At 50.3% G+C, this 46535-nt stretch carries 36 protein-coding genes, 1 pseudogene and 1 riboswitch; of the genes and pseudogenes, 17 read left to right on the forward strand and 20 right to left on the reverse strand.

All coding sequences use genetic code 11. The features are described from left to right. A partial coding sequence (locus ACUVQO_RS07425; protein WP_445925251.1) for a sensor histidine kinase occupies nucleotides 1–520 on the forward strand: 520 nt, incomplete at its 5' end. Here ACUVQO_RS07425 and recR read toward each other — a convergent pair. Then, on the reverse strand, nucleotides 517–1143 hold the full coding sequence (gene recR / locus ACUVQO_RS07430) for a recombination mediator RecR (protein ID WP_445925252.1): 627 nt from the start codon (nucleotides 1141–1143) through the stop codon (nucleotides 517–519). The genes ACUVQO_RS07425 and recR overlap by 4 nt on opposite strands. A 205-nt stretch (nucleotides 1144–1348) precedes the next feature. Here recR and cobK point away from each other — a divergent pair, with 205 nt between their 5' ends. Beyond that, nucleotides 1349–2077 carry a precorrin-6A reductase gene (gene cobK, locus ACUVQO_RS07435; protein ID WP_445925285.1) on the forward strand — a complete coding sequence of 243 codons (729 nt, stop codon included), beginning with the start codon at nucleotides 1349–1351 and terminating at the stop codon, nucleotides 2075–2077. A 66-nt stretch (nucleotides 2078–2143) separates the two neighbouring features. Here cobK and ACUVQO_RS07440 read toward each other — a convergent pair whose 3' ends face one another. Beyond that, nucleotides 2144–3358 (reverse strand): AI-2E family transporter, encoded by a 1215-nt coding sequence (locus ACUVQO_RS07440; RefSeq protein ID WP_445925253.1) that lies wholly within the window; start codon nucleotides 3356–3358, stop codon nucleotides 2144–2146. A gap of 289 nt (nucleotides 3359–3647) precedes the next feature. Beyond that, nucleotides 3648–3805: riboswitch (cyclic di-AMP (ydaO/yuaA leader) on the forward strand. A gap of 41 nt (nucleotides 3806–3846) precedes the next feature. Here ACUVQO_RS07440 and ntrB point away from each other — a divergent pair. The 3 genes from ntrB (at nucleotide 3847) to ACUVQO_RS07455 (ending at nucleotide 5985) form a co-directional block, all read left to right on the forward strand. Further along, nucleotides 3847–4728: a nitrate ABC transporter permease gene (gene ntrB, locus ACUVQO_RS07445; RefSeq protein ID WP_445925254.1), complete on the forward strand. Its 882-nt coding sequence runs from the start codon at nucleotides 3847–3849 to the stop codon at nucleotides 4726–4728. A gap of 118 nt (nucleotides 4729–4846) precedes the next feature. Next, nucleotides 4847–5248 (forward strand): hypothetical protein, encoded by a 402-nt coding sequence (locus ACUVQO_RS07450; protein WP_445925255.1) that lies wholly within the window; start codon nucleotides 4847–4849, stop codon nucleotides 5246–5248. A gap of 131 nt (nucleotides 5249–5379) precedes the next feature. Beyond that, nucleotides 5380–5985: an exopolysaccharide biosynthesis protein gene (locus ACUVQO_RS07455; protein ID WP_445925256.1), complete on the forward strand. Its 606-nt coding sequence runs from the start codon at nucleotides 5380–5382 to the stop codon at nucleotides 5983–5985. Nucleotides 5986–6127: 142 nt separating this feature from the next. Here the strand turns inward: ACUVQO_RS07455 and bioD are convergent, their stop codons facing one another. The 3 genes from bioD to ACUVQO_RS07470 all read right to left on the reverse strand — a co-directional run bounded on the left by bioD (nucleotide 6128) and on the right by ACUVQO_RS07470 (nucleotide 9383). Next, nucleotides 6128–6820, reverse strand: coding sequence for a dethiobiotin synthase (gene bioD, locus ACUVQO_RS07460; RefSeq protein WP_445925257.1), 693 nt, complete (start codon nucleotides 6818–6820; stop codon nucleotides 6128–6130). A gap of 84 nt (nucleotides 6821–6904) precedes the next feature. After that, complete coding sequence (locus ACUVQO_RS07465) at nucleotides 6905–8887, reverse strand: protein kinase domain-containing protein (protein ID WP_445925258.1); 1983 nt, start codon at nucleotides 8885–8887, stop codon at nucleotides 6905–6907. 34 nt (nucleotides 8888–8921) lie between these two features. Next, nucleotides 8922–9383 (reverse strand): GatB/YqeY domain-containing protein, encoded by a 462-nt coding sequence (locus ACUVQO_RS07470; RefSeq protein ID WP_445925259.1) that lies wholly within the window; start codon nucleotides 9381–9383, stop codon nucleotides 8922–8924. 491 nt (nucleotides 9384–9874) lie between these two features. Here ACUVQO_RS07470 and ACUVQO_RS07475 point away from each other — a divergent pair, with 491 nt between their 5' ends. Further along, nucleotides 9875–10867 carry a ribose-phosphate pyrophosphokinase gene (locus tag ACUVQO_RS07475; protein ID WP_445925260.1) on the forward strand — a complete coding sequence of 331 codons (993 nt, stop codon included), beginning with the start codon at nucleotides 9875–9877 and terminating at the stop codon, nucleotides 10865–10867. Between the two features lie 754 nt (nucleotides 10868–11621). Here the strand turns inward: ACUVQO_RS07475 and ACUVQO_RS07480 are convergent. Together ACUVQO_RS07480 and ACUVQO_RS07485 are read right to left on the reverse strand one after the other, a co-directional pair. Continuing rightward, a complete protein-coding gene (locus ACUVQO_RS07480; protein WP_445925261.1) occupies nucleotides 11622–12605 on the reverse strand; it encodes a sensor histidine kinase in 984 nt (327 codons plus the stop codon). 69 nt (nucleotides 12606–12674) lie between these two features. Next, nucleotides 12675–13295, reverse strand: a complete 621-nt coding sequence (locus ACUVQO_RS07485; protein ID WP_445925262.1) for an L-threonylcarbamoyladenylate synthase — start codon at nucleotides 13293–13295, stop codon at nucleotides 12675–12677. Between the two features lie 312 nt (nucleotides 13296–13607). Between ACUVQO_RS07485 and ACUVQO_RS07490 the strand changes: the two genes are divergently transcribed. Then, nucleotides 13608–16748, forward strand: a complete 3141-nt coding sequence (locus ACUVQO_RS07490) for a GAF domain-containing protein (RefSeq protein ID WP_445925263.1) — start codon at nucleotides 13608–13610, stop codon at nucleotides 16746–16748. Here the strand turns inward: ACUVQO_RS07490 and ACUVQO_RS07495 are convergent. Next, entirely contained in the window at nucleotides 16745–19453 is a 2709-nt protein-coding gene (locus ACUVQO_RS07495; RefSeq protein ID WP_445925264.1) for a phospholipid carrier-dependent glycosyltransferase, read from the reverse strand. The two genes, ACUVQO_RS07490 and ACUVQO_RS07495, sit on opposite strands and share 4 nt — an antisense overlap. Nucleotides 19454–19466: 13 nt before the next feature. After that, nucleotides 19467–19904: a GNAT family N-acetyltransferase gene (locus ACUVQO_RS07500; RefSeq protein WP_445925265.1), complete on the reverse strand. Its 438-nt coding sequence runs from the start codon at nucleotides 19902–19904 to the stop codon at nucleotides 19467–19469. Between the two features lie 65 nt (nucleotides 19905–19969). On the opposite strand from ACUVQO_RS07500, the gene dprA reads away from it, so the two are divergent. Next, nucleotides 19970–21106, forward strand: coding sequence for a DNA-processing protein DprA (dprA, locus tag ACUVQO_RS07505; RefSeq protein WP_445925266.1), 1137 nt, complete (start codon nucleotides 19970–19972; stop codon nucleotides 21104–21106). A gap of 108 nt (nucleotides 21107–21214) precedes the next feature. Here the strand turns inward: dprA and ACUVQO_RS07510 are convergent, their stop codons facing one another. Genes ACUVQO_RS07510 through ACUVQO_RS07525 form a run of 4 tightly spaced genes read right to left on the reverse strand, consistent with a single transcriptional unit; the run spans nucleotide 21215 to nucleotide 24321 of the window. After that, nucleotides 21215–22942: an ABC transporter ATP-binding protein gene (locus ACUVQO_RS07510; protein WP_445925267.1), complete on the reverse strand. Its 1728-nt coding sequence runs from the start codon at nucleotides 22940–22942 to the stop codon at nucleotides 21215–21217. Next, nucleotides 22939–23271, reverse strand: a complete 333-nt coding sequence (locus ACUVQO_RS07515; protein WP_445925268.1) for a DedA family protein — start codon at nucleotides 23269–23271, stop codon at nucleotides 22939–22941. The genes ACUVQO_RS07510 and ACUVQO_RS07515 overlap by 4 nt, the downstream gene beginning before the upstream one ends. Next, nucleotides 23261–23680, reverse strand: a complete 420-nt coding sequence (locus ACUVQO_RS07520) for a DedA family protein (RefSeq protein ID WP_445925269.1) — start codon at nucleotides 23678–23680, stop codon at nucleotides 23261–23263. Before ACUVQO_RS07520 ends, ACUVQO_RS07515 begins: the two co-directional genes overlap by 11 nt. Before the next feature lie 5 nt (nucleotides 23681–23685). Continuing rightward, nucleotides 23686–24321 carry a DedA family protein gene (locus ACUVQO_RS07525; protein ID WP_445925270.1) on the reverse strand — a complete coding sequence of 212 codons (636 nt, stop codon included), beginning with the start codon at nucleotides 24319–24321 and terminating at the stop codon, nucleotides 23686–23688. A 306-nt stretch (nucleotides 24322–24627) separates the two neighbouring features. On the opposite strand from ACUVQO_RS07525, the gene ACUVQO_RS07530 reads away from it, so the two are divergent. The 3 genes from ACUVQO_RS07530 (at nucleotide 24628) to ACUVQO_RS07540 (ending at nucleotide 30209) form a co-directional block, all read left to right on the forward strand. Further along, nucleotides 24628–25953, forward strand: coding sequence for an ATP-binding protein (locus ACUVQO_RS07530; RefSeq protein WP_445925271.1), 1326 nt, complete (start codon nucleotides 24628–24630; stop codon nucleotides 25951–25953). 47 nt (nucleotides 25954–26000) lie between these two features. After that, nucleotides 26001–28988, forward strand: a complete 2988-nt coding sequence (locus ACUVQO_RS07535) for an nSTAND1 domain-containing NTPase (RefSeq protein ID WP_445925272.1) — start codon at nucleotides 26001–26003, stop codon at nucleotides 28986–28988. A 117-nt stretch (nucleotides 28989–29105) separates the two neighbouring features. Continuing rightward, entirely contained in the window at nucleotides 29106–30209 is a 1104-nt protein-coding gene (locus ACUVQO_RS07540) for a hypothetical protein (RefSeq protein ID WP_445925273.1), read from the forward strand. Between the two features lie 131 nt (nucleotides 30210–30340). Here the strand turns inward: ACUVQO_RS07540 and ACUVQO_RS07545 are convergent, their stop codons facing one another. Further along, complete coding sequence (locus ACUVQO_RS07545; RefSeq protein ID WP_445925274.1) at nucleotides 30341–31288, reverse strand: Sll0314/Alr1548 family TPR repeat-containing protein; 948 nt, start codon at nucleotides 31286–31288, stop codon at nucleotides 30341–30343. A gap of 205 nt (nucleotides 31289–31493) precedes the next feature. On the opposite strand from ACUVQO_RS07545, the gene ACUVQO_RS07550 reads away from it, so the two are divergent. Together ACUVQO_RS07550 and rsmG are read left to right on the forward strand one after the other, a co-directional pair. Continuing rightward, complete coding sequence (locus ACUVQO_RS07550) at nucleotides 31494–32168, forward strand: ABC transporter ATP-binding protein (protein WP_445925275.1); 675 nt, start codon at nucleotides 31494–31496, stop codon at nucleotides 32166–32168. Beyond that, nucleotides 32165–32980 carry a 16S rRNA (guanine(527)-N(7))-methyltransferase RsmG gene (gene rsmG, locus ACUVQO_RS07555; protein WP_445925276.1) on the forward strand — a complete coding sequence of 272 codons (816 nt, stop codon included), beginning with the start codon at nucleotides 32165–32167 and terminating at the stop codon, nucleotides 32978–32980. The genes ACUVQO_RS07550 and rsmG overlap by 4 nt, the downstream gene beginning before the upstream one ends. A 149-nt stretch (nucleotides 32981–33129) precedes the next feature. Here rsmG and ureC read toward each other — a convergent pair. The 6 genes and pseudogenes from ureC to ACUVQO_RS07585 form a co-directional block, all read right to left on the reverse strand. Further along, nucleotides 33130–34866, reverse strand: a pseudogene (gene ureC, locus ACUVQO_RS07560) (urease subunit alpha). Between the two features lie 215 nt (nucleotides 34867–35081). Beyond that, nucleotides 35082–35351: a sensor histidine kinase gene (locus ACUVQO_RS07565; protein WP_445925286.1), complete on the reverse strand. Its 270-nt coding sequence runs from the start codon at nucleotides 35349–35351 to the stop codon at nucleotides 35082–35084. Beyond that, entirely contained in the window at nucleotides 35348–36511 is a 1164-nt protein-coding gene (locus ACUVQO_RS07570; protein ID WP_445925277.1) for a sensor histidine kinase, read from the reverse strand. The genes ACUVQO_RS07565 and ACUVQO_RS07570 overlap by 4 nt, the downstream gene beginning before the upstream one ends. A 205-nt stretch (nucleotides 36512–36716) precedes the next feature. Continuing rightward, nucleotides 36717–38354, reverse strand: coding sequence for a chaperonin GroEL (gene groL / locus ACUVQO_RS07575; RefSeq protein ID WP_445925278.1), 1638 nt, complete (start codon nucleotides 38352–38354; stop codon nucleotides 36717–36719). Nucleotides 38355–38476: 122 nt separating this feature from the next. After that, a complete protein-coding gene (gene groES, locus ACUVQO_RS07580; RefSeq protein ID WP_445925279.1) occupies nucleotides 38477–38788 on the reverse strand; it encodes a co-chaperone GroES in 312 nt (103 codons plus the stop codon). Between the two features lie 294 nt (nucleotides 38789–39082). Next, nucleotides 39083–40528 carry a tetratricopeptide repeat protein gene (locus tag ACUVQO_RS07585; protein WP_445925280.1) on the reverse strand — a complete coding sequence of 482 codons (1446 nt, stop codon included), beginning with the start codon at nucleotides 40526–40528 and terminating at the stop codon, nucleotides 39083–39085. 151 nt (nucleotides 40529–40679) lie between these two features. Between ACUVQO_RS07585 and purD the strand changes: the two genes are divergently transcribed. From purD to ACUVQO_RS07605, 4 genes are all read left to right on the forward strand, one after another. Further along, nucleotides 40680–41972: a phosphoribosylamine--glycine ligase gene (purD, locus tag ACUVQO_RS07590; RefSeq protein WP_445925281.1), complete on the forward strand. Its 1293-nt coding sequence runs from the start codon at nucleotides 40680–40682 to the stop codon at nucleotides 41970–41972. Between the two features lie 335 nt (nucleotides 41973–42307). Beyond that, the gene (gene nblS / locus ACUVQO_RS07595) at nucleotides 42308–44218 is read left to right on the forward strand and encodes a two-component system sensor histidine kinase NblS (protein WP_445925282.1); all 1911 of its coding nucleotides are present in this window, start codon (nucleotides 42308–42310) and stop codon (nucleotides 44216–44218) included. A 450-nt stretch (nucleotides 44219–44668) separates the two neighbouring features. After that, nucleotides 44669–44812 carry a hypothetical protein gene (locus ACUVQO_RS07600; RefSeq protein WP_445925283.1) on the forward strand — a complete coding sequence of 48 codons (144 nt, stop codon included), beginning with the start codon at nucleotides 44669–44671 and terminating at the stop codon, nucleotides 44810–44812. 44 nt (nucleotides 44813–44856) lie between these two features. Then, nucleotides 44857–46068, forward strand: a complete 1212-nt coding sequence (locus ACUVQO_RS07605) for a class I SAM-dependent methyltransferase (RefSeq protein ID WP_445925287.1) — start codon at nucleotides 44857–44859, stop codon at nucleotides 46066–46068. Nucleotides 46069–46535 lie beyond the last annotated feature (467 nt).

Genomic DNA, 46535 nt, shown 5'->3' on the forward strand with positions numbered 1-46535 from the left:
GGCTGTAGCAACGGGTGGTTGCTCCTCAGCGTCATCAGGGTTGCAGACGATCGGAGATTTACATCTTTGGCTAGTTTCTCTCATTGAGCCATTCTGGAGCATCGCAACGGAGCGGCAACAAATTCTCAAGCTGGCTCTTTCCCCCACGTTGCCTTGCATTACAACAAATTCATCCGCATTAACGCACATTCTGGTTGAATTGCTCACCAATGCTTGCAAATATACTCCTGTTAGGGAGACGATTACCTTGTCGGCGACGCTGCAGTTACAGGAGTTGTCTTTATGTGTAACAAATACCGGCGTAGAAATTCCCGCTAATCAGATCCCGTTCATTTTTGAGCCATATTATCGTGTTCCTCAAAATATTCGCCGGCACACCGATGGAACAGGCTTGGGATTGGCTTTTGTGAAACAGTTAGTGGACCATATTGGTGCCACTATTCTGGTCAATAGCGGTGTTGGACACACGAAGTTTACGTTACTTCTACCAGTTAAGTTGAACTTCTCAACTCTCAACTAATCCAACTCCCGTCGTCCTTCCAGTGCCCTCGCTAAAGTCACTTCATCTGCATATTCTAGATCCCCACCCATAGGTAAGCCAAAGGCAATGCGAGTCACCTTGGTAAAAGGTTTTAGGAGTTGTCCTACATATAACGTCGTCGTCTCGCCTTCCACACTTGGACTGATGGCAATGATGACCTCTTCAATGTTTTGTTGACTCACACGACGCACCAGGGACTGAATGTGCAGTTGATCAGGGCCAATCCCATCCATTGGGGAAATTAAACCACCCAAAACGTGATATTTTCCCCGGTACTCACGGGTCTTTTCCAGGGCAATTACGTCCTTGGAATCAGCAACTACGCAGATCACACTATTTTCCCGGTTAGGAGCGCGACAAATTTCACACACGGGGTCGGCAGACAAATGAAAGCACACAGAACAGTAGCCTACTTGTGTTTTGGCTTCCATTAACGCCATCGCCAGTGCCTTTACTTCTTCTTCTGGGCGCTTGAGAATGTGCAAAGCTAACCGTTGGGCGGTTTTGGGGCCAATACCCGGTAGATGCTGAAATTGCTCAATTAATCGGGCCAGGGGACGGGTATAAATCTTGATACTCCTCTCAACGTGAGTGGCTTGCATCTATTTTAGCGACTGGAGGTACAGGAGCAGGTTGCCAGGGATGAAAGCACAGAACCACATCTGGTTAATTGGAGGAACTTAGGAGAGTGCTGAGTTGGCACGGGCACTGACTCAGCAGCAGATTTCCCATGTTGTCTGTGTGACAACCGAATCCGCTCGTAATCTCTATACCGATGGGCCATTTGGGTTCGTTTGAGTCGATCGCCTGACTGCAGCATCCCTCCCCCAATTTTTGCAGCAATACAACATTGTGGCTGTACTGGATGCCTCCCATCCCTTTGCCGTGGAGATTTCTCAGCTAGCGATCGCAACCTGCAAGCACCAGCAAATTCCCTACTTACGTTATGAAAGACCGCAATGGAATCCAGAAAGCCATTCGTCATCGGTCATTCGTCATGCCTCAACAGCTAGTACCAGCCACCAGCTACCCACTGTCAGCAAATCAGCTGACTCAGGACAATCCCAAGTCCCAAATCCCAAATCTAAAATCCCAAATTCCCCCCTCCTCCTGGATAGCTTCAAGTCGCTTCTATCCAGTTCTTACCTGGCTGGACAGCGCGTATTTCTGACAACTGGTTACCGTTCTTTAGAACGATTCAAACCCTGGCAAGATCGGGCTGTTTTGTTTGCCAGGATTTTGCCATCCGTGACCGCGTTGGAGGCCGCGATCGCAGCGGGTTTTACTCCAGACCGAATGATTGCCCTGCGCCCGCCAATTTCAGCAGATCTGGAGCGGGCACTCTGGCAGCAGTGGCAAATATCAATGGTGGTGACCAAGGCATCGGGGACAGCAGGCAGAGAGGATGTAAAACGCCAGGTAGCAGTAGAACCGGGAGTGCAATTGATCGTGATTGCCCGTCCTGAAATAGCTTATCCTGAGCAAACGAGTGACCTGTCTGTAGCGCTGGAGTTTTGTCAGAGTTTTTGTACTTAAACCAAGTCCAGCTAGAGAACGGTCGTTTTCCGATCAGAAAATTCCGGTTCTGAACTTGGACAAAGTTTAAACTTCCTCTGGAACCTTTTCCTTAGCCGCCTCTACTTTTGGCTCAGCAGAAGATACGGCAGCTTCAGGTGCGATCGCAGTATGATGAGCAACTTCGCCATTGGCTGTTAACTCGATCGCCTTACGCGTGGAACGAATTGCCTCCAGAGCTTCTTTCACCAACACGGCAGTGGGAACGGCAACCACCACTCCCAGGAGACCCCCCACTCTTGCTCCCGTCAAAATCGACACAAACACCCAGAAGGGATTCAAGCCTGTAATACTGCCCAGAAAGCGGGGAACAATGCCATTCTCGACAATCTGTTGCACGATCGCAGACATAGCCAATACTTGAGCCGCCGTACCAATATCCCGCAAACCCACCAGCAATGTGACCAGGGCAATCCCCACGGAACCGCCAAAGGGAACCAGAGCCATCAGCCCAATAATCAGTCCAAATAGGAGACCAAAAGGGACTTTAAGAAACAAGAATGCAGAGATTAGCCCAATGGCCATACAGGTGGAAGAGATGATTTGGCCTAGAAAGTAGTTTTGGAAACTCAGCCGCAGGGTTTTAGAAAAAGGTTGCTGAATCCGTACGGGAAGCCAGCCAATCAGGTTGTCCCACACTTCATCTCCGTGTTGCAGCAGATAGAAGGTGGAGATCACCGTCAGCAATACGTCAATTACTTTGGCCACCGTAAACACAGCCAGATCTAAGGTCAGGTTCACGGCACGTCCAGCGATCGTTTGTAGTTGTCCTTTTAAGCGATCGTTGATTTGCAAAATGATGCCGTCCAGGCTGATCGGCAACCCCATGTCTGTGAAGCGCTGATCCAGCATCACCAGTTGCCGTTGTCCGGAGTCAAACCATTCCGGCAGACGAGCCACCAGTTGTTGTGCCTGGGCGATCGCCAGAGGTAACAGGGTCACGGCCAACACCAGCACCCCTACCAGTGCCATCAGAAACACGATGATCGCCGCCTGGGCACGTTGCATCCCTCGCCATTGTAACCAGGCTACTGGATAGTTGAGCAAGAATGCCGCTAGCGAGGCCACGATCAGGATTACCAGCATCGACTGAAAGTAGCCAAAAATAGATGAAAAGGCCCAGGCATTCAAAACGGTCAGGGGGGCAGCCAGGGCAATAGCTAACACACGCGACAGGGGGGTAAGCGATTCCCACCACGTCGCCAAACGACTTTTAGGCTTGGGGGTTCCAGAACTAACCATCAACTCTCAAATTTGAGTAGTGCTACTGGCTATTATGCTGAAACTCGGTTACATATTGCATCTAGCTGCATGCTGATTTAAAAGATTGACTGCGATCGCCCCCCATTTCTCACCTCCACCTCCTCATACAGACGTATTGCCGACACGGCTTTTCCACCCCTTCCCCTCTCCACTCCTTCACCCCTTTCCCTCTCCATCCCCAGACAAATCTCTAGGCTGAATTCCCAACTCCCACTTAGGGAAGGTTGTCAAACTCCCAGGTGCATGTGTTAAATTGCTGTGAACAACTTGAGTCAGTCAGCCTAATCCACACCTGATGACTAGTCCTTCAGGATCAGGTGTGAAGTGGGGGAACCGTGTTAACCGTGTTATTGGGGCGAACCGTGCAGGAGGGCAGCTCTCAGCCCTAGTCCGTCAGCTAACTCCGTCGGCATTGAGGGAGGACTGGTGAGCCAGCATTTTGATATGCGATTGCTCGTCAGTGTCTCTTGGCAGTACTGCTCAGTTTCTGTACTTGCATCCGAGCCTATGGAGCAGCGATTTTCGTTGCGATCGCTCAGACTACCTGGAAGCGTTCCAAATTATTGGTACTGCAAGATACTGTACTGCTGCCTGCTCTGGGATTTTTAGGAATTATTGTGCTGTGGTGGGCGATCGCATTGATGCGTCAAGATCTCATGCCCACCCCACCAGAAGCCTTGGTCAATAATCTTGACTTCATCCTGAATCCCTTCTATCAACGAGGGCCAGGAGATTTGGGGTTGGGATGGTTGCTGTTGGCCAGTCTACGACGGGTGTTGTTGGGATTCCTGCTGGGAGCTTTAGTCGCTATTCCAGTTGGTTTCTTAATCGGCATGTCTCGCCCCATGATATTGGCGCTTAATCCCATCATTCAGGTGTTCAAGCCAGTGTCGCCACTGGCCTGGTTGCCGATCGCCTTAGCCATTTTCAATCTGGCTGATCCCTCTGCCATCTTCGTGATTTTCATTACCTCCCTGTGGCCGACCATTATTAATACCGCTCTGGGAGTCTCCAGTGTGTCCAGTGAGTATCTGGATGTGGCACGGGTGCTGGAAATGCCGAAGTGGCGGCAGACCTACAAAATTATCTTGCCTGCCAGCCTGCCCTATATCTTTACCGGACTTCGTATCAGTCTGGGAATTGCCTGGTTAGTGATTGTGGCCGTAGAAATGCTCACTGGCGGCATCGGCATTGGCTTCTTCGTCTGGGATGAATGGAGTCGCCTGAACTTAAACTCTGTCTTTCTGGCGGTTCTGGTGATTGGCATTACTGGATTACTGCTCGACTTTGCCCTCAGCCAGATTCAAACCTTGGTCACGCATCGCCGTCTGGCAGCAGTTAGGAGTTAAGAGTTGAGATTTAAGAGTTGTCCTTTGTCATTCGTCCTTTGCACATGACCAATGACTAACTAGCCACCATCCACTATTCACTATCCACTCCTCACTAATTTCCAATGAATAAGACGTTTTGGACACGCCGAGAATTTTTGCTGGGCGCAGGAGCGACGATCGCCGGCGAGTTGGCATTGCCCGCGCTCTGGCCCTGCGTCCCAAAATGCTACTGATGGATGAACCCTTTGGTGCACTGGATGCCCTGACGCGCGGCAAGCCGCAGAAGCAGGTGCTAAATATTTGGGAAAACCATCGCCAGACCGTGATGATGGTGACTCATGACGTAGACGAAGCCCTTTATATGTCCGATCGCATTGTGATGATGACCAACGGCCCCCACGCCAAAATTGGGGAAATTCTGGACGTTCCCTTCCCCCATCCCCGCGATCGCCAGCAAATCCGCAATTCCCCTGAATATTACGAGCTTCGTAACCACGCGTTGAATTTCCTGGATCACTATTTCAGTACAGATGATTAAAGAGGATAGGAGCAGAGACGTTTCGGCGAAACGTCTTTCTCCATAAAAATCTAGTGAATCTGCCTCTCGGAAGCGGAAACAGACGACGCGCTTTTGTAGGATCGAAAAATAGCTGCATCTGTCCACCGTCCATGCATCTGAGATTTTCCCAAGACTTGAAAGCGTTGCTAGAACTGCTGGCCGAAAGACCGCTGACTCTGAACAATATTTTGACGGAAACCAAGGAACGCGGGTTTAGCCTGGTCATGGGATTATTTGCCTTACCCTTCCTGCTGCCCATGCCACCTGGATTAGCAGGGCCGCTCGGATGCGGTTGTCTGATTCTATCTTTGCAAATGGCGGCTGGACGGCGATCGCCCTGGTTACCTTCCCGCATCGCCCAGGTTGAGTTCCCCAAATGGCTCAGTAAAACGCTGTTAACCAATCTGCACAAGTTAACGGGGATCTTAGAGAAAGTAGCTCGTCCCCGCATGGGCAGCATTGCTCACAGTCATCATGCATGGCAACTGAATGGCCTTTGCATGGCTTGGTTGGCGTTCTTGCTGATGTTGCCGATTCCATTTACGAACCCCATTCCCACAGCAGGTATCTTGATCCTGTCCGTTGCCACTTTGGAAGCAGATGGGTTACTGATGTGTGTGGGTTATGGATTAACTTTGGCAATTACCCTGGCTGTTTTTGGGATTGCCTACGGCTTGTGGTTGGCTCCTGGTTTTGTGCAGTCGCTGTTTGGTTAAAGTGATTTCCAGAAAAGGATATACGGTGAATCGTAGGGACAGGCTTTGTCAATCAAGCCTGTCTATGTGTAAGAAACTTTAGCTTAACCCACCCCTGCGGGAAATTAAGCCCATAAGAGGTAATTTTCTTCTCAGAAATTGGCTAAAACGTCACTGATGCAGGGAAGGGGATGAGGCGCTCCAGTTCCAGATTAGAGGCAACAGCTGCTAATTGATCTAAGTTGGTTGCATCTAGCAGGTAAGGAATCAATCCCAACACCGGAACTCCAGTGAGGGATTGAATTAAAGCGGCAGGTGCCCAGCTTTCTATCTCTTCATCTGTACAAGGTTGAGGGCAATTCAAGACAATCCCCTTAAGGTGAACCCGAGTCTGACGAGCCAGAGCAACATTAGCCACTGCCTGTCCGATCGCCCCTAGCTTAACAGGCACTACCAGCACCGCAGGCAATCGCCAGTCCCAGGCCAGGTCGGCCACGGTCGTTTCGTAAGTGACAGGAGAGCCTAAACCGCCCAAGCCTTCTACCAGAACAAAATCTCGCTGTTGCCGGAGCAATTCAAATGCCTGCCATGCCTTATCTAACTCCACCCATCGCCCTTCTCGTTCAGCCGCCAGGGGAGGGGCCAGGGGAGCCTGAAACCGTAAGGGAGCAACGTCAGCCGCATTGAGATGAAATAAACGGCTGTATAGTTCACTATCACCAATCCCAGCTTGAGCGGGCTTCAAAATTCCCAGGCGATCGAACCGACCGTACTTCTGCCAGTACGCCGCCAGTGCCGTCGTTAACACCGTTTTTCCAGCGTCAGTATCCGTTCCAGCGATTAATATTGCGTTCAACCTGTACTCCTTAAACAATGGATTGAATCAAGCAATGGATTGAATGACCTGACTCAGCTTGATGAAGAAGCAATACGCAACTTGCTAAAGAGGTCGGGGAGTTGGCCTCGTCAAGTCTATGTCTTCCTGGGTCAAGGTCAGAGTATAGTTGGTTCCCCGTTGTCCCAGCACATCAATTCGGTAGACTCCCGGTTTGTATTCGCGATCTGTGCCTACGAGAGCTTGCCAGAAAGTCGCTTTATTGTCACTGATAATCCGACTGTCTGGGCCAAACACCCGCAAGAATGCTCCTCCAGACACCTGGGCTATTAGCTTCTTTCCATCTACCACCGGGATAGCATAACGGTTAATTACATTTTGGCGAATGCGATTGCTATAGGAATGGTTAAAAGGAGGAACTGGAACAGTAATCTCATTAATTTCGGGATTGACAGGAGAAGGAGGAACCGGAGTTGGGGGAAAGGGAGGATAGGTCGGCGGGGGAGGAGGATTGTAGCGATCAAGGCTGACATCAATTCGATAACTGCCCTGATCCACTCCCTGAACAAGTCTGAGTTCAATAAAATAGTCACCGTTATAGGGAAGTTGTCCGCTCCAGAAAGAAACTCGTCGTGCCCGGTTATCGATCGGTCGGTTATCGGGGCCGTAGAGCGTCATCAGTACCCCACTACCACTCAAGACTGCTTCCAGAGTTTCATTTTGCTGTCCGGCCACAATGAAAGTCATGGTTTCATTTGCCTGTAAGGTACCACTTTGGCTGACTGTTCCACCGGGAAACAGATTATCCAATCGTCTGGTGTTGTTGACAGGTGGGGGAGGATTGGGAGAAGGAGTAGGGGTAGGTGTAGGGATAGGAATCGGGGTAAAGGTGGGAGATGGTGTGGGAGTTGGGGGCACAGGCGTAGAAATCGGAGGGGGTTCCGAAGCATTATTGTTGAGAATGGCTCGCATGATTAGCCAGGAGCCAAGCCCAGTTAAAATCACTAACCCTAATCCAGTCGCAATAATAGCCAGGGGATCATCCCAAATCGAACTCCGGGGTGGCTCAATAATCTGGGGAACAGAACGCTGGGGAACAGGTTCAGGGCGCACTTCTGCTACAGGTTTGCGTCCCACAGGTACGGTATTGGCTTGAGAAAACTGAGTTGGCGTGGGTGAAGGGGGAGTCGCAGGAGGAGATGCTGCAAGAGGGGCAACCTGTTGGCGGGACGGTAGTGGCGTGGGGTTAGTTGCAGATTGTAATGCCTGCAGGACTTCACCTGCAGATTGATAGCGATCGCCCGGTCGATAACTTAGCATCTTGTTCAGCACCTGGGCAAAATTAGGATTTACCGTTACCCAGCGTTGCCAGTACCAGGTCATCGTCGAGTCATCAAACAGTTCCTGGGGTTCTCGTCCGGTTAGCAGCACCACAGCGGTAACCGCCAGAGAATACAAATCACTGCTGGGATAAGCTTTTCCCGTTTGCATTTGCTCACTGGGGGCGTACCCAGGTTTGCCCACGGTAGTCGGTTGTACAATCCCCGTGGTCATGCTTTGAAAGCGGGTCGCCAGTTCCTTGACGACACCAAAATCAATCAGGACAGGTTTACTGTCTTTCTGACGCAGAATGATGTTATCTGGGGCAATATCCCGGTGAATGATTCCCTGACCATGAATGTAGGCCAGCACAGGCAGCAGTTGCCGCAGCAGTTGCAGAACTTCAGCTTCCGAAAAGGCCGTTCCCTGCGCTTTCCGCTGATCCAGCAGAGCACGATAGGTTTGCCCTTCCACGTAATCCTGAACCAGGAACAGCCGCTGATCTTGCTCGAAATTAGCCCGGAACTGGGGAATCTGGGGATGCTGAATCTGGTAGAGGATCTGCGCTTCTCGCTGAAACAGTTCTCTGGATTTATCGAGGGCATAGGCTCCACCCTGGGCCGGAGTTAACTCCTTTAAAGCACAGCGTTCGTTAAACCGTCCCTGATCTTCGGCTAGATAGGTACGGCCAAACCCACCCTGGCCCAAGATACTAAGGACACGGTAACGATTTTGCAAAATAGTGCCAATGGGCAGAGGCGGACGCATAACTGACCTGTTCTATGTTTTTTCTAATTTCGCTTTAACTTCCTGATAGCTTGGCTTTGACCATGTCCTGCACCTTTTTACCATCTGCTTTGCCTTTCAGTTGTTGCATGGCAGGCCCCATGACCTTTCCCAAATCCTTGGCAGAGGTAGCACCCACCTGGCGGATCAAGTCATCAATGATCTGGCCAATTTCAGCATCAGAGAGTTGTTTGGGTAGATACTCTTCCAAAATTGCCAATTCCTGAGTCTCCTGTTCTACCAGATCCATGCGTCCAGCCTGCTGGTATTGTGCGATCGAATCTCGCCGCTGCTTGGCCAGTTGTACCAAAACTTCCATTTCCTGCTCTTCGGTCAAACTTTCCTGTCCACTGGGACGCACACTGACTTCTTTTTCTAAGATCGACTTTTTGATACTCCGTACCGTTTCCAGCCGCACCTTATCCTTGGCTTTCATCGCCAGCTTGATATCTTCCGTAATCCGATCCTTTAAACTCATATTTCTCAATTCCCCTGGTTAGCCAATCATCCAGGTCACGGTTTGTCTTTCCCATAACCCTGTCTACCGCACTGCTCACTCCAATCCCTCATCCTCAATCTCCCAATTAGCTAGACAAGGCGCAAGGGAAAGCCTAAAGTTACGGTTAGAGTTCACTCATCATATCCCCATCCTATCCGGGTTGAGAGGAATAGCTATCCGGGTTGAGAGGAATTGTTTGGCAGAACCTGCCGTGGGGCGCTAAAAAATTTGCATCCTAAAGAAAAAGGTCAAAAAAGTTGAAGAAAGCGATCGGCTCTTTTACCTGAACAGAGGATCTTCTACTACATTAGACTTCTGAATCTATACCCCTACGGCTTGTTTAAGCAATTTTTTTCAAGTTTTTTGGCTGATTTCAGTGTCAGTAAAATCTAATCTATCTCCGGGAAATCCGGGGAGATGTTTGTAAAGCTCAATGATAATATTGCCGTGATCGCGTTTGAGGTCATGCTGTGATCCGCACTGCCACGCTCAGTCAGCCTATCAGTTTACCGTCGCTTAACGACAACACTCGACTTCGGTTACTCTCTGGTTCTGCCAATGTTGAACTCTCTCAGGAAGTCGCTCGCTATCTGGGAGTTGATCTAGGCCCGATGGTTCGCAAGCGATTTGCCGATGGCGAACTCTATATCCAGATCCAGGAATCGATTCGCGGCTGTGATGTTTATTTGCTGCAGCCCACTTGTCGCCCAGTCAACGACCATCTCATGGAACTGCTCACCATGATTGATGCCTGTCGTCGGGCTTCCGCCAGACAAATTACTGCCGTGATTCCTTACTACGGATATGCCAGGGCCGATCGCAAAACTGCCGGACGAGAATCGATTACGGCCAAGCTGGTGGCTAACCTGATTACCCAGGCCGGAGCTAGTCGGATTTTGGCCATGGATCTCCACTCGGCTCAGATTCAGGGCTATTTTGATATCCCGATGGATCATGTCTATGGATCTCCAGTCCTGCTGAATTATCTGGCCAGCAAGCAGCTTTCAGATATTGTGGTGGTGTCACCAGATGTGGGAGGGGTTGCCCGTGCCCGTGCCTTTGCCAAGAAGTTGGATGATGCACCCCTGGCCATCATCGATAAACGTCGTCAGGCTCACAATGTGGCCGAAGTATTGAATGTGATTGGGGATGTCAAGGGTAAAACAGCCGTGCTGGTGGATGACATGATCGATACAGCAGGCACAATTACAGAAGCTGCTCGTTTGTTGAAGAAAGAAGGCGCTCGCCAGGTCTATGCCTGCGCGACTCATCCGGTCTTTTCACCTCCAGCAATTGAACGCCTGTCCAGTGGCATTTTTGAAGAGGTGATCGTGACCAATACCATGCCTGTTCCGGAAGAACGGCGATTCCCTCAATTAACGGTACTCTCTGTTGCTAATCTTCTGGGAGAAGCGATTTGGCGCATCCATGAAGATAGCTCGGTCAGCAGTATGTTCCGATAGGTGGGGTCTAAGAAACCGGGTTGCTAGCCAGGTTATTCGATGGCACCTGGCATTTGCAAAAGAAACCCGGTTTCTCCAGATCCTCACTACCTGGGAGTACTGTAAGTAGGCGCAGTGATAGTATTTGTAATTGTTTGCCGGGGAATGGCATCGTAGTAACTTTGTCTGCTGTTTCTTGGACAGGCTGGAATTGATTTGTCCGTATAGTTGCAATCGAAGTAGTCTAAAGCGGCTCCTACTGATTTGAACACTAATGAAGATGCCACGGGTGGCCCGTCAGGAAAGTCTTGCTCTCTCCAGACCACCAAACGGTAGCCAGAATTATTGGATGTAGCCCAAATCTGGTAATGATAATCTTCAGCCGTACCGTTGAAGACGCGTCCCCCTCTTCCCTCCTGGACTAGAGTGCTACCATAAACTGTGGTTCGTGAAACTCTCTCAGTAGTTTGAGGGCGATAACCAGGGGCTGAGTTTCTTGTAGGGGCAGTGGCATCTCGGTTTGAACACATGGAACCTAAATTAACTTTCTGCCCTGATGAAGTCACCATGTAGCAAGATGATTCTGCAAAGACAGAGGTTGCCAAACAAGGAACTGTAATCAGGGCAATCGAGGTAAGACAGCAGGCAAGTTTCAACATAGGAAAGAGTTGAGGTCGATATAGCTAACATACCCATTAGGGAGCGCTATAAAACTCTACCCAAATTCCTCTTAATGTTCCGAATTACTCTATTTAAAAAAATGAATTTAGGGTTTCTATTCATCTTCCAGAATTAACCGGGGAAGGATGCATTCAAGGCGGGTTTGAGGAGCGATCGCTGCTGCCTTTCCCACCCCTTGAGCACCTTCTTGATCTGGCAATGGCATCACTTTCAGAGTACCTTGCATGGATTGAAGCAGAATTTGGGCCAGCAGCAAACTAAACCCTGGGGATGGAAAGGGCACATGGGCCAGTTCTGCAGTCACCCGTTTTTCCGGTAATCCTATCCCATAAATTACCTCTTTCCAGGCAGGATTTTGCTGCATCCAGCCGATCGGATCACTCCAGGTTTCCAGCGCAACGGGTTGATCGATCGCCAGACAAACCGTTTGCTCGTTAGAACTGGGCTGAATTGATAAATGAATCTCACCATCCTTCAATTCTGAAATGGTGGTGTCAATTAATCGTACTAATGCCTGTTGCAGACGTTGAGGATCCGCCAGAACATATACCTCTGAATCGGGTGCGGCAACATGCAGACGAATGGTGCGATTTTGGGCTTGTAGATGGGTAAGACGGTAGACTTTTTGTAAGAGGGGAGCAAGCTGAACAGGCTGAATCTGGGCTTGCAAGGTGCCATGCTCAAGTTTAGCGGCATCAATAATGTTATCCAGAACCTCCACCATCTTGAGGGCAGAGGCATTCGCTTGCTTGATGCAGTCTCGTTCTTCTTCAGAACTGTCGCATAGATGCTCCAGAACCAGTTGATGCATCCCGATCAGGCCACTTAGGGGCGATCGCAATTCATGGGAACTCCGGGCTAAAAACCCGCTTTTATAGTGAGTAATTTCAGCCAGATTGTAATAGGCCAGTTCCAGTTGTCGTACTGAATCCCCCTTGTCCAGAGCTTGATTGGGGTGAACGATCGCTGGCTCCTTGCCCAGAGGTGAACTACTCTGTGCTTTCCCGGAAAATCGCTGAGCGATCGCCCAACCTAACCCCACTCCAACCATTAGCCAGACCAGATTTATCCCGCTCATCCTGCTACCAGCCCCATCTCAATAAAACCGCTTCCTTGCCCAGGATAGCCTGCTTACCGGCTCACCCACTCACTCGTCCAATACCACCGCTCCCTGACGTAACACCTCCCACCCTGATTCAGTCCACCGTACAACTGTAGAGGGAACTCCGGAGGAAGAAGAAGATGGGGTCAGAGGAGACGTTGACTGTAAGACTTGCAGTTCGGATGGGGAGAGGGTCAAGACCTGGGGAAATTGCGCCTCAATTTCGGCCATGGTTTGTAAGGCAGGTTGTCCAGAAAGGTTAGCGCTGGTAGTGGCAAGCGGCCCCGTGCGAGACAGGATGGCCTGGGCGATCGGGTGCTTCGGCACTCGTACCCCAATCGTGCTTGGATCTTTGGGGTTCAATTCGGGAGACACTCGATCGCTGGCTGGTAGTACCAGCGTCAAGGCACCGGGTAGGTAACGATCGGCTATCTGTTGCCAGATCTGGCGTTCTTCAGAACTTCCCGTCACATAACTCCATAGCTCTTTGACCTCTGCAGCCATTAAGATCAAAGGCTTATCCAGGCTGCGTTGTTTGGCTGCAAAGATCAGACTGGCCCGATCGGGACGCGCGGCGAGAGCGGGAACTGTATCTGTGGGAAAACTAATTAAGTCCTGTCCTGAATTTGCGCCTGCTACTAATGCTTCAAACGAAACCTGCGTCATTGCTCCTGCTGTTGTAAAAGGTCCTGACCCACCACAATCTTGGCAAAGATTTCCGCTAAAGTAATCTTTTCCAACCTGTCCGATTAGTGAGTTTGACTATGAACTTAACCCAAGACTTCCAGTATGATAAAATATCTGCCTCCTGTGGCAGGTTCTCTACTTTTCATCTATGAAAAATATTTTCTGAGCCGCTGAATTATCTGCAGCCGTTTTACTAGAAAGAGACTGGATTTCAAGAACTGACTCTATCCATTACGGCCTGTCGGCGGAAATTGTTAAGGGGAAACAGATGGAAAGGGCTTTCAACAGCTAATGGACAAGTACCGCAGCATTTTTGACAATGCAATCGAGGGTATCTTTCAAACCACTCAGGATGGCCGATATCTGAGTGCCAATCCGGCCTTAGCTAAACTGTATGGCTATGAATCTCCCCAAGCCTTAATCGACTCGCTGATAGATGTTGAGCATCAACTGTATGTGAATCCCGCTCGTCGCCGCGAGTTAATTCACTTAATAGAGAAGCAGGGAACCGTGACTGGTTTTGAATCTCAGGTCTACCGTCGAGATGGCAGGATAATCTGGATTTCGGAAAATGTTTATCCAGTTTATAGTGCCGATGGTGATTTCCTGTATTACGAAGGCACCGTTACCGATATTAGCGATCGCAAACAAACTCAGGCGGCATTACAGGCCAGCCAGCAGACTCTCGCATGTCGAGAACGCTATTTAACGGCCCTAGTAGAAATCCAAACCCGTCTCCTGGCTCAAACAGATCTGGCAGAGCTATATAACTCAATCTTGGAAATATTAGGGCGGGTATCGGGGGCAAGCCGAGTATACATCTGCGAGAATCACCAGGATGCAGTGGGTAATTTGCTCATGAGCCAGCGAGCAGAATGGTGTGCCCCTGGCATTTCGCCAGAAATTGCTAATCCCTTACTGCGAAATCTCCCCTATCATCCCTGCTTTTCTCGCTGGCAAGCCATCCTGAGGGCGGGAGGCATGATCAACGGTGGTATCCAAGACTTTCCCCTAGCAGAACAGAAGTTGCTGAAGGCTCAGGGAATTTTGTCGATTCTCATTCTGCCGTTGACTGTCAACACTCAATTCTGGGGGGTTATTGGCTTTGAGAACTGCGAGCAAGCCAGAGCTTCTGATGAGTGGGAAATCCGCTTACTGCAGTCGGCGGCTTCCGCCCTTGCCCTTGCCCTGGAACGCAGACAGGCCGATCTGCAACTGCGTCAACAGTCTGAACGAGAACGGCTGTTACGAGCGATCGCCCTGCGGATTCGCCAATCGTTGAATTTAGATGAAATTTTGGCGTGTACAGCAGAGGAAATTCGGCAGGTCTTGCAAGCCGATCGGGTACTAATCTACCGCTTTGATAACTGTCAGGGAGTTCTGGTCGCTGCCTCGGTGCAAGAAAACTGGGATGTGCCGGCCCAACCAGACTCCCATCAAATCTGGCATCGAGATGCAGACGTTGATTACGACAAAAGCCAGACTCAAGTAGTGCATAACGTTGAAGCGCACGGTTTTCCTGATCGGTATCTGGCTTTGATGCGCCACCTGCAGATTAAAGCCAAAATCGTCGTGCCTCTGTTCCAGGGAGACCATTGTTGGGGAGTTTTAGCCGTTCATCAATGTTCTAACCCCCGTTGCTGGCAGGAGTTTGAAATCGATTTAGTCCAGCAACTGGCCATCCAGGTGGTGATCGCCATTCAGCAAGCTCAGCTTTTCAGCCAACTGCAACAACAAACTCAGCGAGAGCACCTGCTCAACCAGCTTAGCCAAACCCTCAATCCCAGTCATGATCTAGACTACATCCTGCAAGAGATTGTCAATTGTACTGGTGTGAGTTTCGGAGTTGATCGCGTCCTTATCTACGCTTTTGATACAGAAATTCGAGTGTTGACCGAATGGCGGAAGAACGATCAGGTCGTCTCTATGCTCAACTTTCGAGTCCCCCTTTCCGAATGCCCGGATTTGATCGATCCACACTCCGATTTCAACCAGCGGCGACCCTTTTACATATTTGACTATAGCCAGGTGCCCTTAACCCCCGCCCGCCAGCGACAAATTGAACAGGATCAAACCTGCTCTGTTCTGTCGGTGCCCATCTTTATTCACGACAAATTATTTGGGTCGCTGGTCTTGCAAACCACCACCCATTACCGCACCTTCACCCAAGACGAAATTCAGTTCTTGTCCCGGATTGCGGATCAGGCCGCGATCGCCCTGTACAATGCCCAGAACTACGAGTATCTAGAGCAACTGGTGCAGCAGCGCACCCAGGAACTGGAGCAGGAAAAGCGGATTTCCGAAGCGGCCAGCCGTGCCAAAAGCGAGTTTTTAGCCACCATGAGCCACGAACTCCGCACTCCCTTGAATGCCATTCTGGGACTCTCTCAGATCCTGCAGCAGGAGATTTTCGGCAGCCTGAGTCCTAAACAACTGGATTACATTAATCACATTCACAGCAGCGGTGAGCATTTGCTGATGCTGATCAACGACATCCTGGATCTAGCCAAGGTAGAAGCAGGCCGAGAAACCCTGAATCTGACGACATTAGTGGTTTCCGACATCTGTAAGTATTGTTTAGCGCTGGTTCAGCAACAGGCGAATGAGAAAGGACTGCAGCTACTGAGTGAAATTGATCCAGCCGCCCAGGTTTGTATTGCTGACGAGCGGCGACTGAAACAGATATTGCTCAATTTGCTCTCGAATGCCATTAAATTCACCCCAACTGGGGTGGTTTCGCTGCAGGTCAACAAAGAACCAGCGGGCATTTCGTTCAGTGTGATTGATACCGGGATTGGCATTCCGCCTGAAAAATTGTCTCTCCTCTTTCAACCCTTCAGCCAATTGGATAGTCAACTCAGCCGTCGCTATTCCGGCACTGGCCTGGGGTTGGCTTTGAGTCGTAAGTTAGCTCGTCTGCATGGAGGAGATATTACTGTAGAATCAACTCTGAATCAGGGGAGCCGATTTGTCTTGTATTTGCCAGATTGTCTAGTTGATTGTTCTGAGAGTTGTTCGTATGGGCTGCTGGCCTGCGATCGTCCTACCGTAACCCATCCTCCTGTCGGACGCATTCTGTTAGTGGAGGATGACCTCTGTAGTGCCACGCTGTTGCAAGATTATTTGCGGACAGTCGGCCACCAAGTTGACCACTTAAGCGATGGCACCGATTTCCTGAAGCGGGTACGGGCCTTTGAGCCACACCTGATTTTGATGGATATTCAACTATCTCAGGAGGTAACAGGTTTAGACTTGCTCCAGGATTTGCGGAGCCAACCTGATTTATGCCATTTGCCCGTCGTCATGGTGACCGCAATGGCTATGAACGGCGATCGCGAGAAATTTCTGCAAGCCGGAGCTACCAACTACATCAGCAAACCACTCGACATCGTGCAACTGGAGTCCTTACTAATGAAGTACATACACCCCTAGAAACCGGGTTTCTGCCAGAACAATTTCCAATAGTGCCACGCTTGCAAGACATTCCCCTGCATTAACGAGGCAATCCCGCTGAGGGCCTGCACTTCGGGTAAATTAGGATCTAACTGCAACGCCTGATTCAAGGCCACCTGTGCGGCTCCAGGTCGAAAGTCAAACAAGTTCACAAAAGCCAGATAGGCATAGGCATAAGGATTGTTCGCATCCAGTTGGGTGACTCGCTCCAGAGCAGCGATCGCAGGATTGACCTGACGCTTCAGCACCGTTGCCAGTGCCAGAATATAGGCAAAGCTGGACTCTTTGGGTTCCTGTTGCAGTCGATATTGCATGGCCTGTTGAGCCTGCACCAAATAATCCTGTACCGCATCATATTGATTAATTCGGCTAATCTCATCCGAAAGGTGACTGAGGGCCGGAGTTCCCTGAGGCAAGGTTGCCGCCAGAACACTCAGTTGCGTCACCAGATCCAGTTCTGGGGCAGGAGCCGCTTTGGCGGTTGGGTCAATTCGTACCGTCACAGCGGGAATGGTGAGAGGAGTGGCCTGCTGGGTGCGGCGATCGAGATATACCGCCTGGAGTTGATAAGTCCCCGGTGCAATTCCAACAGGGGGTAACATGGCGGTGCGTTCTACCACTTGAATCGGCGATCGGGGTGCGGCAGATGCATCAAGCTCCGGATAAAGCTGACCCAGGCCAATGCCATGATCATGAAACCAGCGGTTTTGATCAGATTGATTGGTCTGTCTCGATCGTTGCCAGGTCAGCACAACCAGACCATTTTGCAAGGCATCCCACGAACCTGACCAACGGTAAGTAACGGGAATCGGTTTCCCAGCAGGAGCCTGAGCCGGAACCTGTACTTGATCCAGTTGCACCGGAGCCTGTCCCTTGTCAGTTCCCGACTTCGGATTCAGCACCACCTCCACGGCTGGCACCCGTCGGCGATAGAGCTTCAGTGTGCTGTTATCTGGTAATGGCCAGGTTTTTTGCAGTTGAAAGGCTTGACTTTGTTCAACGGCCTGCACGATCGCCGTTTGTGCCTCCTGATTGCGAATTGACCCCTGATTCTCAGTTTTAGTGATAAACCAGTTGAGCGATCGCTGATCCTGCTTGACAAAAGACTTACGAGCACCCACCTGCCGACCAAACACCTGAAAGTTATGCAACAGACCGTAGTAATTAATGTTGTGTTGATTGATCTCTGGCGTAGAGGGCAGAACTCCTATGGTGGAGCGTAAATAGGGCATCGCTGTCGCCACTTCTGCCACCACTTCTTGATGGGGAAAGGGTGGCCCGGAGTAGGGGTGGAAGCCGGAGTGCAGATTAGTCACTCTGAAACCCGGAAAAATCGGAAACAGATTGGTCAGCATTAAAATTCCGGCCAGCGCTACCGTACCCCAGCGCAGTAATCGCCACGATCGCGGCAATAAGACTAATCCATAGGCCAAGACGATCGCCAGCACAGGTAAGTAGGGGGCAACATAACGAATGTCCTTATTGGGATTGAGGGAAGACATCACATAGCCACCCACCAGAAAAATCAGCAGCCAGAGTAACGCCTTGCGACAGGCGATCGCTGAATGCTGCCGTTGTTCCCGATAGGTTGTCCCATCCTCTGGTATTTCTGATTCTCGCTGGATCATCTGCGATCGCTGCCAGAACAACACCAATCCCAACAACGGAACAAGCAGCAGCGGCCAGGATACCATTCCTGGTAATTCTCTCAGGTACAGTGTCCAGGCTTGAAATGACCATAGGGGAGGTTCCCCTTCGGCGATCGCGGAATCGATCGTTGCCCGTTTACTAGAAGTCAAAATCAGCAACCAGTTGGTGCGATACCAGGGCAGGAAGACAAACAGCGATATCAGCAGTCCGAAACCAAGTTGTAGTAATGAAATCCAGGCTCTTTGCCAGACTCGTTCTCCAATTACCCACACAATCGGCACCAGGAGAAAAAGAGCAGTCGTCTGCTTGGTCATCAAAGCCAACCCCAGGGTGATGCCAAATAGTGCGGCTAAGAGCCAGGGGTGAAGGATGGTGATGGGGGGATGGGGGGATGGGGTAGAGGGTAGAGACGAGATTGATTGTTCCTCTGTGGAATCAGATGGGGGGAAAACAGCTTCTGAACTTTTAATTCCAAATTCCAAATTCTTAATTCTGTTGTGGCCTCGCCACAGGGTCAGGATGGTGAAACAAAGAGTGACCATTGCAGCCAGGGGATAGTCCAGAATGAACACCAGACGAGTTTGGTAGAGGTTGGGCATGAGGACACAGAGGCCAGCCGCCCACAGACCAACCTGACGGTTGAACAGATAGAGTCCCAGCCCGTATACAGAACTCAGAAGAACGGCGCTAAACAGCAGAAAAACGATCGCGGCTCGATCTTCTCCCGGCCCAAACAGGCTGATAAACGGTGTTGTAGAAATATAGACTAGGGGCGGAATTTTAGATGACAACTGCCAGAGGCTCGTCCACCAGTCTCCAGAGAACCACTGAGGAGTTTGCAAGGCTTTCCAGTATACCACGGCACCAGTCAGGTAATCTGCTGGATCCCAACTGGGAACGGAATGATCCAGGGCAAACCAGAGGCGATCGAGTACCGCACTTACCAGCCAGATGGCTCCCAGAATGGACAGTCCGCTTAATTCGTATGGATACTCTTTGGGGAGAATCCGCCGATCGGAATCATGACCAATCACTTGTTCAGTCCGTTTAGCGCAACAGCTTTCTCATGGCAATGTGAGGAATTCCAGCCTCCTCAAACGCCTTCCCCTCTGGGACAAACCCCAATTTCTGATAAAACTCCCTGACAGGTTCCTGGGCGTGCATGTAAACCTCCGTCACCTGACGTTCAACCAAAAAAGCCTCAATGTAATCCATCAATTTGCGACCAATTCCCTGTCCTCGAACCTCTGGTAGCACAGCAACCCGTTCTACTTTTGCCGTTTGATCTTCCAGAGAACGGATTCTAGCAGTTCCTACCGCTTTTTCACCAAGAAAAGCAATGAGATGGTGGGCGCGTTCATCCTTGCCATCAAATTCCAGTGTGGGATCCACTCCCTGCTCAATTTGAAAGACTAGATAGCGAATTTTATAAACCTGGGGTAGCTCCTTGGGAATCTGGGCCGATCGAATAATGAGGTTGGTCATGATTAAATCTGGTGCAATTGGGGGCGATCTGTGAACCCTAAAAAGGACATCCAGTTCATGTACCCATGATAAAAGAACGTGCCTTTTGGCTGGCTTGGTCACAGATTAACGGCATTGGCCCCGTTTTACTCAAACGCCTGCAAACGCACTTTAAATCCCTTGTCGCAGCCTGGGAAGCCAGCTCGGCAGATTTGATGGAAGTTGAAGGCTTTGGCTATCAAACGGCTGAGATGGTAGTAGCGGAACGACGGGCCATCCAACCGGAGCAACTCTTGAACCAGCATGAACAGGAGAACCCCAACTTTTGGACACCTGCCGATCCGGACTATCCTCGCTTATTGCTGGAAATTCCCGATCCGCCGCCCGTCCTGTACTATCAGGGCAAGGTGGAAGAACGGGAGTTAAATGGTCTGGCTCCTATGATAGCGATCGTCGGCACGCGATCGCCTTCCCCCTATGGCCGTCAGTGGACTCGCCGCCTGACGATCGCCTTGGTCGAGCAAGGTTTTACCATTGTTTCTGGTTTAGCCGAGGGCATCGACACAGAAGCCCACCGCAGTTGCCTGGAAGCAGGGGGGCGGACGATCGCCGTTCTCGGTTGTGCCGTCAATGTCGTCTATCCCTGGTCAAACCGCAGCCTGTACCAGCAATTGGTGCAAACGGGACTAGCTTTAAGTGAACACCCTGCTGGAACGCAGCCCAATCGTACCTTTTTCCCTCGCCGTAACCGGATTATTGCCGGATTGTGCCGTGCCGTTCTGGTGATGGAAGCCCCTGAAAAATCCGGTGGTCTGATTACAGCCTACTATGCCAACGAGTATGGGCGGGATGTATATGCGTTACCCGGACGATTGGATGATTACAAATCTCTGGGTTGCCTGAAGCTGATCGATCAGGGCGCACGTCCTATCCGGGGCACCGACCATCTTTTGGAACTGTTAGGAACGATTCCTCAATTTAAAGAACCCCCTGGAGTTTCTACCCAGCAATTTTCTCTGCCCCTCAACCTATCTTCTGATCTGGCCCATATTCTTCAGGTATTGACTGATTTGGCTCCCTCCCTGGATGGGGAAGCGGTTCCTTTCGATTTGCTCGTTCAGCATTCCGGTTTACCCGCAGGCTCGGTCTCCAGTGCTTTAACCCAGTTAGAAATGGAGGAGTTGATTACCTCTTTACCGGGAATGCGGTATCAGCGGAGCTAGGATTAGGGATTGGGAATTAGGAGCAGGCCAAGGAAGTTTCTTTGGTGCGTTACGCTGACGCTAGCAGCACCCCACATTCCTTAATGCACAATTCATAATTCATAGTTTTTATGCTTGGAACTGTTGGGCGTAGAAACGGGCGTACCGTCCGCCCTGGTTCAGGAGTTCGGCGTGGGTGCCGGATTCAACAACCTGGCCGTGTTCTAGAACTAGGATGCGATCGGCCCGACGAACGGTGGCTAAACGATGGGCAATGATGAAGACGGTGCGATTCCGCATCACTCGCTCCAGGGCTTCCTGAACCAGGAATTCCGATTCGGAATCCAGAGCGGAGGTAGCTTCATCCAAAATCAGAATACGAGGATTGAGCAGAACGGCACGGGCGATCGCCAGTCGCTGCCGCTGGCCTCCAGATAAGTTTACGCCTCGTTCCCCGACCCAGGTTTGATAACCCTCTGGGAATTGAATAATGAATTGGTGAGCATTGGCAATCTTAGCAGCAGCCTGGATGGATTCCATGTCGGCACGAGTTTGGCCAAAGGCGATATTTTGGGCGATCGTGCCAGAGAACAAAATCGTTTCTTGAGGGACAATTCCAATCTGACTGCGGAGACTGCGCAGGGTGACATCCCGAATATCGATACCGTCAATCAGGATCTGTCCAGCTTGGGGGTCGTAGAGGCGGGGCAACAGGTTGGCGAGGGTGGTTTTTCCGGCACCGGAATGTCCCACCAGGGCGATCGCTTCTCCAGGTAGGGCCAGCAGACTGAGTTCCTTTAGAACAGGTTGATCGGGTTGGTAAGCAAAGCTGATGTTGTGGAACTCCACTTTTCCAGTTACAGGGGGTAACGCTTCGGCCCCCTCTTTTTCAATCACTGTCGGTTGCATTGCCAGCAATTCAAACACTCGATCGAGGGAAGCCTGCCCCTGCTTAAATTCGTTGTAATTACTGGTCAGCAGAGAGATTGGATCAATCAGCATGATCACAGCCGCCAGATAACTGACAAAAGCACTGCCTGTGAGATTTTTTTGAGAAACCTGCCAGCCGCCCAAGAGTAGCAGTGAGAGCAGGGCGATCGCTTCCAGGAAGCCGACTACAGGAGATTGAATGGCCTTCAACTTTTCCGTGCGGTAACGGGCCAAACGATTTCGCTCTGCTTCGCGACTGAACCGTTCCAGGGTGTAATCCTCCGCCGCAAATGCCTGCACCAGACGCATGCCACTAAAGACTTCCACCAGCAATGCGGATAGGTTAGAGATGCGGCTCTGACTGCGGTAAGATAACGTTCGGATGCGCTCCCCAAACCAGGTAATTAATCCGGCCATCACGGGAGCAATGACGAGCGTTGCCAGCGTCAACTGCCAGTTGAGGTAGACCATGTACCCCAGCACAACGATCAATTGCAGCAAACTGGGAATAAACTGATGAAAGATTTTGTTGACCACTTCACTGATGCGATCGATATCCTCCGTCATCCGATAGGCCAGATCGCCGCTCTGGGCTGACTCGAAATAGCTGAGGCTGAGCCGTTGCAGATGGGCATACACCTGCGTCCGAAGCTGAAACCCAATAGCCAGAGCAGCTTTTGCCATTAACGTATCCTGGCCATACTGGGCAATCTTCTGCACCAGAAAAGCCAGGGTTCCCAGCCCAGCCATTTTAGCAATGGCCAATACCTGTCCCTCAGCCAGTGGTTTCGCAATCTCACCCGCTAACCACGCCAGGACAGGCCACATGGCCGTAAACACTAGCGTGCAAAGCAAGGCTTGGACGATGGTTCGCGTTTGGGGACGAATGTAAGCAAGAAGCTGCCAGTAGCGATCGCGATCGTTCAACGTCTGCTAGTTTTTCTGTCTTGATACAGATGAAAAATCGCAGGGGCAATAGATACCACCACGATTACCAGGATAATTGGTAATAAATACTTATCAACATCGGAGATCACCTGCCCCAAATAATATCCCAATAAGGTGATGCCAGCGGTCCAGATTAAGCCGCCGATGATGTTATGGGCAACGAAAGTTGAGTACTTCATTGCACTGATACCCGCAACTATAGGGGCAAAAGTCCGGACGATGGGCATAAAGCGAGCTAATACAATGGCCTTTTTACCGTGTTTATCGTAGAAGTTTTGAGCACTGACTAAATGCTTCTTATGAAACATCCAGGAGTCCTCTCGTCGAAATATAACGACGACCAAACTTGTGGCCCGTCACATAGCCAACATTATCTCCTAGAACGGCACAGATAAAAGCACCCAGAACCAGCAAGGCAATGTTCAAAAACCCTTGAGAAGCCACAAACCCTGCTGTAAACAGCAAGCTGTCCCCTGGCAGGAAAAAGCCAACCAGCAAGCTAGATTCCGCGAATACAATTCCCCAGACTCCCAGGTAGCCAAAAGTTTTAATAATCTGTAACAGATCAAAGTGCATGACATTATTTCTCGTTGAGGAAATACAGCCTTGACTGAATGAAACTGAATGAAACAGGTGGGGAACTAACTTCTCCCCCTGCCCCTCTCCGCCCCGGAGAGGGGTGCCGAAGGTGGGGTGAGGTTTGCGTATATAATTCACAGTCCTTAGTGTAAGTTTCTGCGTTTGCGAGAGCGGGATTGCTTGCGCTTCCAGACCCACAAACCAAAGGCGATCGCTAGGCCAATAATGACGTATTTGGATAGCGGCCCCAACCATTCATCGACTTTGTCGTAGTGTTCCCCTAGCTTGTACCCCAGAAAGGTGAGAAACGTCACCCAAAGGGTCGTCCCGGCTGTGGAATATAGAATGAAAGGAATCAGGGGCATAGCGGCAATTCCCGCAGGCAGGGAGATCAGAGTCCGCACACCCGGAACTAGCCGACAGACGAAAACAGCTTTTCCTTCATGACGAGTAAACCAGCTATTGGCTTTATCAATATCTTTGCCGGAAATCGTCAGCCACCTGCCATAGCGATCGGCCAGATCTCTCAGGCGTGGTTCCCCAATAAATTTGCCCGCATAGTACCAGGGAAATGCTCCCAACACCGTTCCTACCACTCCCGCAGCCACAGCAGGAATAAACTCCATTTTTCCTTGAGAAACCGTAAACCCGGCAAATGGCATGATTAACTCCGAGGGAATCGGCGGGAACAGATTTTCCAGGAACATGAGCAGTCCAATTCCCAGGTAGCCCATTGAACTCATCGTGTTGATCACCCATTGGGAAATCCATTCAGACATCAGGTTCCGTCCTATTCCAGAGATCGGTGGTCAGGTGAAGCAGGGCGATCGCCCCTTGTCTATTCTCGTAGCAAATCATGAAGTTTTATCAAAAAATGTTTCGGTCACCACCCTGGCCAGCCTCGAACCAATTTGCCATCCGAGGATTCAGAGCTTTTACAGCAAATTTAAGTCGATGGGAAGTGAGTGGTGGATGGTGGATAGTGGATGGTGAAGGGTGAAAAGTGTAGAGCTTTAAGTTTTGAGTTCTAAGTTTTGAGAGCGGCTTTATTTCTCCCGCCCCTGTCCCTCCCCCCTCTCTCTCCCATGCTCATTGACATCGATCGCTTCTCCAAAGCCTGTAACCCCGGTCAAACCCTGAATTATGCCAATCCCCAGGAGCGGCGATATTACATCGACTTTTCCTCCGTGCGGGGAGCGAATTTGATTCAGGAATTGAAACGGACGATCGTGCTGCTGTCCGATCGCACCTGTCAGTTATTTACCGGACATGTGGGCTGTGGCAAATCCACAGAGTTACTGCGGTTGAAGGCAGAACTGGAGGAAATAGGGTTCTACGTGGTCTACTTCGTCTCCAGTGAAGACCTGGATATGTCCGATGTGGATGTAACGGATATTTTGATGGCGATCGCCCATCAGGTGAGCGAAAAGCTGGAATCTGACCGGATCCGCATCAGGCCCAATTACTTTATTAACCTGTTCTCCGAAATTGGTGATTTGCTGCAAACGCCAATCGAATTCTCCCATATCGAGTTTTCAGTGGGGATTAGCAAAATTACGGCCCGCGCTAAAGACAGTCCCCGCCTGCGTAGTCAACTGCGACAATTTATGGAGCCACGCACCAATGGCATTATCAAAGCCATCAATCAGGAATTGTTGGGACAGGCCACTCAGGAACTGCAGCGACGGGGAAAACGGGGACTGGTGGTGATTATTGACAATCTCGATCGCGTGGATGCCCGTCAGCTGCAAACGGGACGCACCCAACCGGAATATCTGTTTATCGATCGCGGTGATCAACTCTCCAACCTCAACTGTCATGTGGTTTACACCATTCCCCTCTCACTGGTGTTTTCCAATGAAAATGAAACCTTGCGCTTACGACTGGGCAATGGCATTGCTCCGCTTGTGTTGCCGATGGTGCCAGTCCGTACCCGTGATGGAATTCCTCTGGGCGAAGGCATTCACCTGCTGCGGCACATGATTCTCGCCCGTGCTTTTCCTAACATCAAACCCTCCCAACGGCTGGAGCAAATTTCGGAATTGTTTGACAGTCGGGAGACCCTCGATCGTCTCTGCCTCGTCAGTGGGGGCCATGTGCGGAATTTGCTGGGTTTAGTCCAGGGCTGTATCCGCCAGAGCGACCCACCCTTCTCACGAGAGATTGTGGAACGAGTGATCCAGAACTCACGGGACTTCACCGCCCGATCGATCGATGACAAGGAATGGAAATTAATTTTCCAGGTCGTGGAACAGCAAAATGTGCAGGGTGATATCGAGTATCAGATGTTGCTTCGCAGTATGTTCGTGTTTGAGTATCAGGATGCTCAGGGAACCTGGTACGCGATTAATCCCGTACTGGCAGAGACAAAGCGGTATCAGGACTGGGTCAGGAACCGCAAGGCAGAATAGAGGTAGAAGTTGGGAGTTAGAAATTAGGAATTAGGAGTGAGGTGGGAGTGGGGCAACAGTTGGATGTGGAGGTGCGGAATCAGCGATCGCTACAGGCACTGGTGCGGGCAGTTACCTTATCGCAGGAAGAGTTCAGTCTGATTCTGGTGCGGTGCAATTATGCCCAACTGCGCGATCGGATTTTGACTCGCCTACAAAATTGCTGTCCCATCTCCATTGAGATATTGACGCTACCGGAATCAGCGAAGACCCTGCTGACAACTTTACAAGTGGAACTGGGAGTAGGGAGTGGGGAGTGCGGATTAGGGAGTGAGAATGAAAAAAAACAACCCCAGCATCCAAAATCCAAAATCCAAAATCCAAAATTTCCTCAGGCTCTCTTCCTATTCGGTATGGAATCCCTGCATGATCTGGATCAGGTGTTGATTGCTACCAACCTGGTGCGGGAAGAGTTACGAAAGCAATTTCCCTTTCCTCTGGTGTTATGGACCAATGATGATGGACTCCATAAACTAGAGCGGCTAGCTCCAGATCTCTATAGTTGGGCTGGTGGCATTATTCAGTTCGACATGCCGATTCCCGAACTGGTGCAATCGCTGAAGCGCCACAGCGATCGCCTATTCAGTTCGATTCTAGATTTGGGAGATGAGCAGGCCGTGGCGAACTGGGCGATCGTTCCCCATCCCAATTCCTTGCGGCAAAGTGAATTGCGGTTCGCCCTGGCAGATTTGCAGGCGAGCGAGTACGCGATCGACCCTGAACTGCAAGCCAGCCTTGATTTTCTTCTGGGACAGGATGCCCACTCTCGCGGCGAACTCGAAATTGCCCGCAAACTCTACGAAAGCAGCCTGCAATTCTGGCTAGACACCGCAGGGCGCAATCATCACGGAACAACAATTCAAAACTCAAAACTCAAAACTCAAAACTCAGAACCTTCCTCTACCTCTTCCCCATCTCCCCCCTACCCCCCCATCCCCTACCTGGAACGAGCCGCCTGTGTACTCTTCTATCTTGGCCTTTGGTGGCGCTCTTACGCGGTCTTGCAACGGGCGACTTACGATAACGCGGTGTATCAAGCCTATGACCACTTTCGTCGCAGCCTGATTCTATTTACTGAAGAAGGTCGTCAGGATCTGGTGGCCCGGTTCATCATTGCCCAGGCGGAAACCCTACAGAAGATGAAAAATTGGGGGCCGCTGGAGGAGTTGGCCCGACAGGCTTTGGTACTGCACAAACTATATAAGGATCCCGTTCGGCAGGCTCGCGATCATGGCTTTCTAGCCGAAACGGCCCTGGCCCGATCAGCTTGGGCAGCGGCTAAAACTCAAGTGACGATGGCCTTGCAGATTTTGGATCGGTTAGAGGCTGATCTGCATGCGGATGGCCATCCTGCTAATCCCCATCTGGAACAAAGTTTAGACCTAGCCCATCGCTATCACTATGCCTGGTACTTGTTTATGTTGGCCAGGGCGGAGAAGGAATTGGGCAACCTGGATGCGGCGATTGATTATTTGGAAACCGCCCGCGATCGTACCCATCCCCACAGTGATCCACCGCTGTATATTCAGATTCTGCGGCAACTGCGGGATGATTATTTCGATCGCGGGGACTATCAACTGGCCTTTCAGACGAAGCAAACCCGTCGGTTGATTGAGCATCAATATGGCTATCGGGCCTTTGTCGGTGCGCTCCGGCTACAACCTCAACACCTGCAACCCGGTATTCTGTACCCCCTACCGCCCCAGGTGGATCCTCAAACTCTGCTAGCTCAAGAGATTGCGGCTTCCGGGCGGCAAAAGGATTTGGATGCATTACTGAACCGCCTCGCCTTACCCAAAAACAAGCTGATCGTGCTGCATGGGCCATCTGGCGTTGGCAAAAGTTCGATCGTCAGCGGTGGATTAGTGCCGATGCTGCAGGAGCATTTAATTGGCGAACGCACAGCGATCGCGGTGTTACTAGAGTCATATACAGACTGGCAGGCCAACCTGGAAAAATTGCTTAGTCAATCACCAACGGGTCAGGTGGCAGACCCCGATTCCTCACCGGACTTGTTGCATCGCTTTCGGGCTTTGACCGATCGCAATTACCTTCCCATTCTGATCCTGGATCAGTTTGAAGAGTTTTTCTTTGTTTGTGACAGCGTTCCGTTGCGTCGTCCTCTATACCAATTTCTCAAGAACTGTCTGAACCTGCCGTTTGTGAAAGTCATTCTGTCCTTGCGGGATGATTATCTTCACTATTTATTGGAGTTTCAGCGGCTCACCAATCTGGACATTATTGATAATGACATTTTGGGCAAGGATATCCGATATGCCTTAAATAATTTCACGGCGGAAGAAGCTAAAACCGTTATCCAGAGCTTAACTGAACAGGCCCAGTTCTATTTGCCGAAAGACTTGATTGATGCTGTGGTGCAAGACCTGGAGGGAGAGTTGGGTGAAGTTCGCCCCATCGAATTACAGGTTGTCGGCGCTCAACTACAAGCAGAAGACATTACCACTCTGGAAGAATATCGCCGCAAAGGTCCCAAGCAACCGTTAGTGCAACGCTCTTTAGAAGATGTAGTCAAAGATTGTGGCCCGGAAAATGAGGAACTGGCTCGGTTGATTCTCTTTTTGTTAACCAATGACAAAGGTAGCCGACCGCTCAAAACTCGCGATGATCTAGAAGCTGATTTGATTGATCTGGGTTTAATCGCTCAGGCAGACAATCTGGATCTGGTTTTGGAAGTGCTGGTGGGTTCCGGCTTATTATTTCTCATTCCGGAATATCCCGCAGACCTTTACCAGTTAGTTCACGAGTATTTAGTGAGTTTTATTCGTGAGCAATATAAAACAGGTCTGGTTGAAGAATGGGAACGAGAACGGGAACAACGCCCAGCCTGGAATAAAAAACGGAGGCCTGACCTGCAACAGGATGTCGCCCATGAGGAGAAAGTTACTGCTCCATTCCAACAGTCGGGATCCTGGTTGGCGATGGGTGGATGGATTTTTGTAGGAATCCTTTTGATGTTACTGCTTGTATATAAGTAAAGTGATTTACGTGTTTCTGCAGTCTTCTCGATCTTCCTGTATTAGTTAGTACGTATATTTACAAACTCTCTGTGTAACTTTACTGTTTCTTAATAGCGGGTATGTAAGGATAAATACATGTTAGCCGACTGTGAACAAGCAGGATTTCAGCAGATGATTTACCAAGAGTTAGTTAAAACACCCAGGCAGTTTGCGGGAGATCGCCCCACTGTCATTTTTAAAAAACAACCCGACATTACATTTGTCTGCTGCATCGAGTCTGGATGGTTAGAAGCCCAAGCCATACGCATGCTTGAAAGTTTGCGGCGTTGGGGAGGGCGGTTTGCCAATGCCCGGGTAATTGCTGTGACCCCCCGTTTAGGCTGTCCTTTGTCTAACAGAACTCATCGTTTACTGGAAGAATTAAATATAGAATACCTGCGCTTTCAGGCCGATCATCCCTATACCTGGTTATCTTACGTTAATAAACCCCAAGCACTTGCAGCAGTAGAAAAGATAAGCACCTCAGAATTTATTTGTTGGCTCGATAGTGACCTTCTGATTGTGGGTGAGCCAGAGGACTTAATATTAGAAGAAGATATAGATTTTGCCGCTTGCGCCACATTTAAAGACATTGCTACCAGCGGCCCTGGCGATGAGTTTGAACCCTATTGGCAAGCAATTTGCCAGACATTGGGGATCGATATAGAAGCACTGCCCTGGGTACTGGCACAAGCCGAAGATTTACAGATCCGCCTACTTTGGAATAGCGGTATGTTTGTGTATCGCCGAAATTCAAATTTTGGTCAGTATTATTTGGATACTTGTCTTCATCTACTTGACTCCAGGTTAGTACCTAATACATCAGGGCTATTTGTGATTGGCATGAATGAAATGATTGCTGTTGGCCTCGCAATGGTTAAACAGAACCTACCCTGGAAAGCCTTACCGATATCCTATAACTTCTCAGTTAATTACCGAAATAAACGACCGAAATGGTTCGATGTCAATCTGTTTAGTGAGGCAAAGATTATTCATTATCATGACTCCATGTTGCCTCAGCATTGGGACAAGTTTTTGACTTCCATGCAATATTGCCATCCAGAAGTGGCTGAATGGTTATCTCAAATTGGGCCAATGAAAAGTTTTGCTGCCCCCCATTGGCGCTTGATGAGTAAGGTTCTGGAGGGATACCGTTCTCAGAAACATAAGTTCTATTGCAAAGCCTGTACTGCAGTTTAGTACATTTACAATTGGCTTCCTATTGGCCATTCAAAAGCCCTTTTCCGGCAGATAACTAAAGCCAAGGAAAAGGGCTTCAACATTTGGTTGCTCACCCCAATTAATTTGTTAAGTGCTTTTTGTTAAGTGCTTTACCTGGCCCCTGTGATGCGCTCTTTCGTCTTTCTTAACGTCCGATTGATTTCTTTTACCAGGCTGTGGGGTAACTGGTCTTGTTTGCTCAGCGCTTTTTCCAGGTAGGTCACACTTTCCTGAACCTTGCCTTGTTTGGCGAGAATCCTGGCTTTCAGATACCAGAGTTCGGGGTTATCAGGAGCCTGGCCGATCGCGCGATCGACCGCTTCGGCCGCTTTATCAAATTGTTTCAGTTCCAGATAGCCCATTGCCAGTCCCCGTTCTGCCAGATAGCGGGGAGTCGCGTACTTCTCCAGGCGTTCTAATCCTTTCGTAGGGCTAGACAGGGGCAGATATAAACCTACATACACATCCATAAAGCCCCGCAGCAGGTTCAGTTCTGGATCATTGGGAGATTGAGCTTCAGCCGCATTCAAATATTTCATGATTTGCTGCAACTCACCCAGCACCTGGGCGGTTCCTTTGATCGTGCCCTCCTTGGTAAAGGCATAAATTCCATCAAAAAAATGACTGACGGCCAGATATAAATTACTCCGTAATGAATCTTTAGCTGCTAACCCTTCTGCCGCACTGCGAGTTTGAGCCGCATAGGAACGAAACTGTTCCAGTATGGTAGAGCGTTTGTCAGCTTCATCCTTGTTTAACCCCAACATATCTGTGTAAGTTAAGGAGGCTTTCATTGCCAGGGCCAGCGGTTCATTGGGATCTGCTTTACTGAGGTAATCAGCAGCCAATTTATAATCGCCTTGTTTGAAAAAGGCTTCAAACGCTTTTTGGGTATTTTCGTTGATTGGCCTTGCATCTGTCGTGCGAAAGGGATCTTGGGCCAGAACAGAACCTGACCATAGCCCAAAGGCCACGATCGCCGCACTAACGATTCGGGAAGCCGACCTGAAAACGGCTTGGGCAGGAGTTTTTTGAGAAGGTATTAACCAGTCAGTCATAGCGGGTATTCCGGTAATCGGCTTCTATCCTATCGCTGATTTCTTGGCAATGCCTAGTCCAGATTCAGCAGCTAATGGCCATGCGAGCAGGCGTTGGGCATAATGGGAAAACATATTGCTGCAGGCACAGCATCTGACACTTTCCAGGGGCCAAAAGTTCCGACTGCTCTGCTTGCCTGCGATCGCTCCTCTGAGATTATTTTGAATGCTATATCTGAAAAATCTGACTTACCACCCCACCGCCAGCCACACCCCGATTCTGAAAGGGATTAATTTACAGGTTGCCCCCAAACAACTGACTTTGATTGTTGGCCCCAGTGGATCGGGCAAAAGCACCCTCTTAGAAATTCTGGCCGGACTGGCAGAAAAGACGCGTGGGGAGATTTATTGGCGAGAACAGGAACTCACCCCACTTCACTTGCAACAACTGAGTGGGCTGGTGTTTCAGTTTCCCGAACGGCATTTCTGCGGTGGCACCATTCTGGAAGAGTTACGGTTGGGCCACCCTGAACTGACCCGCGATCGCATCCAACAAGCGCTTACTGAAGTTGGACTGGAACATTTAGCCCTCAGTACATCCCCTCAATCCTTGAGTGGCGGACAGCAACGGCGGCTGGCTCTGGCGGTGCAATTGATCCGGCAACCGCATCTGCTGTTACTGGATGAACCAACGGCTGGACTGGATTGGTCGATGCGCCGGCAACTGGTAAATCTGCTGGCCAAACTGAAAACCCACTGGAGTTTGCTGGTGGTTTCCCACGATGCGAGTGAGTTGGTGGATATTGCTGACCAATGCTGGACACTCAGCCACGGCGAACTCTCTGCCGTTTCTCCAGAAAGCTTAAAAGCCAGCAAGAACCAACCCCTGATTGCAACATGATTCTTCCTGCTGACGCGCCTCATCTGCCCGACTGCCCCGATCGCTGGTTGAGTACCCTATCCTGGCAACCCGATGCTCATCAGCAAAGCCAGTTTCAGCAACTCTATGCAGGCATTCTGGAAGGGAATCGCCAGTTAAACTTGACCCGCATCACAGACCCCATCGATTTTTGGGAGAAGCACCTGTGGGATTCCCTGCGCGGCATTCAACCCTGGCTACACAGTGCTGATGGAGTTGAAGCAGTAAATCCTCCAACTCCTAATTCTCAACTCTCAGCTCTCAACTCTCAACTGTCTGTGATTGATATTGGTACCGGCGCTGGATTTCCTGGAATTCCTGCTGCGATCGCCCAGCCCACCTGGACAGTCACTTTATTAGATTCAACTCGCAAAAAAATTGAGTTTCTGAAGCATCTGCTGACAGTCCTGAAGCTCTCCAATGTCCAGACGCTTGTTGAGCGAGCAGAGCCAGTAGGCCAATCTTCAACCTACCGGGAAACCTTTGATCTAGCCCTGATTCGAGCCGTAGCTACGGCTCCAGTCTGTGCAGAGTACGCTTTACCCTTACTCAAACTTGGCGGGGTTGCTGTACTTTATCGAGGCCAGTGGACTCCGGCAGAAAATGCTCAATTGACTCAAGCAGCGACTCTATTGGGAGGCCTCCTGGAACAGGTGGATCAATTCGTCACTCCGATTTCCCACAGCGATCGCACCTGTATTTATCTCCGCAAGGTTAAACCAACACCTCTAACTTATCCCCGTGCGATCGGCGTTCCCAGCCAAAAACCCTTGCCCATCCATCCCACTGTTTAGAGGGGGTTTGAAAGATGTCCGGCGGTTAAAATCGCGACTACACTCGCCCAGTCTACTGACACAGACTCAATAAAACCAGGTTTCTAGTAACCTGCGTTGGCAGGTTTTCTCCGGATAGCCGCAACTTCAGTCGCTAGGGTGATGATGTTTCAGAACAAGAAGTAGCGTTGGGCCATTGGGAGGACGGTGGCGGGTTCGCAGGTGAGGAGTTCGCCGTCGGCGCGGACTTCGTAGGTTTCGGGATCAACTTCCATGTGGGGCATAGCATCGTTGAGTTTCATGTCGCGTTTGGTAAGCTGGCGAATATTGGCAACGGGGGCAATGCGTTTTTGTAGGCCCAAGTGGTGGGGAATGCCACGATCGCACGCAATCTTAGACAAAAATGTCAGGGAAGTGGCTGCGATCGCACTGCCAAAGCTGGCAAACATGGGACGCATGTGAACAGGTTGGGGCGTGGGAATGCTGGCATTGGCATCACCCATTTGTGACCAGGCAATCAGACCACTTTTAATCACCATTTCCGGCTTCACCCCGAACATAGCAGGTCGCCAGAGGCACAGATCCGCCAATTTTCCTACTTCCACGGAACCTACATAGTCAGCAATGCCGTGAGTGAGAGCCGGATTAATTGTGTACTTAGCGATGTAGCGTTTGGCCCGGAAGTTATCGTTGCGAGGGTTGCAATCGGGTCGTCCCTGCTCATCTTTGAGGGGAGAGAGCCAGCCGCGCTGCACTTTCATCTTGTGGCCCGTCTGCCAGGTACGAATGATCACTTCTCCAATTCGGCCCATTGCCTGCGAGTCGGAAGACAGCATACTGAAGGCTCCCAGATCGTGCAGGATGTCTTCAGCGGCGATCGTTTCCCGACGAATGCGAGATTCGGCAAAGGCAATATCTTCGGCAATGCCCGGATCCAGGTGATGGCAGACCATCAGCATATCCAGGTGTTCATCCAGGGTGTTGATGGTGTAGGGACGGGTGGGATTCGTGGAAGACGGCAACACATTCGGCTGACCGCAGATTTTGATAATATCAGGTGCGTGCCCTCCTCCAGCCCCTTCCGTGTGATAAGTGTGGATGCAGCGGTTTTTGAAGGCGGCGATCGTATCTTCCACAAATCCAGCTTCATTCAGGGTATCGGTGTGGATCGCTACCTGGATATCATACTCATCGGCCACACTCAGACAGGTATCGATCGCGGCTGGTGTAGTTCCTCAGTCTTCGTGAAGTTTCAGCCCCATCGCTCCGGCTTCCACCTGTTCCCGCAGTCCTTCTGGTTTGGCACTGTTTCCTTTTCCCAGAAAACCGAGATTCATGGGAAACGCTTCGGCAGCCTGCAACATCCGGTGCAGATTCCAGGGGCCAGGAGTGCAGGTGGTGGCATTGGTTCCAGCCGCAGGGCCAGTTCCACCGCCGATCATGGTGGTTACGCCAGAGGCGATCGCGACTTCGATTTGCTGAGGACAGATGAAGTGAATGTGAGTATCAATGCCACCTGCCGTGAGAATCATTCCTTCCCCGGCGATCGCTTCTGTACCGGGGCCAATGATGATCGTCACATTGTCTTGAATCTGGGGATTTCCGGCCTTGCCGATCACATGAATTTTGCCATCCTTAATCTCCACATCAGCTTTAACAATACCCCACCAATCCAGAATCAGGGCGTTGGTAATGACGGTGTCTACAGCTCCGTTGGCATTGGTAATGGGAGATTGGCCCATCCCTTCCCGGATCACCTTGCCACCACCAAATTTCACCTCATCGCCGTAGGTGGTGTAATCTTGCTCGACTTCAATGATCAATTCCGTATCGGCTAACCGGAGGCGATCGCCCACGGTTGGGCCAAAGGTTTCCGCATAGGCGCGGCGATTCATGCGGTAACTCATAATATTGGATTCCCCACCCCTACCAATCAACGCACCCCATTATCGAATGAATTCCCTGCTGGGATTGTCCAGTTTTATAAACTTTGCTGACAAAGCTCTTAAACCAAGTCCAGTTAGAGAACGGTCGTTTTCCGATCAGAGAAACGACGGTTTTGGACTTGGACTAGGGTGAAGTTCTGTGTCAAATCTGGACATTTCTTGCTCTGCTTAGCGGCTTAGCTTGTCTCTTGAGCGTGTAGCAACGGGAGAGTGAAATAAAACGTGCTGCCTTGACCAGGACTGCTTTCTACCCAAATCTGTCCACCGTGCTGTTGCACAATGCTTTTACATATAGCCAGTCCTAACCCAGTGCCGCCCTTTTGGCGAGAATCAGACACATCCACTTGCTGAAAGCGATCGAAAATATACTCCAGTTTTTCTTCCGGAGTACCGCGTCCCTGATCCTTAATCGAAAAGAGGATATAGGAGGGTTTTGGGTTGGCTATCGGCCTGTGTCCTCTATCCTTGTTAGTTGATTAGCTTGTGGTTCAGGGTTTGGGGCTTGTGAATTCAGCATTCTATAATGTCCATCTGGTTTACCTTCTTGCAGGTTTCTTCCCTCGGGCCTTGGGTTAATTGGTGACGCATGACTCACTGACGCATGCCTAATAACCAGTGCCAGCTCTTCTGCTGCTTGCTTTTGGCCTGCTTCTATCTTTACTTTCCCATTTTCGCTGCCCCATGCTCCGCTCTCCCTTTCGGCTCTGAGCCAAATCGTACTGCCTTCAGGGGAAAACTTAATGGCATTTCCCAGGAGGTTGGTGAGAGTTTGAACAATGGCATCGGGAGCAGCCCAAACCTGAGCGGATACTGGTGCCCAAGCAATACGGGTAAAGGAGCCAGTGGCGATCGCTTGTACGGATTCCACTGCCTGCTGAACCAGATCATTCACCTCACAGGATTGCATCACCAGGTTAACCTTACCGGATTCCAACCGTTCTAAGTCGAGAATGTTATTCACTAAGCGCACTAATCGCTCACTGTTATTCAATGCAACCCGTAGCATGTGCCTGGATGTTTCCGGTTCATTGCTCAATACTCCAGCATCCAAGATGCCAAGCGATCCCTGAATCGCGGTCAGGGGAGTGCGCAGTTCATGGCTGACGATCGAGATAAATTGATCTTTGATGCGATCAAGTTGGTGCCGATCACTAATGTCTCGAACAATGATGAGGACTGCATCCTCTCCACAGGGAACAACGCGGATTTCTTCATATTGCAATTTGCCTTGCACCCAGACCTCTTGCTCATAAATTTGAGGTTCGTGAGTGGCTAACGTCCGTTGCATAGCCGCTAGTTGCCGCTCTGCTACTTCCATCGGCAGGAGTTCTGATAGATGCTTCCCAACTGGATTAGGGTCTTGAATCAGGCTGATCAGTGAACTGGTTTGGATGATGTCCAGAAAAGTGCCATCTCCCCTACAAAGGGTAATCATATCGGGAATGGCCATCAAAATGGCGCGGTTGCGGGCTTCACTGGCTCGTAGCGATTTCTCGACCTGAAGGCGTTGGGCCATTCCTGTGAGTATTCCAATCCCGATCGCTCCCAACAGAATGACTCCGCCCAGTGCAATGATTTGCCAAAGATAAATGGTGATAGTTGTCATGGAGCCGGATGCCAATACAAACCCACAATAGTCAGCCTGGGATTGATGATCCTGCGGCTGAACACCTAAATCTTAGAACAGGCTAGCCGCATACAAAAAATAGCGATCGCCTCTCCTGGAGAAGCGATCGCTCGTTGTAATCGGTCTGGGTCAGGAGCAAGGCTAAAGAGTATCAAATCCCTATTCCTTGTTCCCTACTTTCTGCTTAGTAATCGAGGTCGCCGCCCATGCCGCCACCAGCACCAGCAGGAGCTGCGTCCTTGGGTTCGGGCTTGTCAACTACGATACACTCGGTGGTCAGTACCATGCCCGCGATGGAAGCCGCGTTTTGCAGCGCGGAACGAGTCACCTTCGCAGGGTCAACAATACCAGCCTGGAACATGTCTACGAATTCATTGGTGGCTGCGTTGAAGCCGACATTGAATTCTTTCTCTTTCACCCGTTCAGCAATCACAGCACCATTTTGACCCGCGTTTTCAGCAATCCGCTTCAGGGGAGCCGCCAGCGCACGGGAGACAATCATGGCACCGATCAGTTCTTCGCCAGACAGGTTGCTGTTTGCCCAGGATTCCAGATCGGGAGCCAGGTGAGCCAGGGTTGTACCACCACCAGGAACAATCCCTTCTTCAACGGCTGCCTTGGTGGCGTTGATGGCATCCTCCAGACGCAACTTACGATCCTTCATTTCAGTTTCGGTAGCTGCACCAACTTTCACCACAGCCACACCGCCAGCCAGCTTAGCCAGACGCTCTTGCAGCTTTTCCTTGTCATAGGAAGATTCGGTTTCTTCCATTTGACGACGGATTTGTTCCACACGAGCCTTCACAGCCGCTTCGTTGCCTTCAGCCACGATCGTGGTGTTGTCTTTGGTGATGGTGACACGGCGAGCCTTACCCAGCATATCCAGCTTGGTGTTGTCCAGTTTCAGACCCGCATCTTCGGTAATTAGTTGACCACCCGTGAGAACGGCGATGTCTTCCAGCATGGCCTTGCGGCGATCGCCGAAGCCAGGAGCCTTGACAGCAGCCACATTTAGCACACCCCGCAGACGGTTAACCACCAGGGTTGCCAGCGCTTCTTTCTCAATGTCTTCTGCAATGATCACCAGGGGACGACCTGCACGAGCTACTTGCTCCAGTATGGGCACCAAGTCTTGTACCAGGGTGATCTTCTTGTCGGTGATCAGCAGGAAAGGTTCATCCAGAACCGCTTCCATGCGCTCGGTGTCAGTGGCGAAGTAAGGAGAGATATAGCCCTTGTCAAAGCGCATCCCTTCGGTAACTTCCAGTTCGGTGGTCATGGATTTACCTTCTTCCAGGGAAATCACACCTTCCTTGCCCACCTTTTCCATCGCGCTGGCAATCATTTGACCAACTTCATCGTCGTTACCCGCAGAGATGGCACCCACCTGAGCAATTGCCTTGGAATCTTCCACCGGACGGGAGTGCTCAGCAATTTTGCCTACCAGGAAGTTGGTTGCCTTATCAATACCGCGCTTGAGGGCGATCGCATTGGCACCAGCCGCCACGTTCCGCAGCCCTTCTTTTACCATTGCGTGAGCCAGAACGGTTGCCGTAGTGGTACCGTCACCTGCCGCATCGTTGGTCTTGGAAGCTGCTTGACGAATCAAAGAAACGCCAGTGTTTTCAACATGATCTTCCAATTCAATTTCCTTGGCGATCGTCACTCCGTCATTGATAATTTGGGGTGCGCCAAACTTCTTCTCTAGCACCACGTTGCGACCTTTGGGGCCAAGGGTAACCGCCACAGCCTCAGCCAGGATGTCCATTCCCTTTTCCAGGGCACGACGAGCATTTTCGTTGTAAATGATGCGCTTAGCCATAGTTCCTCAGTAATTCTAGGTTTGCGATTTTGGATTTGGGGTTGAATAATTAACTTCAGGTTCAGACTTTGGATTTAGATCATCAAAAGAAATCTAAAAATCCAAAATCTAAAATCCAAAATTTATTGGACGATCGCTAAAATGTCTTTCTCAGACAGCAGCACATATTCCTCGGTGCCGAGCTTGACATCAGTACCTGCATACTTCGAGTAGAGCACCTTGTCGCCAACTTTCACTTCTGGCTCAATCTTTGCGCCCTTGTCATCTCGCTTGCCAGGGCCGACGGCAACTACTTCACCAACCTGGGGCTTTTCCTTAGCCGTATCGGGTAGCAGAATACCACCAGCCGTTTTTTCTTCAGAAGCACTGACTTTAATAAACACACGATCGCCCAAAGGCTTTACGGTACTAACGCTCAACGAAATAGCTGCCATACACAATTCTCCAAACTAGCAGGTTAGCTAAGTGGAACAAAAAGTTCTCATTACAATGCAGCCCGATCTAGCCACGCACCTGACTAGCATCAAGTGCAAGCACCAAAGCGAGCTAGCATGAAGAGCAGATCTAACTCATCTGAAACTGAATCAGACTCAGCTCTTATGACTATTACAAGTCTACCTGGAGTTGACCTTAAAATTAGCACTCTCAACTCCTGAGTGCTAATTTAACGAACCACCCTCCAGAAGTGCAATATTTTTGCTTGTACGGGTTCCCGAACGAGATACTGCCTACTCCCTACTCCCTTCTCCCTTCTCCAGTTTCTCAATCTGACTCACGAAATAATCCTCTCGATTTTTTAGTTGACGGGCAATTTCCAGACCTTTTTGGAAGGCCGCGATCGCTTGAGAATACTGTTTCTGTTGCGTGTACAGTTGTCCCAGTTGGTCGTATGCTGTCATTACGCCGTAGGTATTGTAGGCCTGCTGTTCCACAAGTACCAGGAAGGAATACGTACGAAGCGCCGCCTCCAGACGATTATTGTCTCGATAGAGATCACCTAACTTTCTTAGAGCATCTCCGGCAATGGCGAACTGCATCTGGGGTTGAGCCAGTTGATAGGCCAGTTGATAGTTTGCTTCGGCCTGATCCAGGCGTTTCAGGAGGCGGTAGTTGTCGGCAATTCTGACTTTGAGAGCAGGAATCGGGCTAGGATCGTTCAGTCGCTGGTAGAAGTTGATCAGCTCTTCCTGATAGTTGATGGCCTGTTCCGGTTGCTTGGCCTGCTCTGCAATGTAAGCCAGTTGATTCAAATAAATTGGTTCGTTAAATATATCCTTTCTAGCCTGCGTTCGCTCCAGTAATTCCTGATAGGTTTTGGTGGCTCCCGCATAATCAAACCAACCCATCTGCACCTGTCCCAGGCTAATTAACGTGGCCTCTAGCAGGTAAGTATTATCACGCCGACGGGCCTCTGCCAAAAGTTCTTCATAGACTTGCGTAGCAGATTTGGGTAAGCGCACCAGTTGATAGGCCAATCCCAATTCCTGCCAGAGTTGAAGGCGATCGGGAGCCGATCCAGACACACCAGTCTGAGTTTGCTGTTGGTCAGATTTAGAAGCATCTGTTGAGGGCCTAGTCAACTTCCAGATGTCATCCAGACGTAAAGTGATGTACCGTAGTTCGGTCAGGTTGTTCGTCTTCCAGGCCACATCCCCAACCCGCCCCAAAGCCCTAACTTCCGCAGCCAGTAGGCCTGCAACCCGACGCAAGCGCAGTTCCCGGTTCCAGGATACAAAGGCTGCCACTTCGTTTCCCTGCTGAAACTGAGCTACTCCTCGCAGGGCCAACCGATCTGCCGCCGCCGTCATCCCTCTCCGCTCCTGAGCCGTCAGCGGACGATCTTTATAGTCGTAGGGAATCAGGAGATCGGGTTCTGTAATCTCCAGCGGATTTGGAGGAAATTTATCCGGTAAGGGAGCCGCTTTGGGAGGTTTAGCCGTATTGGACTGGCCTTGAGCCGCTGGTTGCTGCTCTGTTTGAGAGACAAAAGGCACAATTTGAGGGATAGATGACACAGATGGAGAAACCCTCTCTGGAGAAGCTGTCATTTGGGCGATCGCCCAATTAGCCCTTCCGCCCATTCCCGCTAGCAGGGCGATCGTTGCCATCCCCACAACTCCCACCTGTCCCCTAACCCCAAAACGCACCATTGCTGCCACTCTCTCTCCAGTCATCTATGCCAGTCTCCTAAAATTTCCAACTGCAATCCTCTTCCACCCTACCCCCTATTCCCCGCATCCCAACCATTTCCCGTCAAGACCATGACATAATGGGAAACGTTTGGCTGAATCGAGATTGCTTAGGGATCACAGAGGAGTTGGCAACGTGAAGGTTTTAGTCGTTGGGAATGGTGGGCGGGAACATGCCCTGGTCTGGAAGCTCCTGCAGTCCGATCAAGTTCAGCATGTGACCTGTGTTCCTGGAAATGGGGGAACGGCTGCAATGGCCCGTTGCCGTAATCTCGCTATGAATATGTCCGATTTTGAAGGCATGGCCCGGTTTGCGCTGGTAAATGGAATTTCTCTGGTGGTCATTGGGCCAGAGGTGCCTTTAGCGGCTGGCATTACAGATTATTTAAAAGAGCAGGGGTTAACCGTATTTGGGCCAACCCGCATAGCCGCTCAAATTGAAGCCAGTAAAGCCTGGGCAAAAGATCTGATGCTGGAAGCAAAGATTCCTACGGCTCAGTCTGCTGTGTTTACGAGTGCGGCTCCGGCGATCGCCTATGTTCGGCAGCAAGGAGCACCGATTGTGATTAAGGCCGACGGGTTAGCCGCCGGTAAGGGCGTAACCGTGGCTACTACAGTGGAGGAAGCGGAAGCCGCGATCGTCGATGCCTTTGCCGGAAAATTTGGGCAGGCGGGTGAGCGGGTTGTGATTGAAGAATGCCTCACCGGACAGGAAGTTTCCATCCTGGCGGTGACGGATGGGATCACGATTCGGCCCCTGGTTCCCGCACAGGATCACAAACGAATTGGGGAGGGAGATACGGGAGCCAATACTGGCGGGATGGGAGCCTATGCCCCGGCTCCGATCGTCACCCCAGCGTTAATGGAACGGATTCAACAAGAGATTTTAGAACCTGCGATCGCCACTTTACAGAAGCGCAACATTCCCTACTGTGGTGTTCTCTATGCTGGACTGATGATTACTCCAGCAGGGGATCCCAAAGTAATTGAATTTAACAGCCGCTTTGGCGATCCTGAAACTCAGGTAGTGCTACCACTGCTGGAAACTCCGTTGCATGAACTCTTGCTGGCCTGCACTGAAAAACGTCTGGCTGACTTTCCGCCACTGGAATGGAAATCTGGTGTCGCCGCCTGCGTGGTCGTTGCAGCCGAGGGTTATCCCAATACCTATGAGAGAGGCAAACCCATTACCGGCATTAACGAAGCAGAAACCCAGGGTGCACTTGTGTTTCAGGCCGGAACTCAACTGAGACAACGAACACTGGTCACGGACGGCGGACGGATACTTGGGGTTACAGCGTTAGGAGAAAACTTTGAAAGCGCGATCGCCAATGCCTATGACGCTGTTAGTAAAATTCAGTTTGAAGGGATGTACTACCGCCGAGACATCGGCCATCGGGTGCTGGCGGCCCGATCGACTTCGAGCTAGGAGAAACGTTCTTCACAACATCTCTACAAGCATGTGGACGGAGAGTAAGAAGATGAGCAATCTCCATTTCAAAAACATCCCTTAACATAGAATTATGGTTATCAGTTGTTAATTTGTAAGAATTTGTTAGAAAATTGACAACTAAAGCCCGAGTTGTCCAGAAGGCTGGAGCTTTTTCTTAACAAAACAGCTACGGTTCTGAGCCTGGACAAAGTTTAGTAGTCCATCGTTCATTCGCAAGTCACTGGATCGCTGTCGCTTTGCTGGAGCTTCTTAAACCAATTCGCAAAACTATTGCTCACTGGTGGTCAGAATTCACCCTCCAGACAAAACTAATGGCTGTAGCCACACTGGTTGTGTCCCTGCTCATGAGTGGGCTAACCTTCTGGGCGGTAAATACCATTCAGCAGGATGCTCGTTTGAACGATACTCGCTTCGGTCGAGATTTAGGATTGCTGCTGGCGGCAAACGTGGCTCCCCTGATTGGAGAAAACAATCGTACCGAACTGGCCCGGTTCTCTCATCGCTTCTACAGCAGCACATCCAACATTCGCTATATGCTGTATGCCGATGAAGAAGGCAATATTTTCTTTGGCATTCCTTTTTCGGAATCAGAGGTGCAAAACTCCCTGACCATCCGTCGCAAGATTCATCTCCCAGACGATTATGCAGCCCATACGGATATGCCGATGGTACGTCAGCATCTCACACCAGATGGCGAAGTGACAGACGTGTTCGTGCCGCTGTTTTACGAGGGCGAGTATAAGGGCGTGCTGGCGATCGGTACCAACCCCAACCCAACTGTTGTGACTTCCTCCCACCTGACTCGTGATGTGACGATTGCGGTCTTCGTGTCTATCTGGGTGATGGTCATTTTAGGTGCAGTCTTCAATGCCCTGACGATTACCAAACCATTGAAAGAACTGCTGCAAGGGGTGAAAAATATTGCCTCTGGGAACTTCAAACAGCGAGTTGATCTGCCCTTTGGTGGGGAATTGGGCGAACTGATCGTTAGCTTCAATGAAATGGCTGAGAAGCTAGAGCGCTATGAAGAACAGAACATTGAAGAATTAACAGCAGAAAAAGCTAAGCTGGAGACACTGGTGTCTACCATTGCGGATGGGGCTGTCCTGCTAGATACAAATTTGCATGTCGTACTGGTGAATCCTACGGCACGTCGGCTATTTGGTTGGGAAGGGCAAACGGTAGAAGGAAAAAACGTTTTATATCTGTTGCCTGCGCCAGTGCAAGCAGAAATCACTCGTCCGCTCTATCGCATTGCCAAAGGAGATATGCGGGAGGGCGCAGAGTTCCGGGTAGCATTGAAGGAGCCTGTGAATCGTACCTTTCGTCTGCTGTTGACAACGGTGTTTGACCTGTACCGGGAAACGGTGAAGGGAGTTGCCATTACTATTCAGGACATTACCCGTGAAGCTGAACTCAACGAGGCTAAAAGCCAATTCATCAGCAATGTGTCTCATGAATTGAGAACACCGCTATTCAATATCAAATCCTTCATTGAAACCCTGTATGAGTATGGGGAAGACCTGAGTGTTGAGCAGCGCCGGGAGTTTTTAGAAACTGCTAACCGGGAAACCGATCGCTTGACTCGCTTGGTCAACGATGTGTTGGATCTATCCCGTCTGGAATCCTGCAAACTGTATCACTTTGAGGCGGTTGATCTGGCACAACCGATCGAGCAAACCTTACGCACCTATCAACTCAATGCTCGCGATAAAGGAATTGAACTGTTACAAGAGGTGCAGCCTAACTTGCCACCTGTATTGGGTCATTACGACCTATTGCTGCAGGTATTTACCAATCTAGTAGGAAACGCTTTGAAGTTTACTGAATCTGGTGGGCAGGTGGTCATTCGCGCTTATGGAGTGGAACCAGATAAGTCGGAAACTACAGAAGATAGGGATCCCGATCTGGAATCACATGGGGCAGAACTTCCGAAAACAGTGCGGGTGGAAGTTGCCGATACGGGAATTGGGATTGCCCCGGAAGATCAGGAAGCGATTTTCGATCGCTTCTTTCGCGTCGAAAACCGGGTTCATACGCTGGAAGGAACGGGACTGGGGTTATCGATCGTTCGCAATATTTTAGAGAAGCACCACAGCCATATCCATCTGAAAAGTGAAGTTGGAGTTGGCACCACATTCTGGTTTGATCTAGCTGTTTTCCAGGAAGCCAAATCTGGTAAAGGTTTAGGAACATCCTTGGAAACTCTATCGATCGTATGACTCCCTTTGGTATTCTTTGCCCCGCTGCAATGGGTTATCTCAACCCACTGCTCCCCCTAGCTCAAGAATTGAAGCAGCGAGACCATCGCGTTTGAGCAAGCTGTCACCCTCCCAGTTGGAACTAGCACTACATGGGTAAACTGGCTCCAACTGGAAGGGTAAGGCAACTTAAAACAGGCGTCCTAGCTCAACTTTTTCAGTTTGAACCATTACAAATGTAAAGATTTGTAAAAAGCTTTGCAATTTTCTTGGCTAACCACTATCTATAGTAGTGCCACTTTCAGAGGTGCCTAGATATAGCGGTTGAGGGGTCTAGCAGCGATGCGAAAACCGGGCTATAGAGGGTTCTGAAGTAGTGCAAACGTTGTTCATTCAAATACGCGAGAAGTGATAGTTATGAGTTACCAAGATAAGCTTAGCCCCTGGGTCGTTAACAAGTTACTGCCGAACATGAAGCAACTAACAGTTAATCGTTTCCGCCGCCGTAACGATGCGGACGCTTATTTAAAGATGCTGAAGCAGATGAACCCCAACGCTCAATTTTCTGTCTCGTTTGACATCGGCAATGGAGAATATGCCAGTCTGGGCGAGTAATGTCAAGGTGATGTCGAAAAAACAGCGTGTGTCTGCGGAGTGTGGTGTTGCAACTAGACGAACACGGTAATTGCAAAGCTCTCGTTAGCCTGATTTCTCAGCAAATTCGCGAGAGCATTTGCGATCGCATTTCCTTTGCCGAATATATGGAGTTGGTCTTATACCATCCGCAATATGGGTATTACGCCACTGCTCCCAGCAAAATTGGCACTCAGGGTGACTTTTTCACCTCTCCCCACCTGGGGGCAGAGTTTGGGGAATTAATCGCCGAGCAACTCCTGCAGATGTGGCAACTTCTGGAGTACCCCCACCCCTTTACCGTAGTGGAAATGGGAGCAGGGCAGGGATTATTAGCCAGTGACATCCTGAATTACCTGGTCCATCGCGCTTCTGATCTGTTTAAAGGGCTGGATTACCGAATTGTGGAACGGGCACCAGCCCTGATTGCAGAACAAAAACACCAGTTAAAGCCTTTGCAGGAACGGGGTGCCCAGATTCGGTGGAGCGATTTGGCTGCGATCGCGCCAGAGTCAGTAACAGGCTGTTTCCTCTCCAATGAGTTAGTGGATGCTTTGCCAGTTCATCAAGTGATTGTGGAATCGGGTCAGTTGCAGGAAGTGTATGTCACTCTGGCTGAACCTGCTGCGGACGATCGGCCATTTACTGAAGTGAGCGGTGAACTGTCTACTCCTCAACTGGCTGAATATTTCGAGCAGCTTGGTGTTGATCTGATGGCCTCTCGCTATCCCGATCGCTACCAGACGGAAGTGAACTTGGCTGCTCTGGACTGGATGGCAGCAGTAGCTAACCGATTGCAACGGGGCTACGTGCTGACGATTGATTATGGGTATTCCAGCGAGCGCTATTACCATCCGGTTCGTAGCCAGGGCACTCTGCAGTGTTACTACCAACATCGCCATCACTCCGATCCTTATCGTTACGTGGGTCAGCAGGATATTACAGCCCATGTGAATTTCACCGCCTTGCAAAAACAGGGGGAACGATGGGGGCTGGATACACTTGGCCTGACTAAGCAGGGGTTGTTTTTGATGGGGCTGGGATTGGGCGATCGGATTGCCACTCTCAGCCAATCCACCTCTACAGATGCCAAAACCATCCAGGACATTCTGTTGCGGCGGGATGCTTTGCAGCGCTTAGTGGATCCAATGGGATTGGGTAACTTTGGCGTTCTGATCCAGAGTAAAGGTGTACCCACCGATCAACTGCTCCAGGGGTTGGCCGGAGAACGGCTATAGCAATCTCCCTATTCAATAGGGACAGTTTCCGAACTGTACAGCCTGTGGCATAGTATCCTGTCTCCCTTGTTAGTCTGTAGACACCTTTCAGTAATCCCACTGAGTTAGCTAATTTTGGATTGGCGATTTTGGATTTTGGATTATCCAGCCTGCATTGGGGAGCAGTTTTACTGATCGCTTTGTCTCCATTCATGTTGTCTCCATTCATGAAAGACCGGGTAATTCTTCTATACAATCCAAAATCTTCTATACAATCCAAGGTCGAAAATCCAACATCCAAAATCGAGTGAGATTCCGGGAACTTACTGATCTTGCCCACGTCTTAAACCAAGTCCAGCTAGAAAAAGGTTGTTTTCCGATCAGAGAAACTGTGGTTCTGGAGTTGAACAAGGGTTAAATTTCAACCGTTCGTACCCTGAGTGGTGCAGAAAACTTTTTTGAGTCTCATGATGGATAACCTGAACGAC

Source organism: Leptodesmis sp. (assembly GCF_052746595.1).

Coding starts and splice junctions, on each gene's coding strand:
- ACUVQO_RS07540 (WP_445925273.1), top strand. CDS start 29,106: ATGTTAGCCGACTGTGAACAAGCAGGATTTCAGCAGATGATTTACCAA.
- rsmG (WP_445925276.1), top strand. CDS start 32,165: ATGATTCTTCCTGCTGACGCGCCTCATCTGCCCGACTGCCCCGATCGC.
- dprA (WP_445925266.1), top strand. CDS start 19,970: ATGATAAAAGAACGTGCCTTTTGGCTGGCTTGGTCACAGATTAACGGC.
- ACUVQO_RS07600 (WP_445925283.1), top strand. CDS start 44,669: ATGAAGCAACTAACAGTTAATCGTTTCCGCCGCCGTAACGATGCGGAC.
- ACUVQO_RS07550 (WP_445925275.1), top strand. CDS start 31,494: ATGCTATATCTGAAAAATCTGACTTACCACCCCACCGCCAGCCACACC.
- ACUVQO_RS07485 (WP_445925262.1), bottom strand. CDS start 13,295: ATGACGCAGGTTTCGTTTGAAGCATTAGTAGCAGGCGCAAATTCAGGA.
- ACUVQO_RS07480 (WP_445925261.1), bottom strand. CDS start 12,605: ATGAGCGGGATAAATCTGGTCTGGCTAATGGTTGGAGTGGGGTTAGGT.
- groL (WP_445925278.1), bottom strand. CDS start 38,354: ATGGCTAAGCGCATCATTTACAACGAAAATGCTCGTCGTGCCCTGGAA.
- ACUVQO_RS07530 (WP_445925271.1), top strand. CDS start 24,628: ATGCTCATTGACATCGATCGCTTCTCCAAAGCCTGTAACCCCGGTCAA.
- ACUVQO_RS07585 (WP_445925280.1), bottom strand. CDS start 40,528: ATGACTGGAGAGAGAGTGGCAGCAATGGTGCGTTTTGGGGTTAGGGGA.
- ACUVQO_RS07515 (WP_445925268.1), bottom strand. CDS start 23,271: ATGTTTCATAAGAAGCATTTAGTCAGTGCTCAAAACTTCTACGATAAA.
- groES (WP_445925279.1), bottom strand. CDS start 38,788: ATGGCAGCTATTTCGTTGAGCGTTAGTACCGTAAAGCCTTTGGGCGAT.
- ACUVQO_RS07440 (WP_445925253.1), bottom strand. CDS start 3,358: ATGGTTAGTTCTGGAACCCCCAAGCCTAAAAGTCGTTTGGCGACGTGG.
- ACUVQO_RS07465 (WP_445925258.1), bottom strand. CDS start 8,887: ATGCGTCCGCCTCTGCCCATTGGCACTATTTTGCAAAATCGTTACCGT.
- recR (WP_445925252.1), bottom strand. CDS start 1,143: ATGCAAGCCACTCACGTTGAGAGGAGTATCAAGATTTATACCCGTCCC.
- ACUVQO_RS07570 (WP_445925277.1), bottom strand. CDS start 36,511: ATGACAACTATCACCATTTATCTTTGGCAAATCATTGCACTGGGCGGA.
- ACUVQO_RS07545 (WP_445925274.1), bottom strand. CDS start 31,288: ATGACTGACTGGTTAATACCTTCTCAAAAAACTCCTGCCCAAGCCGTT.
- ACUVQO_RS07470 (WP_445925259.1), bottom strand. CDS start 9,383: ATGAGTTTAAAGGATCGGATTACGGAAGATATCAAGCTGGCGATGAAA.
- ACUVQO_RS07455 (WP_445925256.1), top strand. CDS start 5,380: ATGCATCTGAGATTTTCCCAAGACTTGAAAGCGTTGCTAGAACTGCTG.
- ACUVQO_RS07500 (WP_445925265.1), bottom strand. CDS start 19,904: ATGACCAACCTCATTATTCGATCGGCCCAGATTCCCAAGGAGCTACCC.
- ACUVQO_RS07525 (WP_445925270.1), bottom strand. CDS start 24,321: ATGTCTGAATGGATTTCCCAATGGGTGATCAACACGATGAGTTCAATG.
- nblS (WP_445925282.1), top strand. CDS start 42,308: ATGGCTGTAGCCACACTGGTTGTGTCCCTGCTCATGAGTGGGCTAACC.
- ACUVQO_RS07490 (WP_445925263.1), top strand. CDS start 13,608: ATGGACAAGTACCGCAGCATTTTTGACAATGCAATCGAGGGTATCTTT.